Genomic DNA, 46,797 nt, shown 5'->3' with positions numbered 1-46,797 from the left:
GGCCCGCGTCATCGATACAGCAATGGCCATCAATATTTCGACCGATCAGCGTCTGCTGCTGGTCGAGCCGCAGGAGTTTGTAATCGACGGCCAGGATGTGCGCGAACCCATTGGCATGAGCGGCATTCGTCTTGAAGCGAAGGTGCATATCGTGACTGGCGCGCAAAGCGCCGCTGAAAACATCATCAAATGCGTCCGGCGCTGCGGGCTCGAAGTGGACCAGCTGATGCTCAACCCTTTGGCTTCCAGCCTGTCGGTGCTGACGCAGGATGAGCAGGAACTCGGCGTGGCGCTGGTGGATATCGGTGCGGGCACTACGGACGTAGCGATCTTCACGGGCGGTGCCATCCGGCACACCGCCGTGATTCCGATTGCAGGCGACCTGATCACGAGCGACATCGCCATGGCTTTGCGCACGCCCACCAAGGACGCCGAAGACATCAAGGTGGAAAGTGGCTATGCCAAGCAGCTGCTGGCTGATCCCGACACGCAGGTGGAGGTGCCTGGACTGGGTGATCGCGGGCCTCGCATGCTGAGCAAACAGGCGCTGGCGGGGGTGATCGAGCCTCGCGTTGAAGAGATTTTCCTGCTGGTTCAGCAGGTGATTCGCGAGTCAGGTTATGAAGAGGTGCTGTCGTCGGGCATCGTGATCACCGGTGGCAGCGCGGTGATGCCCGGCATGGTTGAACTTGGCGAGGACATCTTTCTCAAGCCGGTACGGCGCGGCGTACCGCGTTATTCCGGCGTGCTCTCCGATATGGTGGCCCAGGCAAGGGCTGCCACGGTGATGGGGCTGCTCGAGGAGGCCCGGCTGGCGCGCATGCGGGGCTACAAGGTGGCGCAGAAGGCGGGCAGTGTGCACAACGCCTTTGGCCGTGTCAAAGACTGGTTCGTGGGGAATTTTTGATGATCAAATATTTCAACCTCATGGGTTCGAGTTGTAGTGGCGGCCCTGCGCGCCGCACCCATTGTGGAGGGGCAGATCCACCCGCATGACCGATCACCTTAAGCAAAAAAACTTAGAAATTTTGACCAACCCGGTTTATTGACAGGAGGCTTCCAATGAGCATCGAAATGATTGAAATCCAGGAATTCAACCAAGGCACACAGATCAAGGTGATCGGTGTCGGTGGTGGTGGTGGAAACGCGGTGGGCCACATGATTCAATGCGGCGTTCAGGGCGTTGAATTCATCTGCGCCAACACGGACGCGCAAGCCCTCAACCGAGGTAGCGCGCACAAAACCATCCAGTTGGGCATCAGTGGCCTGGGCGCAGGCAGCAAGCCCGAAAAGGGACGCGATGCGGCCGAGCTGGCCGTCGAAGACATTCGCAGTGCCATCGACGGTGCGCACATGTTGTTCATCACCGCGGGCATGGGTGGCGGAACGGGTACCGGCGCTGCGCCCGTCATCGCGCGCGTAGCCAAGGAAATGGGCATTTTGACGGTCGGTGTGGTTACCAAACCGTTCGATTTTGAAGGCGGGCGCCGCATGACCAATGCCGATCTGGGTCTGGCCGAGCTGGAAGCCAACGTGGACTCGCTGATTGTCATCCTCAACGAAAAGCTGCTGGAGGTGTTGGGTGATGACGTGACGCAGGACGAAGCTTTCGCGCATGCCAACGACGTGCTGAAAAATGCCGTGGGCGGTATTGCGGAGATCATCAATGTTCCGGGTAAAGTGAACGTCGACTTTGAAGATGTGCGAACGGTGATGGGTGAACCCGGCAAGGCCATGATGGGCACCGCGAAGGCCAACGGTCCCGACCGCGCGCGCATTGCCGCCGAACAGGCGGTTGCCTGTCCCCTGCTTGAGGGCATTGATTTGTCGGGTGCCAAAGGCGTTTTGGTATTGATCACTGCCGCCAAGGGTTCGCTAAAACTGAATGAATCCAAGCTGGCGATGAACACCATCCGCGCTTACGCATCGCCAGATGCGCATGTGATCTATGGCACGGCTTACGACGACGAGTTGGGCGATGACATCCGCGTTACAGTGATCGCCACCGGCTTGAGCCGCCAAGGCGTGCGTCGCCATGCGCCGCCGCTGCAGGTATTGCGTACCGGCACAGACAACGTTCCTTTCAACGTGCCTACGCTGGGAGGTGTGTCCGGCGCCGGTGTCACACTCCACACGGGCATGGGCTCGGCGCAACCCGATTACGGCAACATGACTGTTCCCAGTGTGTGGCGCACTAACCGTACCCAGGCAGCAGCCAAAGTCGATGCGCTGGCATCGGGTGGCATGGATGATTTCGAGATTCCTGCGTTCCTGCGCCGCCAGGCTGACTAATTGTTCATTTGATCGCTGGCCGACAGGCACAGCTCCCTCGGGAGCTGTGCCTGTTTTGGGGATACGCATGCGGCCCGCGCCCGCATCATGGGACAGGTGGCGCCAGTGAGCGCTACCCGAGTTGGCTCCGGGCGCCAAGTCCCTATGGCGCGCCGCTTCAGAGGCTCCAATTAAAATAACACCATGTTGGCTCAAAGAACTCTCAAATCCCTGACCAAAGCTGTGGGCGTAGGCCTGCATAGCGGGCAGCGCGTGGAGCTGACGCTGCGGCCGGCTGCGCCCGACACTGGCATTGTGTTCCGGCGCGTCGATTTGCCGCAGCCGGTGGACATTGTCGTTTCCGCTGAGGCCGTGACTGACACCCGGCTGGCCTCCACCATTTCCAACGGCAATGTCAGGGTTCTCACCGTTGAGCACCTGATGTCGGCCTGTGCCGGGCTCGGGCTTGACAACCTGACGATCGACATCACGGCCGAAGAGGTGCCCATCCTCGACGGTTCGGCTTCTTCCTTTGTTTTTCTGCTGCAGTCCGCCGGCATTGAACTGCAGGCGGCACCCAAGCGTTTTATGCGTGTGATCAAGCCGGTTGAGGTCCGAGAGGGTGAGGGTGCCAACGTCAAATGGGCGCGTCTAAGCCCTTATGAGGGCTACAAGCTGAGTTTTGAAATCGACTTTGACCACCCGGCGGTGGACTCTACCGGCCAGCGCGTGGAATTCGACATGGGTTCGGGGGGCTACAGCCGGGACATCGCCCGGGCCCGCACCTTCGGTTTTACCAAGGATGTGGAAATGATGCGCGCGAACGGGCTGGCATTAGGCGGTGGACTGGATAACGCCATCGTCATGGACGACTACAAAGTCCTCAACAGCGAAGGCCTGCGCTACAACGACGAATTTGTGAAGCATAAAATTCTTGATGCCATGGGTGACCTGTATCTTCTTGGCAAACCCCTGCTGGCGGCGTATAGCGCCTTTCGTTCCGGCCATGCGATGAACAACAAACTGCTGCGCGAACTGCTCGCACACAAAGACGCCTACGAGGTCGTCACATTTGAGGATGAAAAAAAAGCACCTCATGGCTTTGCCACGCTGGCTCGCGCCTGGTAGGGATGCGCAACAGCCGTCGTCGTTTTTGTTGTCAGCCACCAAGGATTCAATACCATGCTGCTTTTTCGCTGGCTTATCCTGCTGTTTTTGCTGGCTGCTGTCGTGTCCTTCATGTTTTATGCGGGCACGGGGCAAGTCAGATTCAAGCGATTTGGTCTCATTGTGCTCAAGTGGACGCTGATTGCCGCTTTCGGCTTTTTTGCTGTTCTCATTCTGGAACGCGTCGCCTGAGCCCGGATGCCCTGGCGGCACCGAGCCTGCCGGTGTGAGTTGAAATCAGCGCCAAGGCCCAGGCCGCCCCTTAATTCAAATCATCCGGCAACAAGCGGGTCAGTACAGGCACTTGGCGCGCGGTCGCGTTACCGGCTTCGCCCGTCCTTGTATTTCCCGTCAATCTGCGCTTTCAGTCCACTGGCCGCAGCCAGCCTGGCCATGGCAGCGCCCGCATGGGCATGGGTAATAGCCAGCCCCAGGGCGTCGGCGGCATCCTTGCCAGGCAGAGAAGGCAGTTTCAAAAGGCGCATGACCATTTGCTGCACCTCCGCCTTGCCGGCTTTGCCATAACCCGCCACCGCTTTTTTCATTTGCAGGGCGGTGTATTCAGCCACTGCCAGCTCACTGGACACCAATGCCGTGACGCAGGCGCCACGCGCCTGGCCCAGCAGCAAAGTTGCCTGCGGGTTGACGTTGACAAACACGATTTCCACTGAGGAAACGTCGGGCTGGTAGCGTTGCACGACTTCGCGAACGCCGTCAAACAGCACCTTAAGACGGCCCGGCAAATCGCTGCGCACCAGGTGCGTGGTCTTGATGGTGCCGCTGGCCACATAACTCAGGTGGGGGCCGTCGATATCGACCACGCCGAAACCGGCAATCTGCAAGCCAGGGTCAATTCCTAAAATGCGCATTTGCTATACTTTTTGTAGCTAAAAATAGCCGTAAATACTGGACTAGAGGCCGAAATACCATCTAACCGAATGGAAAAACACGGGCGCGGCAAAACACAGGGCATCGACACGGTCGAGCAAGCCGCTGGCGCCCGTCACTGATCTTCCCTGCGCGCCCCAGTTGGTAATGCCCCGATCGCGCTTAAGTGCCTTCATGACCAGGTGACCCAATGAGCCCGAGACGCAGGCGATCAGTGCCATCGCCACCGCCTGGCCGGGCATGAAGGGGGTCAGGCCTGCCAGCAAGCCGCCAATCAGGCTTGCCACAATAACGGCTATCAGCCAGCTGGTCCAGTTGAAACTCTGGCTGACATTGGGCGCACTGGGCAAGCGCCGCAGTTTGCGACCGACCAGATGCTGAACAATCATGCAGCTCTGAACGACAAACACCAGAAAGAAAACCAGAAAAGCATCTTTACCCCGATACGCCGGAAATTTCAGCAGCAGCAGGGCAGGGACGTGGCTCATGCCATAGACGCAGACCATGATGCCCCATTGCAGCTTGGCGGTCCGCTCCAGAAAGCGTTGCGGGTCGTTTGCCAGGGCGCTGACCACGGGAATGGCCAGAAATACATAGACCGGAATGAACACCGTCACCAGGTCGAAATGCCGCGTGATGACCAATGCAAACTGCACCGGCAGCACTACGAAGAATGCCAGCACCAGGCTTCGATGATCGCCCTGGCGGGTGGGTGAGAGGGTGATGAATTCACGCAGTGCAAAAAATGCGACCAGTCCGAAAAGGACGGTGGCGATGGTTTCACCCAATGCCCAGCCAATCCAGAAGACGGTCACCATGCCCCATGAAGTTTTAAGCAGGCCCTTCAATTCCCTCGCTCGCTCGGTGCGTGAGTCGTCTTCGTTTCTGTCCCGCAAGGACATCACGAATGCGCTCAGGCTGACCAGGGCGAGCAAGCCGAAAACAAGGATAAACAGCAGGCCTACTTGCTCGGGCGGCGAAAGGCTGCGCAAAAAGATGTTCATCAGGATTCCCGCAGGTCCAAAACAGCCTGCCGGGCGCGCGCCAGAAAACGGCCTCTCTCCTCGTCGTGACCCAGCGAAAGGGGTACGCCAAACGTGACCGAGCAGAGAATGGGCACGGGGACAACTTCGCCCTTGGGCATGACGCGCTGCACGTTGTTGATCCATGCCGGCACCAGCACAACATCGGGAAATTTGAGCGCGAGGTTGTAGAGCCCTGACTTGAAGCTTTGCGGCTCTTCCTGGTTGCCTCGCGTGCCTTCGGGAAAAAGGATGACCGAGTCGCCCTGCGTCAGCGCGCGGATCAGCGGCTCCAGCGGATCTTGGTCGCTGGTCTTGATACGGTCCACATAAATGGCGTTGAACACTGCCGTGGTGATCCATTTTTTGAATGCTGTCTTAGTCCAGTAATCCCGGGCGGCGATGGGGCGGGTAATGCTGCGCAGCTCAGCTGGAAGGGCTGCCCACATGAGCATCAGGTCGGCGTGGCTTTGATGGTTGGCGAAATAAATCCGCTGTTCGGCCTTGGGCGGGCATCCCTGCCAGCGTGCTTGCGCGCCGGTCAGCAGCCGAATCAGGCCGAGCAGGAACAGGCTCATCAGCTTGGCAAGCCATGGAGAGAAGGTGTTGATCATGCTTGTCAGGGCAGTTCTACCGCGCTCATGCGCGCCGCGATGGTGCCGGCCCGGGAGGCCAGGTAACCCGAATTGAGCCGGGTTTCAAAATACTTGGGCCTGGGCAGCATCACGGCCAGCCGGGCTGATTCGGCGGCGCTCAGTCGGGCGGCAGGTTTACGGTAGTAATGCTGGGCGGCAGCTTCCGCGCCAAATACCCCTTCGCCCCATTCCACGCTGTTAAGGTAGAGCGACAGAATGCGCTGCTTGTCGAGCAGGGCTTCGAGCAGCAGCGTGAGCACCAACTCCTGGCCCTTGCGCAAAAGGGTACGTTCGCCCGAAAGGAAAAGGTTTTTGGCGAGTTGCTGCGTAATGGTCGAGCCACCTATGACCTTGGGCACTCTGGCCGAGAGTGCTTTCGGCTGCGTGGCGGCGAGCCGATTGCCCGCCTGGGCAGCGCGCTGCTCGGCTTTGGCATTTTTCTCCCAGGCCTTCTCCAGTGCTTCGATATCCACCCCGTCATGCAGACTAAAACTGGCATCTTCCGAGGCGATGACGGCCCGCTTGAGATTGTCTGACACCTCAGCGTAGGAAACCCACTGCTGGCGCCATTTCAGCGCACCGGTGTTTTTGGCGATCAGGTAGGCCTCAGAGCGCTGAAAGGCGCTCGACTCCGGATTGAGCACCGCCATCAAGGCAATGCGGCTGACAAAATAAATTTGCAGCGCCAGTCCGGCAAGCAGCAGCAGAACCAGCAGTCGTGACAAAGCCTTCATCGCTGACCGATCTTCATGCCAGCAGCGCCCGCATTTCCTGCAACACCTGCGCGGAAGGCGGCCGCACTTTGCGCCATAGCTCAAACGCTTCTGCGGCTTGTTCCACCAGCATACCCAAGCCATCCCTGGGCGTCGCGCCGTGCGCCTGCGCCCATGCCATAAACCCGGCGGTAGCCGGACCGTACATCATGTCACAGGCCAGAGCGCCGGGTTTGAGTACCGCGCTGTCAACCGGCACTTCGCCGCCCGTGAGGCTGCTCGCGCTGGCGTTGATAACGACGTCAAAACTACCCGCAAGTCCATGTAAATCCGCTGTCAGCAGCTCTGTTTTTTGTAGCACTTGTCGCAGTGAAGCGTGCGCCTTGTGACGCGCGACAAGATCGTCCGCCCTGGCGCGTGTCCGGTTGACCAGTACCAGCCGGCGCGGCTTCGCTGCCAGCAAGGGGCCCAGCGCACCGGCAGCCGCACCACCAGCGCCTATCAGCAGCACATCGCAGCCGGCCAGCAGGACACCGGCATTGTTCTGGATGTCCTTGACCAGACCGACGCCATCGGTGTTGTCGGCGTGAACCATGCCATTGGAAAATGTGAGTGTGTTGGCGGCCTGGGCCAGCTGGGCGCGGTCGGTTTGTGTACTGGCGGCGCGATAGGCCTCGAACTTGAAGGGGACGGTGACGTTACAGCCGCACGCCCCGTCATGCACCAGTTGCGCCAGCGTGCAGGCGAAACCGTCGAGCGGCGTGAGCAGGCGCTGGTACTGCAGGACTTGGCCTGTCAGATCGGCAAAGCGGGCATGAATCAGCGGAGACTTGCTATGCGCTACCGGGTTGCCGAGTACAAAATATCGATCCATTGCTGAGTACCCGCTCGTGATTGAAATTGTTATTAGTGGCAAGGCTTTTGCACACCACCGCCTCGGGTTCAGCGGTTTGTAAGCGTCGTTTGGAGGCCATCTTCCCGGGTAAATTTGAAGCGGGACACCACTACAATCTGGTCGGCCCGGCGGCGCATGGTCTCGTTGAAGCGGCTGAAGGGGCCGCTGCCGCGAACAATGTTCTGTGCACGCCGGTCCAGTGTGAGGTTGCCCGAGGTCTGAACCACTTCGGTGTCGAGAACGCGGCCATCAAAATTAACCGTCACGATCATGGTGAGTTCGCCGTACAGCAGTCGGCCGGCCTGTTCGGGAAAATTCACCGTTCCCTTGTCTTCAATTTTGTGACGCAGTTCATCGTAATAAACCGCGTAGACTTCTTCGCGCGTGGCCGGGCTGATGTAGCGTTTTTTGGGACGCGCATTTTGTTCATTGATGCGCTTTTCAATTTCGGCCAGCAGATTGATGAGCTGCTTGCGTTTTTCTTCACGTTCGGTCTGGGCGGGGTTGTTGGCAGGCACGCGCATGTCCGGCGGCGGCAGCGAAGCCAGCGCTTTCCTGATTTGCGCCAGCAACTGAGTTTGCTGCTCCTGCAGTGACTCGACCTTGCGCTGCGCATCCTCGGAGGCGTCGCCCAGCTCCATCAGGGCGGAGGGTGGCAGTGGCGAGGTGGCGCGGCCTTTTTCGAGCTGGCCGCCGCCTGCCAGCGAAGCCTGCGCAATCGCTTTCGCTTTGTCTGGTTTTTCACTGGACTTCGCATTGACCAGAATCACTTCCAGCGGCGTGTCCTGAAACACGCGGTTAAAACGTTCAGGATCGACAAAACGCACGGTCAAGAGAACCGCATGAAATGCGATGGAGACGCCCAGGGCAATTTGAAGGGTGCTGGGTGATTTCACAGCAATGGTTTATCGGTGGTCAGGCGCAACACGGCTCAAGCCGCCGCCAAGCCTGCAGCGAGCGGCGCGTCCAGGGCGGGCTCGTTGATATCGACGGCAATCGAGATCGGGCCTGCGGCAATGTCGGACTCGCCATCCTCATCGGCGCTTTCATCTGTCAGCGCTGCGGAGTCATTAGCCACAGTGTCCAGCCGCTCGATGACAGTACCCGAAATGTCCAGCGTAATTTCGTCAAGCGCGCCCAGCCTGATGCGCACCCTGGCGCCGCGCGGCAGGCCTTGCGCGCCTAGCGCTGGCAGCACCAGGGGCAGATCGTCGGCACGGACGAGGTTGTCCTTGAAGGTGGTGGCTGTCAGTTCGGTGATGTTGTTTTGCTCCAGGTACTTGAGGGTCCAGTAGCGCTCGATACCGGACTGGAAGCCGTTGTAAGCGCTGTAAGCGCCATCAAAGCACGAAATCACCGAAAAAAGATCCGCGTCCTTGGGCTTGAAGGGTGCGGCCAGCGCGGCCGTGCGGCCATGCCGGGTACAGGCAATGATTTGCCACTGGTTGACCAGGTCGGTATAGCGGCGCAGCGGCGAGGTGGCCCAAGCGTAGCTTTTTACGCCAATGCCGGCATGCGGCAGCGCTTTGGTGCCCATGCGCACTTTCACGCCGGGCGCGAGACTCGCCTGGCTGCGGTAAATGCCGGGCACGCCATGCTCGGCCAGCCACTCGCCCCAGGTGCTGTTGGCCAGAATCATGGCTTCAGCGACGATCAGATCGAGCGGCGCGCCGCGTTGGCGCGTGCTGATGCTGACCCGCTCGTTTCCCTGCGGTTCCTGGCCTGAAGGGTTGTCGAGCTTGAAGTTGTAGTCGGGCCGGTTAAAGTTTTCAGGTTTACCGCGAACGATTTCGCGCTGGGCCTTCAGGTGTCTGGCCAGCCGGTGCAAAAACGTCAGTTCAATGCCCCACTGCACATCAACTGCCGGATAGAGCTGCGCGGCTTCAAAAAACGCTTCGGTGAAAGTGCTGTCGAGCGCGTCATGACGCAGGTTGCTCACGATAGGCACCTGTTCCAGCCGGGTCACGCTGCCGGTGATTTCCAGCGTGGCTTCATCAAGCGTCAGGTAAAGCGACAGAGCCGGGCAATTGCGGCCTTCCTGCAAGGTATAGGCCTCAACCACATCATTGGGCAGCATGGTAAGTTTGTAGCCGGGCATGTAAACCGTGGACATGCGTGCGCGGCCAACCGCGTCCACTTCGCTTCCCGGCAGCACGGCGAGGCCGGGCGCCGCAATGTGAATGCCCAGCTTGACCGTGCCGCTGCCCAGGCCGTGCACTGACAGCGCATCGTCGATTTCAGTGGTGCTGGAGTCGTCGATAGAGAACGCCTTGACAGCCGCCAATGGCAGCTCGTCCTTGATCGGTGGCGCCTGCAGCGACGGGAAAGACGTGCCCTTGGGAAAGTTCTCGAACAGGAAGCGTTTCCAGTGGAACTGGTAGGGCGAGGCAATGGCGCCGGCTTTTTGCAGAAGTTCCAGCGGCGCGGTGTGGGTGGCGCGCGAGGCATCGACCACGGCCTTGTACTCGGCGCTGTTTTTGTCAGGCTTGAACAGGATTTTGTAGAGCTGATCGCGAATCGGTGCCGGGCACTGGCCCTGTCCCAGCTCCTCGGCCCAAGTGGCGATTTGGGCAACGAGCTGCTTCTTTTTCTCGATGGCAGCCAAGGCCTGCTGCAGGATTTCGACCGGCGCTTTCTTAAAGCGGCCCTTGCCGGCGCGACGGAAGTAGTGCGGTGCGTCATACAGGCGAAACAGCGCGGCTGCCTGCTGTTCAAGCGATGCCGGCCTGGAAGCGTCGGCGCTGAAATACTCGCGCGCCAGGTCGGAGAAACTGAATTCTTCCCCGCTGACAAACTCCCAGGCCAGGTCCAGCTCAATGTCTTCGCCCAGCTTCAATGCGTTGGCCACGAGTTCGGCCGGCGCCGGTTTCTCAAACTTCAGCAGCGCATTGGCGGCCTTGACCTTGACGCGTTTGCCCGAGTCGAGCTCGACCTGCAGCGAGGCGTCAGTCTCCGACAAAATCCGGCCGGCCAGAAACTTGCCGGCTTCTTCAAACAATACAAACAAAACGGAATCCTTTAGCCATGGGTGTGCCTTTTGGGGTCTGCAGCTAGTGTAATCAGGCTGTCCCGGCGGCCACCCGCCCGCAGCTGGGAATTTCAGGCCAGCTTCAAAAAATCGAGGATAAGTGGCAGATGCGCCTCGAAATCGCTCAAGGCGTGGTCACCGCCCTCAATCAGGCAAACATTGGCGCGACCATAATGCGCCGTCATTTCATGCCAGTTCAGCACTTCGTCCCCCTTGGCAATAATGGCAAGATAGTTTTCGGGGGCTTTGAGGGGACCGCTCTGCAGGACACGCAGTTCATCGACAAAACCGGGCTCGAAGAAAAAGCGTTCATGGGCGTTGTGCCAGGCTGTCTGCTCGCCAATGTGACGGCTCAGGTCGCGTGCCGGCTTGACGGCGGGATTGAGAACCACCGCCTTGCAGGCCAATCTCTCAGCTACGGCAGTGGCGTAAAAGCCCCCCAGCGAGGAGCCGATGACAGCCAGTCTTTCAAAGCCGGCTTCCTGTTGCCATCGGGCCAGACCGGTGAAAATCTCTTGCATGGCTTGCCGGGGTGATGGGGGCAGTTGCGGGCACCACCAACGTACCGCTGGGTGACGCCGCTGCACCTGGAAGGCGACTGTCTTGGCCTTGACCGATTGCGGCGAGGAGCGAAATCCGTGCAGGTAAAGCAAGTGGGTGGTGCGCATGCCGCCATGGTAAGCGCCACATCTAGTCACAGCCCAACACCGCCGCCAACCGCCTCGCCAGCACAGGAATCAAGCCTGGCCGGTGAATTTTTCCCCTTCCTGCGGGCCGCACTATGAACTTGCGGAAAAGACGGTATCGGGGCGGGCTGGTACTATATGAAGTGCTTATGAAAACTACTACGTCTCCCCAGCCAGCCACCGACGAGGGCACGCCTGTTTCCGTCAGGATTCGCGAACGTTTGGTCCAGGCACGAAAGCGTTTCCACGCCAACGACAACATCGCCCAATTCATTGAGCCCGGTGAACTGGCAAAGCTGCTTGATGAGGTCGAGGGCAAGATGCAGGGCGTGCTCGACAGTCTGGTCATCGACACCGCAGGCGACCACAACACAGGCAATACTGCCCGTCGCGTGGCAAAAATGTACCTGAACGAGGTGTTCAACGGGCGCTATGTGCAGGCACCCACCATCACCGAATTCCCTAACGCCGAGCATCTGAATGAATTGATGATCGTCGGGCCGATTACCGTGCGCAGTGCCTGCTCGCATCATTTTTGCCCGGTTATCGGCAAGATATGGATTGGCGTCATGCCCAATGAACACACCAATGTGATCGGCCTGTCCAAATACGCGCGGCTGGCCGAGTGGGTGATGGGGCGTCCGCAAATCCAGGAAGAAGCGGTGGTTCAGCTGGCTGACCTGATCATGGAGAAAACGCAGCCCGACGGGCTGGCCATCGTGATGGAAGCCAGCCACTACTGCATGGCCTGGCGCGGTGTAAAGGATATGGACAGCAAGATGATCAACTCTGTCATGCGCGGCGTGTTTCTCAAGGATTCGACCCTGCGCCGCGAATTCCTCGCTCTCATTCCACGCAAAGGATAAGCTCATGTTGGTACGTTTGTTATATGCCAGTCGCGCCGTGGACACCAGTGCCGGGGCGATCGAGGCGATTCTGGTGCAGTCGCGCCAGTACAACCCGTCTTGCGGCATCACCGGCATTCTTTGCTATGGAGGCGGTATCTTTTTGCAGGCAATTGAAGGCGGCCGCATGGCAGTCAGCGAGCTGTACGGGCATATCCAGAAAGATCTCCGCCACAAAGATGTTGTATTGCTGGATTTCGAGGAAATCTCGGAGCGTCGTTTTGGCGGCTGGACCATGGGGCAGGTCAACCTGCTCAAGCTGAACCATTCGATTTTGCTGAAATACTCGGAAAAGCCCGAGCTGGATCCCTATGCCGCCTCCGGCAAGGTATCTTTGGCGCTGCTGGAGGAGCTGATGGCCACCGCGTCCATCGTAGGCCGCGCCTGAATTGCCCCGACCGGCTCCACCTGCCGCATTCCACCCTCCGCTTGCCTCGGCACTTTTTGCCGGATGTCGTGATCCTGGTTAGTTGCGCGACGGCAGGGGCGCTGCGTTAAGCGAGCGAACAAGGGTTTCATGAGCCAAGACTTGCTGATCGGGTGCGATTTTTCGAGCAGTCCCAGCCGCCGAAAACCGATAGTGATGGCGTCAGGTTCGTCCTCCAAAGGGCGTGTCCTGCTTGCGGGGCTTGAGCGGATCGAAACGCTGGACGGCTTCGGGCAATGGCTTGAGGTGGAAAGGGCTTGGACCGGCGCCTTTGATTTTCCTTTCGGCCTGCCACGCGAGCTGGTAGCCAATCTGGGCTGGCCTGACCGCTGGCCAGAGCTGATTCGCAAGTATGCGGGCTTAAACCGGCTTGAGATCCGTAACACCTTTGCCGCCTTCTGTGACGCTCGGCCGACAGGACAGAAATTCGCCCACCGCGCCACGGACAAGCCGGCCGGCTCCAGTCCGTCCATGAAATGGGTGAACCCGCCCGTGGCCTATATGCTGCATGCCGGCATGCCACGCCTGCTCGCCGCTGGCGTGCATTTGCCGGGCCTGCACGACGGCGACACCCGACGCGTCGCGCTGGAAGGCTATCCGGGCCTGCTTGCCCGCGAGGTGCTGGGTCTGCGTTCGTACAAAAGCGACGACAGGGCCAAGCAGACACCAGAGCGCCTGATAGCGCGCAAGGATCTGGTGACCGCGCTGGAGCACGGGCAAACCCGACTAGGCTTGCGGCTGAAGGTCAGTCATGCCCAACGCGATGCTCTGGTTGACGACGCCAGTGGCGACAGCCTGGATGCGGTGTTGTGTCTGTTGCAGGCAGCGTGGGCGGCAGGCAAGGGTGCACCCCGTTACGGTTTACCGCTGGAGATCGATGTGCTGGAAGGCTGGATCGTCACCTCCTAGTGTTTCGGGCGGGAATGATCAGACCAGAACGAGTCGAAAAAACCGACTAAACTGTTTATTTGTCCAGTATGTTAAGCGGTGAAAAATGGAGCATTTCCCTGTCGCTGGTTTGCTGCAACACCCCGCACAGCCTGTTTTCAGCATCAAATAGAGCTCATGTCCAATGAAATTCGGCATGATTCGCTATTAAATATATAGCAACTAGAAACATGACTTTCGCCCTTTGGGTCAGGCTGCCATTAGCGGTGACTTTTGCACTGGCCATGGTGTTTTCGCCGGTTTCCGCCGCCGGGGCGTCCGGAGCTGTCTGGTCGGGTGTCGTGACTTACGTCGTTGACGGCGACACGGTCCGGGTGCGAGCGCCGGGTGGCGGCAAGCCGGTCAGTATTCGAATGGATGGCATTGACGCGCCGGAGGTTTGCCAGGCCGGCGGCACAACATCCCGTGATGCGCTCAAACTCAGAGTGCTCGGTAAACGTGTGGCGGTTTACGGCACGATGTATGACGATTATGGTCGCCTGGTGGCGCGTATTGTGCTTGATGGCGAGGATCAGGGGGCGTGGATGGTAGCGCATGGGCAAGCCTGGTCCTACCACTATCGCGCTAGCGCAGGCCCGTATGCGCTGGAGCAGCAAAAGGCGAAAAATGCGGGGATTGGCCTATTTTCCAAATCTCACGCCAAGGCGCCTGTTTACCCGCGGTATTTCCGCAAACAGCATGGTTCCTGCCGAGCAGAGGCTTATTCGCAAATCGCAGGGCCTGATTTTTCGGAGAGGATGACGCGAAAATAATTTCCTCTAATTCTTCCGTAGCTTTCTGGTCCCAGTCCTACGGAAAATTCGACAAAGGCTGATTGGCAGAAACAGGCATGACCGATATGATCCAGTCGGTTTAGTTTTTACAATTGCGGCTTCGTTGAGCTTATTCAGGTTTTTTTCTGGGCCGTCTCTTTCAAAACAGGAATCATCATGAAACCAAAAGCTTTTCCTTTTTTTCACCGTTCATCCATAGGCCTTCGTCCCCATGAGGTGCGGGTGGCTGTCGCTTCGCTGGCCCTTATTCTTGCGTTGGGCGCTTGTAGCAAGGAGGAGGAAAACAAAACTGCCGGCCAGCAAGTTGACTCGGCGATTGCAAAAACGCAGCAGGCGGCCGTGCAAGCCAGAGCCCAGACAGAGCAGTCTGCGGCGGCGGTTAAGGCTAAAACGGAAGATGCGATGGCTAACGCGGGGACCGCCATCAAGGATGCGGCAAAAAATGCCGAATCTTCTACCAGGGAAGCTGTGGGTAAGGCAGAGGAGAAATTCGGTGATGTCGCCATCACGACAGCCGTATCATCCGAGATCGCCAGAACCAGCGACTTGAGCGTGCTCAAGATCAATGTGGATACCAAAGAAGGTGCAGTGACGCTGAGTGGCTCCGCACCGACCGAAGCAGCCCGTGAAAAGGCGGGCGGCATCGCCAAAGCGGTCAAGGGCGTGCGCTCGGTGGACAACAAGCTGGTCGTGAAGGCAGGCTGATTTTTTTAGCCGTCTGCTCCCTCGACGCGGCTGCTTGCTGAAAGATTTCGGCGGGCAGCCGCGTTTTTTCTTGCCTGCGGCGCATACCGCGTCACCTGTGCCAGCCCACCAAGCGGCTCTGCATCTTGGTTTTCGGCAAGCCTTGAAAGACCTTGCCATTAAAAAAGGCAAGTGATGAAAAATTCATCACTTGCCTGATGCGCGCCATCTTTAATGGCGCAAACCCTGAGGAAAGATTTAAGGCCGAACGACGATGTCGTTGCGTACAGACCTGACGTTCTTCACGCCGCGGGCGATGTTTTCAGCCTGCGTTCTTTCTGCGGTCGACTTTGCAAACCCAGACAACTGAACCGTGCCATTGAGCGTTTCAACGCTGATGGAAGTTGCTGAAACCGTTTTATCTTCAACGAATTTGGCTTTGACAGAAGTAGTGATGGCAGCATCATCAACATAGGATCCAGCCGTTTCCTGACCACGCCCCACGGCGCAGCCGCTGCCAATGATGGTGATGCCTGCCAAGGCGGCGAATGCGATTGCGCGAGCGTATTTCATAGGGTTATCCTCTTGAGTTGGTTTAATTTAATCGGTGCAAAGTTGGGAAAGCCTGTCAACTGGCGGCACCACGCCTATTGACCTGCGGATAACAATTTATTTCTCAAGCCAGTCTTTAAGCTCGTCGGCATGCTCTTCTTCATCGGCAAGAATGCTTTCAAGCATTCGGCGGGTGGTAGGGTCCTTGTCGGCGAGGAGCGTAATCATCTGGCGGTAGGTTTCGATCGCGATCCGCTCGGCGACGAGGTTCACCCTCACCATAGTCTGCAAATCATTTGACTCATCATAGTCTGCATGGCTGCGCTGCAGCAAAGTAGACGGAGAAAAATCAGGTTCGCCGCCGAGTTGGACAATTCGCCGTGCTATGCGGTCTGCGTGGGCAGACTCTTCGTTGGCATGGACGAGAAATTCCTCAGCAATCTTGGGAGATGCCAGACCGCTTGCCATGAAGTGGTGACGCTTGTAGCGCAGCACGCACACCAGCTCGGTCGCAAGTGAGTCGTTGAGGAGTTTTACGATAGCTTCGCGGTGGGGTCCATAAGCCGGCGTGATGGCGCCCTGTTCAAGACTGGAGCGGGCCGCAATCAGACCCGATTCATCAATCTTCATGGTGTTGGACGCAGTGGGATTTGTTTTCATGGGGTTCCTGAATTGTTTTGAGGGTGATGAGAGCGGTTCGTTAACAGCGACAGCAGCGCACTTGAAAGTCCCGATGACTTGAGGGTAGCAAGCAGCAAGCCACCCACAGACACCATGCGCCAAGGCCGTACCAGCACGGCTGCCGCGCCAATGCCTGCAGATACGCCCAGTAACTTAAATGGATGCAACTTGGCATATTCGCCAAGAAACGGCCGTGCAAGCTGGACCATACTGCTGGCCGGATGGCCATGCCACCAAACACGCAGAGCGTGTTTCACCAAGCCCAAGGCGCCTTGTGAAACGGAATTGGGCTGCCTGGAATCATCTAACTCGTTATCCGGTTCAAGGTCATTTTCCCAATGGTGTCGGCTCATGTGCTTGATGATCGCCTTGCGGCTGAGCGCTAAGCGTTCCTGAGGGGTAGGTGTGGGCGTTGCAGGCATTTCAAACTTTGACGCAACAGAGCCTCAGGAGACCGAGCGCAACGCCAGCGCATCGCTGTCGAGCTGCGCTCTGAGTTCAGGAAAACGTTCACTCCGAAGCGGTTTTTTAGCGACCAACACGGCGATTACCAGCAGCAGAAGCGCAAAACCGGGAACTGCGACAAGCACCCAATGGAAATGATTTTGCATGAATCCCAGCATCAACGCCGTGCCGGAAAGACCCAGGAACACCGCTGTGGCCAATATCGCCAGCACCCATGCCGCAACCCGCTGCAGAATCTCTGCGCCAGCACTGGACGCTTCTTCGTGAAAAAGCGCGCCATAAGCCGAAATATGGTCAAGAACCAGATCGGGTCTTTGAACGATCGTGGAAAACAGCGGGTGCAGCATAAGTCAGGTCGGTTTGATCGTCAGCGGGTTTTCTTGGTCTGGCAGTGTGTCATTTTCAGTAGCGGTTCTGGTTACGGTGGCGGGTCGCGGAAACCAGCAAAGCAACGGTTGCGCCAACCGCGGCTGCGATAAGTATCGAGCGAACGGGTTGCTCTGATACATAACGGGTTGTAACTCCGGCCGCACGTTTGAAAGACTGCTCAGCGCGGTCCTTGGCTTCAGAAGCCAGATCCAGACTGTGGCGGGCGAGCTTTTGAGCTTTTGTCGCCAGCATGTCAACCATGGGATCAACGCTGCCGCGCAATTCGCGTACTTTGCTCTCGGCTTTGTCCAGCGCGTCATTGGCATGATCGCGGGTTGATTCCAATGCCTTACCGGCTGATTGAAGAAGGTCATCGGACGCTTGGCGCATCGTGGGCATGGTGTCGCGTGCCAGGTTTGGTGGGGTATTGATATTCATTTGAGATCCTTAATTGGTTGGGGAGGTTGGAGCGGCAAAACAAAACAGGCCATCGAGTGGTCGCCCAGTCAATTCTTCCTGACCAGGCTGATCACGAAGCTCACAATCGCCATGATGGCGAAAATGATGAAAAGAATCTTGGCAATTTCAACGGCCCCGGCCGCTATGCCGCCAAATCCGAATACGGCAGCGATCAGAGCGATCACCAAAAATACGACAGAATAATGCAACATTTTCGAACTCCTTCATTGGGCTGCTTGAGCGGTGCTCCTTGCTTGCAACGCCTCTTGTTACTTTATCGGGCATAGAGGCTTTTACTTATCGGCTTCGAGCCTGCAGAGCTGTAAGTGACAGGGGTGCCAGGGTGTAGGATGGGGCTGACATTTTGTTACGTGCCTTATCGGGGCCAGGGCCTTCTGCAATGATGCATTGCGTTACATGTTTTTGGGCAGCATGGCCGAAATCTTTGTTCCGCTTCCTGCGGCGCTTGTGACAGTGAGGCGACCGCCCGCTGCTTCCACCCGGTGGCGCATGCCTGAGAGGCCGTGGCTTCCCGGCCCGACGTTTTCCACATTGAAGCCTTCACCATTGTCCCGGACCTCCACCGCGATGTAGCCATCAAAGTTTTCCAGCCTGATTTCAGCCTGCGTGGCATTCGCATATTTCGCCATGTTTGTCAGCGACTCTTGCACCAGGCGGTAAACGGTAAGCTGGGCTGAACCTTCAAGTTCCACCGTTTCCAGATCGGTGGTGATGGAAAGGCCAGAACGTTCTTCAAATTCCCGCGCGAGAATTTCCAGCGACGCCACCAGCCCCAAGTGGGAAAGCGATGAGGGATGCAAATCTTCGACAATTCGACGCTTCAGGGCAATCCCGCTGTTGAGCGTGCTGGTCAGGTGTTCAAGGCGCTCGGATGCTTCGGGCAGATTGCCAGCCAGTCGTGATTTGAGCCTGGCTACATCTAGCTTGGCCGCCGTGAGGAGTGCGCCGAGCTCGTCGTGTAGTTCGCGTGCCAGATGGCCGCGTTCGTCCTCACGAACATTCTGCAGGTGAGTTGCCAGTTCTGCCAGGCTGGCAGTCCGCTCGCGCACCTGTTTTTCGAGCAGGTCACGCTCTCGCTGCAACGAATCCTTCTCTCGCAAGCCCGAGGCAACCAGCGCCTTGGTTTGCAGCAAATACATGTAGAAAGCCAACAGCCCAATCAGCGCCGTCGTTGCAATGCCAATGCGCGACAGCTGTAGTGCTTTCTGGATCTGTGCTTGCCCCTGCTCCATCTTTCGGATGCTGCTGGCCAGCAGCTTGGCGGATTGTTCACGGATCGCTTCCATCTGTTCCTTGCCCACATCGGTGGTCAATACAAATTTCCAGCCATCTTCATTGCCCTGCTTGCGCATGCGCACGCTCAGGTCCATTTCAGCGAGTTTGCGCGAGACATGCCTGGACACGAGGTCAAAATCTCCGAGTTGCTCCCTTGAAGGAGCGAAAAGCTGACGCATGACGTCGAGGTTTTGGTTAATATCTGCAGTAGCCGTGTTGTAGGGCTCCAGGTAGCGGGGATCGCCTGTCAGCAGAAAGCCGCGCTGTCCCGTTTCCGCATCCAGCACCTGCTGCACCAGTTTGCTGATGGCACCGCGGGTTTGCTGGGCGGATTCGATGTTAGCCAGCGCCGCAGTCGATTCCTGAAAACTGGACTCGTTGATCAAAATGAGGGACGCAGCCGCCAGCACCGCCAGGGGAAGGGTGATGACCATTTTGGGCAGGGCAAATTTTTTCAAGGCAAACTCCGTTCAGTACTTCGCTGGATATCTCGTGAATAATGTGCACTTGGAATCAATGTGATGTTCGGGCTCGGCGGGCTCTTTATGGTGACGCCTGCTCACCCAGGATTTATAGAAAGACAGCGACATGATAAAAATCGGAATTGTGGATGACCATGCCATCGTGCGTTCGGGACTGAAGCAATTTTTTTCGGACCAGGTGGATTTACGCGTGGTGGGCGAGGCCGCCAGCGGCCGTGAAGCCATTGACTTGGTGCGCAATGTCGAGCTGGACATTCTGGTGATGGACCTTTCAATGCCTGGGCAGAGTGGCATTGATGCTCTGGCCATGATTCGCGCCAAAGCGCCTGATGTGGGCATTCTCATTTTAAGCGGCTACCCGGAGGAGCATTACGCGGTCAACCTGATTCGTCAAGGAGCCAGTGGTTACCTTAACAAGGAATGTGATCCATCGGAAATTGTCGACGCCATTCGCGTGATTTCGTTGGGCAAACGCTACATCACGCCAGCTGTTGCGGAACTGCTGGCGCAACAATTGAATCGGCCGAAGGACGTTGCTGCCCATGAGCAGTTGTCCGAGCGGGAATTCCAGGTTTTTCTCAAACTGGCAAAAGGTGAAACGGCTGGCGATATCGCCAAAGCTCTTTCTCTGAGCGTGAAAACGGTGAGTACCTACAGAACCCGCGTCATGGAGAAAATGAGCCTCGCGTCCAACAGTGACTTGACTTATTACGCGCTTAAAAACAAGCTGATTGACTGAAGGAAATCGGCCGCACCGTGTCAGGAATTTGCAATAGCCGGCCATCGTCCTGGCTTTTTGCGAAGCGGGCGAACTGTCACTTTCACGGGGTTTTTTTCTCGCCCTGCCGACTATGGCAACCTGGTTTTGAACCGATCGTGCCGGGCCTGGATCAGGTGTCGGACTTTTCACTTTGCTGGTCGTTTCGCGCTGCGCAAGCCTGAGCGCTAAATTACGCAATCCCTTTCCCGACTTCCAGTGGAGTTCCCCTTTGCTGGAGACAGTATTCCACCAGGGCGTCAATTTCATTCGATTTGTCGAAGACCGCGTCGACATCCAACTGGGCGCAACGCTGGCGAATGTCCGTAGTGGCGTAGTTACTCAGCACAACCACTTTGCGGTGTGATGGGCGATCGCGGCAGGCCGCCAGCACACCCAGGCCGCTTCCCTGCTTCAGGAATAGATCGACGATCGCCAAATCCCATTCTTCGGGATGATTTGTCAGCCACGCCTTGCCTTCATTTTCGGTTTCTGCAGTTCCCACGGCAGTAACAAACGCAAGTTCTTCGAGTGTTCCAATGAGGTTTTCCCTGATGGTGGGATTGTCTTCGACGATATAGGTTCTGAGTCTCACGAAGCGTATCCAGTTAGCGAAGGCCGGACTTTCCAAATTCTTCCGTTTGCCCAACCAGTGCAACTGGCAAATTCCAGTTTGCATGTCTCTTAATGTATCTTTCTCACTGTGCCGATTGTGCCAGTGAGCTATGCCGGTCTATGTAGGATGACGCCTACGGCGCGCAAGTGTAGGCACATGCTCACAGAATTAGCGCGTGTTTGCCGACTGCCCTATCTGTTAAAACCAGGCGATAGTCATGCACGATCAAAGCCGTAAGGCTTTTGACAAGGGTCGGCTGTCCACATGGTGGTCCGAATGGTCTTTTTTTTTACGATTTTCAATCTTGTAATAAGGCATGAATACACGACGGCTTCATTCCCCAGTTCTTCTCCGTTGGCTGGCGGGTATCGTTCTCCTGCTTGTTGTCGTCACTGTGGCAGTTTATTTTTTCCCATGGGATACGTTGCGCGAGCCGGTCAACAGATATGTATCGGGTCAGCTTGGGCGACGTTTCGAGATCACTCGGCATCTTGCTGTGGATGTGGGATTCACCACCACGGTGCGGACCGATGGCGTGGAAATTGCGAATCCCGCGTGGGCGCATGAACCCTATCTTCTGATCGCAAAAACTGCCGAGTTCGACATCAAGCTGTTTTCATTGCTGTTCGGGAAAGTAGAGATACCCCGAATCATGTTGACAGAGCCAAAAATTGGTTTACAGATTGAACCGGATGGGCGCCGAACTTGGGCGCTGTCGCGTGATACGACGGATGTTTCGGCGGTACCGAAGATTGGAGTACTGCTGGTGGACCAGGGCACGGTCACCTACCGGGCGCGCGCGCAAGGGGTAGACCTTGATGTTCAGTTTTCCCTGGCGCAGGAAGCTTCGACGCCGCTCCCCTTGAGCTACAAGGCGACCGGCAAATGGAAGAACGAGGCCTTTACTGCCAGCGGTCGCGCTGGCGGCGTGTTGCAGCTGAGCGAGAACAGCGGTGAGCTGTTTCCCCTTGAGGTCAACGCGGTTGCCGGAAGAACAAGTCTGAAGGCGAAAGGCTCAATTACCAATATTGCAGAGCTTGAGGCTATTGACGTCAGCTTTGATTTGGAGGGTCGCAATCTGGATGACCTGTACAAATTGCTCGGCGTCGCACTCCCGGCCACGCGCCCCTATAAATTTCGCGGGCAACTGAACAAACGTGGCAAGATTTGGGCGACCACCCGGATTGAGGGCATGCTCGGCAAGTCGGATATCAGCGGCGCTCTCAGTTTCGATCAATCCTCCAAAGTGCCGCTTCTAACCGGCAAGGTGCAATCAAAAATACTGGATTTTGCAGACCTTGGACCGGTGGTTGGCATGGTGCCTTCGGGCAACGCAGCCACCAAAGCTTCGACTGGTTCCGAATCTGGGAGTCCCGCGGCTGCCGCGTCGAAAAAGCGGCTGACGCCAAATGAAAGCGCGTCGCGCAAGGTGTTGCCCGTGGCCGTTCTTGACGTTGAAAAACTCCAGTCCATGGATGCAGACGTTACTTATTCCGCCCAAGATATCAGGCATGTCCAGGCCTTGCCGCTGGACAAAGGCAATGTTCACGTCAAGTTGAAAGCGGGTGTCATGCAGCTTGAGCCAGTTTCTCTGGGGGTTGCTGGTGGAACTGTCGCAGGAAGTATTCATATCGATTCGAACGTCAAGCCAGCGGCATTCAGCACCCGGCTGGATGTGCGGGCGCTGCAGTTGAATCAACTGTTCCCTACCGTTCAAAGCACGAAAACAGGCCTCGGAAAAATCAGCGGCCAGTTCGACCTGAAAGGGCGCGGAAATTCGGCGGCGCAGATGCTGGGCTCGTCCTCGGGCAACATGGCAGTATTGATGGGCAAAGGCGAAATCAGCAATATTCTTCTTGAATACATGGGGCTCGATGGCGGGGAAATCATCAAGTTCTTGGTCCTTGGCGACCGCAATGTGCAACTCCGTTGCGCGGCTGCGGCTTTTGATGTGAACCGGGGCTTGATGACCAGCCGGGCCATCGTGCTCGACACCAGCGACACCATCATCACGGGTCAGGGCAAGATAAGTCTGGCCGATGAAACGCTTGATGTACTCCTGAAACCCGAGCCCAAGGACCACAGCATCTTGAGTCTGCGGTCGCCGCTACGGATTGGCGGAACCTTTGCAAGGCCTTCTGCCGGGCCCGAAAAGACGGCGCTTGCCGGCCGAGTTGGTTTGGCGCTGCTGCTCGGCGCCATCAATCCCTTGCTGGCGCTGGCGGCTACGGTGGAAACAGGGCCTGGTAAAAATGCAGACTGTAGCCGTGTCCTGGCGCAGGCATCGCACCCAAAGGTCGCGCCTGCTGCAGCCGGCAAATAGGCTGCTGCGGAGTTAGGTTTCGCCGCGATTCACGGTTGCTTTTAGTCGGTGCCGCAGACTGCGCAGGTGCTGACTCTTGCCAGTTTCATCTCATTCCACTCCATGCTGCGCCCATCCAGCATCAGCAACCGCCCTGTGAGAGGCTGTCCAATGCCGCACAACAGTTTCAGCGCCTCTGCTGCCTGCACGCTGCCGACGATGCCGACCAAAGGCGAAAATACTCCCATGGTGGCACAGCGGGTTTCTTCCAGCTGGTCGGTCTCGGGGAAAACACAGGCATAGCACGGTGATTGAGCGCTGCGCGAATCATAAACAGCCACTTGACCATCAAAGCGAATCGCTGCGCCCGAAACCAAGGGTTTGCGGTGTTTGAAGCAGGCGCGGTTGATGGCATGGCGCACCGCAAAATTGTCGGTGCAATCAAGTACCAGGTCTACCTCACGCACCAGCCCGTCAAGCAATGCGTCATCGGCCTTCTGGGTAATCGGAATGACATTGACATCGGGATTGATGGCATATAAGGCCTGTCTCACCGAGTGCACCTTGAACTCGCCAATGCGCGCAATCGTATGAGCAATTTGCCGTTGCAGGTTGGTGCCGTCCACGCGGTCGTGATCGACCAGCGTGATACGTCCGACGCCAGCACTGCCCAGATACAAAGCCGCTGGCGAACCCAAGCCGCCTGCGCCAATTATCAGCACATGAGCGGCGAGAAGTTTCTCCTGCCCGTCAATGCCTATTTCATCAAGCAGGATGTGGCGGGAATAGCGAAGGAGCTGTTCGTCGTTCATTCAAAGAAGGGTAACGCCCAGACTTTGACACTGGTCGGGATCATGAGATGACTTAAGTGTGGTCAGTGCAAAGCGCCGGGGCGCTGTACATCTTTCACCGGCGCCTCAAACCGGAAACCAGTTAGCGGCAGCTAGTTATCTTTTTTCTCGTTTTTAGGCTCGACTACCGCAGTCTTGCTAACCAGTACTGGACGACCCTTGAGCTGGTTGATGGCCTGAGCCAGCGGGAAGTCCTTGTCGCCGCCCAACTCTGGTGGCCGGCGTTGCTCTGGCGTCTTTTTGGCGTCTTCTTCCAGCCGTTTCAAGGCTTGTTCGCGGGCCTTTTCACGACCAGCATCCTTGATTTCCTCGCCCTGGCCGCTGTTGAGATGCTTCTCAAGATCGGCTTCGCGGGTGCGTAGTACCGCGAATGGACTGCCTTCGGCGGTCTCGTCGACCATCACGTCTGGAACAATGCCGCGCGCCTGAATCGACTTGCCGCTGGGCGTAAAGTAACGCGCGGTGGTCAGCTTGATGCCGGTGTCGGGGCCGAGTGGACGAACGGTCTGAACCGAGCCTTTTCCAAAGGTCTGGTTGCCCATGATGGTAGCGCGCTTGTAGTCCTGAAGGGCACCCGCCACAATCTCGCTTGCCGAGGCCGAGCCCTCATTGACCAACACCACCAGCGGCACCGTCTTGAGCGCTGCAGGCAAGCCTTTGAGCGGATCGGCTCCATTGCGGCGCTGGTAAAACTCGGGCGAAGCCTTGTAAGTGAATTTGCTCTCGGCAAGCTGGCCGTTGGTGGAAACCACGGTCACGTTTTCTGGCAGGAAAGCGGCCGACACGGCAACCGCTGCATCAAGCAAACCACCCGGATCGTTGCGCAGGTCGAGCACCAGACCCTTGAGGTTGGGATCCTGCTTGTAGATTTGCGTTATCTTGGCTACAAAGTCGTCTACGGTTCGTTCCTGGAACTGGCTCAGCCTTATCCAGGCGTAGCCGGGCTCAACAACCTTGCTGCGAACCGACTGGGTGCGGATTTCTTCGCGGGTAATGGTCACCGGAAAAGTCCGGTTTTCATCCTTGCGGAAAATGGTCAGGAGCACCTTGGTCTTGGGTTCGCCGCGCATCTTCTTGACGGCTTCATTCAGGCTCAGTCCCTTGACAGCGGCGTCATCAATGCGGGTGATCAGGTCATTGGGCTTAAGTCCCGCCTGGTCAGCGGGCGAGCCTTCAATGGGTGAGACCACCTTGACCAGTCCATCTTCCTGGGTGATTTCAATGCCGACACCGACAAAGCGGCCCGAGGTGCCTTCGCGAAATTCCTTGTAAGATTTCTTGTCGAAATAAACCGAGTGCGGATCCAGGCTGGAGACCATTCCCGAGATGGCGTCGGTGATCAGTTTCTTCTCGTCGATCGGCTCGACGTAGTCGGTCTTGACCATGCCGAACACGGCGGCGAGTTGCTGCAGTTCTTCCAGTGGCAACGGTGTCAAGCCACCGCGCGCGACGGCTTGCAGTTGCACTGTGGTGAGGGCGCCCGCCATCGCACCAATTGAAATCCAGCCTGCTATCTTGAGCTTTTGACCCATAAAATGTACTTTCGTAAGCCTGTTGAGGAGCTTTGCCCCTTCGTGTCTGGGAGCAATATACACCTTGGAGGTGGGTCGGTCGCGACAGTTCCGTCGGCCGCGTCTTGCGAGGCAAAAAAAGCGACACAACGGGGTCGTTTATGAAAACTTTTACCTGAAATTTACAAATTCCCTATGCCATTACGGCCGGTGCCCGGACTTTCAGCGCGTTGCATCACTTGGTTGCTCTCTACGTGGCGGCCGTCCTGCCTTGCGCACCGACCGCCGCTGCCGCCCGGGCCACAGCTTCGCTTTCGCCGAGATAGTAGCTGCGCAATGGCTTAAGTTCCGCATCCAGCTCATACACCAGAGGAATGCCGTTGGGGATGTTCAGGCCGACGATGTCATCGTCGGAAACATTGTCCAAGTATTTCACCAGCGCACGGATGGAGTTGCCATGAGCGGCCACCACGAGACGTTTGCCGGCCCTGATAGCCGGAGCCATTGACTCGTTCCAGAACGGCAGCACGCGTGCCACGGTGTCCTTGAGGCATTCGGTCAGCGGTACTTCCTCCGGCCTGAGCCGGGCGTAGCGCCGGTCGTCGCGTTCGCTGCGCTCGTCACCGGCAGCCAGCGGCGGCGGCGCCGTGTCATAACTGCGGCGCCAGACCAGCACCTGCTCGTCGCCGAATTTCTTTGCCGTTTCGCCCTTGTTCAGTCCTTGCAGAGCGCCGTAATGGCGCTCATTGAGCCGCCAGCTGTGCATGACGGGCAGCCAGGTTCGGTCCATTTCGTCCAGCACATGCCAGAGGGTGCGGGTCGCCCGCTTGAGCACGCTGGTGTAGGCGACGTCGAAGTCATAGCCTTCTCTCCTGAGCAGCTGTCCGGCAGTTTTGGCCTGTTCAATGCCGGTTTGGGTGAGATCGACGTCGGTCCAGCCGGTAAAGCGGTTTTCAAGGTTCCAGGTCGATTCGCCGTGGCGGATGAGCACGAGTTTGTACATGGTGTAAAAAATTCAGGAAGGGACAGACATGGGAAACTGGGAGGCCAGGCGGCATTTCGCAGGGGGGTTTTTCGCTCCATTCTAAAATCACTGCTTGGGTGAAAAATATACAAAGGGTATGACGTGAAATTTTTGATCGATAACTGGATGCTGATCGGCATTGCACTGGCCTCGGGTGGCATGCTGATCTGGCCCCTGATTGCAGGCGGCATGAGTGCGGCTACGCTGAACGCTGCAGGCGCCGTGCAGCTCATCAACCGCGAAAAGGCGGTGGTGGTGGATGTCTGCGAGCCGGCTGAATTTGCCGCCGGCCATGTTACGGGCGCCAAAAATGTGCCTCTGGGGGAGCTTGAGACCAAACTTTCCGGCGCTGTGAAAAACAAGACACTGCCACTGATCCTGGTCTGCGCCAGCGGCGCCCGTTCGGGCCGCGCTGTCGCAATCGCCAAAAAACTCGGTTACGAGCAAGCCCAATCGCTGGGTGGCGGACTCAAGGCGTGGAAAGAGGCTAATCTTCCGGTCGAGAGGGCCTGAAAAGACTTGCCGGCCAAATGCCGGCCCGGCGTTGGCCCGGCTTCGCTTTCCCCACCCATTTTCTACGCGGCAACACCGTGCACGACCTGAAAAAACATGCAATCCGTAAAAATTTACACTACTGGCACCTGTCCTTACTGCATTCATGCCAAGCAGTTGCTGCAACAGCGCGGCGTCACAGAGCTCAATGAGATACGCGTCGACATGCTTCCCGGGGAACGCCAGAACATGATGGACCTCTCGGGCCGGCGCACGGTGCCGCAGATTTTTATCGGCGAGACGCATATTGGCGGCTGCGATGACCTGGTGGCGCTGGATGGCAAGGGCGGCCTGTTGCCGCTGCTGAACAGCGAAAATTAGTGCCTGACTTGGCAACCGACAGATTCAACGACCCTGAGATAATGCGGCCACGCCCGAAGGCCAACTGCATTTGAATGTTGGCGGCTTTGGCCTGACTTCACCCATTTTTTAGCACCCTGACGAAAGAACACCATGGCTGAAGCCAATCTTGACCCCGTATTCCAGATTCAGCGCGTTTACCTCAAGGACGTCTCACTCGAGCAACCCAATTCGCCCGAAATTCTGCTCAACCAGGAGCAACCTGCCGTGGATATTCAGCTCGGTGTTGAAGCCACCCCTGTGGCTGACGGCCTGTTTGAAGTCTGCGTGACCGCCACGGTGCACACCAAGATTGGCGAAAAGACCGTGTTCATGGTTGAAGCCAAGCAAGCCGGAATTTTTGAAATCCGTAACATGCAGGCCGACCAGCTGGGCTCGATTCTGGGCATCGCCTGCCCGCAAATTGTTTACCCTTACCTGCGCAGCAACGTAGCTGACGTGATTCAGCGCGGCGGTTTCCCGCCCGTTCACATGGCGGAAATCAATTTCCAGGCGATGTACGAGCAGCAGCAACAGCAGCAAGCCGAAGCCAGTCCGCCCCAAATCATCGTTTGATGCTTCGCTAGCTCGCCTCGTGGGCCGGGTCCTTTTGTCATGAAAATTGTCGTTCTTGGAGCCGGTGCCTGGGGTACGGCGCTGGCCGTCAACGCCTCCCGCACGGTGGGCCGCGCAGGCCCGCGTCATCAAGTCACTTTGTGGGCCCGTGATGCGGTGCTCATCAATGCACTGCAGACTGAACGCGTCAACACCCGTTACCTGCCCGGCATTAGCTTGCCCGACAGCCTGCTGCTGCAGGGCGGAGGCGAGGCGTCGCTGCTACAGGCGATCGGCGGGCAGGATCTCATCATCCTGGCCACGCCGGTTTCCGCAGCGCGCAGCCTGTTGCAAACCCTGCAGTACGTCAGCGTGCCGGTTGCCTGGCTGAGCAAGGGTCTTGAGGCACCGCTTGCCACAGCGCCGGGGTCAATCTCTATTCCCTTGCCTTTTGGCCTCATGGTCCACGAAGTACGGTCACAGGTAGCTATCAATTTAAGAGCGGGTGTGCTCAGCGGCCCGAGCTTTGCGCTGGAAGTCGCGCGTGGCCAGCCAACCGCGCTGGTCGCCGCCAGCGAGCATGCCGAGGTGCGCGAGGCGCTGGTCGAGGCCTTTCACAGCGCCGCGCTGCGCGTCTACGTCAATGACGACATCATCGGCGTTGAAGTCGGGGGCGCCGTCAAGAACGTGCTGGCCATTGCCACCGGGCTGTGCGACGGCCTGCAGCTCGGCCTCAACGCCCGGGCCGCGCTCATTACCCGGGGGCTGGCCGAAATGACCCGTCTCGGCGTGGCGCTGGGTGCACGCCCCGAGACCTTTACCGGCCTGTCAGGACTGGGCGATCTGGTGCTTACGGCCACCGGCGACCTTAGCCGCAACCGCAAGGTCGGTTTGTTGCTGGCGCAGGGCCTATCGTTGCCAGAGGCAATCAAGTCGCTGGGTCATGTGGCCGAAGGCGTTTACTGCGCCCGTACCGTGGTGCAGCGCGCCGCCAGCCTGGGGGTAGACATGCCGATCGCGCAGTGCGTGGTGGCGCTGCTCGACGGGCAAATACTGCCCGGACAGGCGCTTGCCCTGCTGATGGACCGCGACCCTACCGACGAGCTGAACTAGCGCTGTCCGTGCAGGTGTGGGGGATTCGACCAGAGCCGGAAGCCGGGATTTTGCGGAACGCTGTGGCGTCAAAGACAAGCTGGCTGTTGCTGACTGCCTTGACACAGCGCCAGTCCCTCTCAGCAAGGTCCAAGGGGTGCATCCATAAACAACGTGCATCTATCCGGCAAACTGCCCCTGCTCATGATGGCGGCGACCGTGCCTGTTTTCAGTGCGTGCGCGCAAAGCCGCCCTGACCGACCGGCGAGTGCTACCAGTGGCATGTCGTTTTTTGTCACCAGCGCCAATCCCGGCAAAGGCGCGGACCTGGGTGGCCTGGCCCGCGCCGACCAGTACTGCCAGAAGCTCGCCACCATGGCGGGGGGGGGCGGTACCTGGCGCGCCTATCTGAGCAACAGCGCTGTCAGCGCCCCGCCTGCGCTCTGCCTGCGCTAACCGTGCCAGGTTGAAAGCGGCATTTGTCAGGTCCGCTAGAACTGGCGCTACTTGCGCAGAACAATCGTCAACAGCAGCGACGAGTCCCGCAACGCCGTCAAGGCATGCTCGACGCTGCCTTCCAGCCAGACCAGCTGGCCGGCTTTCATGCGCTGGCTCTGTCCGTTCAATTTGAGATCAACTTCGCCTTCCAGGCAGTGAATCGTGATTTCACCCTTGACCCGGTGCGGGGGCATGGTTTTACTCGCCGGCATGACCAGGCGCATGACCTCCAGTTCATCGGTCTTGAACAGGGCAACCGTGCTTGCCTCGGAAAGCTGGCTGGCCAGGGGCTGAACATCAACGATTTGCCCCGATGCAGCATGCGCAATAGCCATGATGAAAGTCCTTCAATAGAATGCCAAGGTTTCGACCGGTTATACCCCAAGGGCTGAAATCGGGGTCCCCTCTCCATGAAGGCCTGCGCGACTTTGGGACCGGTCGCGCCTGACTTCAATGACTGCTGGTTCGCGTGCCCTGGCCACGCTCACATAACAGACATGAGCGTCTTACACGCCCCCGCCGACTGCAGCTTTTTTGGGGCTTCGGCGGATCTGGCTCCTGTCGTTGTCGGTGCCCGACCGTCGTTTTAGGATGAAAAAAAGCACCATGTCCATTATTTTCCGCCACATACAGCTATTAAAAAAGTAGCAACCAGCCGCTCTTCATCAAATTTCCAGATTGTCAATCAGCCGCGTATTGCCCAGGTTGGCTGCGCCCAGCACCACCAGTGGCTCGTCCGCCAGCGCGCCCTGTGGCGGCTGGAGGTCGGCGCGGCGGCGTACGGTCAGGTAGTCGGGCTTCCAGCCGCGGCGTGCCAGCGCCTGCATAGCCTGGGCTTCCAGGGTGGGCAGGTCGGCCATGTTGCTGGCTTTGGCGGCGTCGCCCAGGGCTCGCAGCTCTCTGGACAGTTCCACCGCCTCCCGGCGCTCGGCGGGGCTGAGATAGCCGTTGCGCGATGACAGCGCCAGCCCGTCTTGGGCACGCTGGGTTTCGCCGGCCAGAATGTCAATCGGCAGGGCGAACTGCCGCACCATGCGGCGCACCACCATCACCTGCTGGTAGTCCTTCTTGCCGAAAGCGGCAACGCCTGCGGGCATGCCGGCATAAACGCATGAGAAAAGCTTGAGCACCACGGTGCTGACGCCAATGAAAAAACCAGGGCGGAAGTGCCCTTCGAGAATGTCGGCCAGGTCGTTTGCCGGGTGGACCTTGTAGGTTTGCGGCTCCGGGTAAAGCTCCCGCTCGCGCGGCGCAAACAGCACGTCGCAGCCGGCCTCTTCCAGGCGCTGGGCATCGGCGTCCAGGGTGCGCGGGTAGCTGTCAAAGTCTTCGTGCGGTGCAAATTGCAGGCGGTTGACAAAAATGCTGGACACCGTGACGTCGCCCAGCGGCCTGGCCTGTTTGACGAGCGCAATATGGCCGTCATGCAGGTTGCCCATGGTGGGCACAAAGGCCGGGCGTTCGAAGCCGCTGAGTTTGTCGCGCAATTCGGCGATGGTGTGGACGATGTGCATCTGGTTTCCCCCGGCTGCTTGTTATGAACTGAATCTGAATTACCACGCGTGGACGCTATTAACCGGAAAACTGCCGTCTTTCACGGCGCATACATAGGCCTCCATGGCGCCCCGTATACCGGGCGCGCCTTCCATGAAATTGCGCACAAACCTGGCCATCTTGCCCAGGTTCATGCCCAGCATGTCGTGCAGCACCAGCACCTGGCCAGCGGTGCCGCTGCCGGCGCCAATGCCGATGGTCGGGCAGTGCGCCAGCAGCTGGGTGACCTCCAGCGCCAGCGCCGCCGGCACCATTTCCAGCACCAGCATGGAGGCGCCGGCATCCTGCAGCGCCTGAGCCTCGCGTCTGAGCACGGCGGCGGCTTCGTCGGTTTTGCCCTGCACCCGGTAGCCGCCCAGCGCGTGAACGGTTTGTGGCGTGAGCCCCAAATGGGCGCATACGGGAATGCCGCGCTCGACCAGAAAACGCACCGTGTCAGCGGTCCAGCCACCGCCTTCCAGCTTGACCATATGCGCGCCCGCCTGCATCAGCACCACGGCGCTACGCAGCGCCTGTTCCCTGGACTCATGGTAGGCGCCGAAGGGCAGGTCGCCAATCAGCCAGGCCACGCCCTGCGCGCGGCGCAAGCCGCTGGCGACGCACTCGGTGTGGTGGCGCATGGCCTCCAGTGTCACGCCGACGGTGCTGCTGAAGCCCTGGCAGACCATGCCCAGCGAGTCGCCGACCAGGATGCAATCGACCCCGGCGGCGTCTGCCACGGCGGCAAAGGTGGCGTCGTAGGCGGTCAGCATGGCGATTTTTTCACCCCGGGCGTGCATTTCGCGCAGCCGGGGCAGGCTGACGGGCTTGCGCGTTGAAGGGGTTGACGACTGCGGCAGCGTGCCGTAGGGCGAGGCGGCAGAGGTTGGTGAGGTCGCTGAGCTTGGTGCGGTGTTGGCTGAGGTCATGGGCACTCCTGAATGAGCGGGAGTTTAATCTGCCGGGGCAGTCCAGGGCCGGCCGCCGGAGCAGCGGGTCCTGGCGAGTCAGGCCGCTTGCGGGGCCGAGCGGGTCATGCCGAGCCGCGCCAGCAGGCGCACGTCGGCTTCGGTGTCCGGGTTGCCGGTGGTCAGCAGTTTGTCGCCGTAAAAAATCGAGTTGGCGCCGGCCAGAAAGCACAGCGCCTGCACCGCGTCGCCCATCTGCTGGCGGCCGGCCGACAGGCGCACACGGGCCGTCGGCATGGTGATGCGAGCCACCGCAATGGTGCGGACGAACTCAAAGGGGTCCAGTTCGGCCAAATCCTTTTGATCGGCCAGCGGCGTGCCCTCAACTTTCACCAGGTTGTTGATCGGCACCGATTCAGGGTAGGGCGTAAGGTTGGCCAGCTCTGCCACCAGGCCGGCACGCTGGCGGCGGCTTTCGCCCATGCCGACAATGCCGCCGCAGCAGACCTTGACGCCGGCGCTGCGCACTCTGGCCAGCGTATCGAGCCGGTCCTGGTAGTCGCGCGTGCTGATGATGTTGCCATAAAAGTCGGGCGCGCTGTCCAGGTTGTGGTTGTAATAGTCCAGGCCGGCGCTTTGCAGCGTTTGTGCCTGACCGTCTTCGAGCATGCCCAGCGTGGCGCAGGTTTCCAGCCCCAGCGCCTTGACGGTGCGAATCAGCTCGGCGACTTTTTCAATGTCGCGCTCTTTGGGCGAGCGCCAGGCCGCGCCCATGCAAAAGCGCGTGGCACCCGCAGCCTGCGCGCGCCGGGCCGCCAGCAGCACTTCGGCCGGCTCCATCAGCTTGCCGGCCTCCACGCCGGTGTCATAGCGGGCGGCTTGCGGGCAGTAGCCGCAGTCTTCGGCGCAACCGCCGGTCTTGACCGACAGCAGGGTGGCAAATTCAAGGCCTGTGGGGTCGAAGTTTTCGCGGTGAACTGTCTGCGCCTGGAACATCAGTTCGGGAAAAGGCAGGTTGAACAGGGCCTCAATCGCGTTTATGTTCCAGCGCGGTGCGCCAGTTTTGGGCGTCAGCGAAGCTGGCGTGCGGGGGCGGTGCAAGGTGACGGTTTGCTCGGTGAATGTAGACATGCTGGACCTGAAAAAAAATGCTGCCCGCCTCAGGCAAGTTGTACCGGAATGGTCGAGCGCTCTTCCTTGATGCAGTTATCAGGGTTGACGAACACCAGCTTGGGGACGAAACCTGCGACTTCCTTTTCCTCAACCTGCGCAAAGGCGGCAATGATGAGCAGGTCACCGACTGCGGCACGCCGCGCCGCTGAGCCATTCACCGAAATGATGCGGCTGCCGCGCTCGGCGCGGATGGCGTAGGTGATGAAGCGCTCGCCGTTGTTGATGTTCCAGATGTGGACCTGCTCGCTTTCGGTCAGGTTGGCGGCATCGAGCAGGTCTTCGTCGATGGCGCAGGAGCCTTCGTAATTAAGCTCGCAGTGAGTTACGGCAGCGCGGTGAATTTTGGATTTGAGCAGGGTTCTGAACATGGTGGAAAAGAGTAAAGTCAGCGGCCAGAGCCGGCGCCAGGCGGGTTGGCGAGCTATTTGCGCACGGCTGGTTTTTGCTGGGCGCTAACATTTGGGGTGGCGTTGAGGAATTTTTAATTATTAATTATTTTAATGCGCGTCAATGTGCGATCTTTTATCCGGGTAGTTTATGAAGAAGTCATTTGATTTTTCCGCGCAGGCGGTGGCGCAGCTGGCAGGGGCCGACGCGGCACGCGCGCTGGCCGAGGACATGGGCGGCGGCGATCTGACCGCCGCGCTGATCGAACCAACGCGCCAGTCACGCGCGCGCGTGCTGGCCCGCGAGGACGCCGTGATTTGCGGCGCAGCCTGGGTTGACGCCGCTTTCAAGCAGCTCGATCCTGCGGCCGAATTGCTCTGGCATGTGAAGGACGGCGAGCATTGCGAAGCCAATCAGGTGGTGTTCGAGGTGCGCGCCAAGGCCAAGGCCCTGCTGTCGGCAGAACGCACGGCGCTGAACTTCCTGCAGCTTCTGAGTGCAGTCGCAAGCAAAACGGCGGCTTACGTCGCCATCGTGTCAGGAACTGACGCCAAAATCGTCGATACCCGTAAAACTCTGCCAGGGCTTCGCCTCGCGCAAAAATATGCGGTGCGTACGGGCGGCGGGGTTAATCACCGCCTTGGCCTGTATGACGCGGTTCTTATCAAGGAAAACCACATCGCGGCAGCCGGCGGTATTGCGCAGGTGCTGCAGCGCGCCGCGCAGATGGCGGCCGGCGCTGATTTTGTCGAAATTGAAGTGGAAACGCTGACGCAGCTGGCCGAGGCGCTTGATGCGGGCGCCCGCATGGTGCTGCTCGACAACATGGACCTTGCCACACTGCAGCAGGCCGTGCGCATCAACCATGGCCGGGCGATACTGGAAATTTCTGGCAACGTGACGCTGGACGGCCTGCGCGCTCTGGCTGAAACCGGTGTGCACCGAATCTCCATCGGCGCGCTGACCAAGGATGTGCGGGCGACCGATTTTTCCATGCGGCTGGACGCTTAACCGGGATCTGTGATGGTCAAAATCAGCGTTGAATACGAGCAGCCCCGCGCCGATGGGCCGGGCGAGCCTGCTTCCTGCAGCACCCGCCGCGCTTGGGCGCGCGTGCCGGCCGAGCCAACGCAGCCGGAGCGGGCCGCGCTGAAAGAGCGCATCCGCGGCCTTCTTGAAAGCCGCAATGCCGTGATGGTGTCGCATTACTACGTGCACGCCGATTTACAGGATTTAGCCGAAGAAACCGGCGGAATCGTCTCTGATTCACTGGAAATGGCGCGTTTCGGTCGCGACCATGCAGCGCAGACGCTGGTGGTGTCTGGCGTGCGCTTCATGGGCGAGACGGCCAAGATCCTGTCACCCGAAAAGCGCGTGCTGATGCCTGATCTGGACGCCACCTGCTCGCTGGACCTGGGCTGCCCGATTGACCCCTTCACGGCATTTTGCGACGCCCACCCCGATCGCACCGTCGTGGTCTATGCCAACACCAGCGCGGCCGTGAAGGCGCGCGCTGACTGGCTGGTGACCTCCGGTTGCGCGCTGGATATTGTGCGGGCGCTGAAAGACAAGGGCCAGAAAATCCTCTGGGCGCCCGACCGCCACCTGGGCGGCTACATTCAGCGCGAAACCGGCGCCGACATGGTGATGTGGAACGGCGCCTGCATCGTGCATGACGAATTCAAGGCTTTTGAGTTGGCGGCGTTGAAAAAGGAGCATCCTGGCGCCAGGGTGCTGGTGCATCCCGAATCGCCCGCCGACGTGATTGCGCTGGCTGACGCCGTGGGCTCGACCTCGGCCATCCTGAAGGCGGCGCGCGAGATGGATGCGGGCGAGTTCATCGTGGCCACTGACGGCGGCATGATGCACAAGCTGCGCACGCTCAACCCCGGAAAAATATTTATCGAAGCGCCCACTGCAGGCGATAGCGCCACCTGCAAGAGCTGCGCGCACTGCCCGTGGATGGCCATGAACAGCCTGGCCGGGCTGGCCCGGGTGCTGGAAACCGGCGCCAATGAAGTTGACGTCGATCCGGTTTTGGGACTGCGGGCGCGCCTGCCGATTGACCGCATGCTGGCCTTCACGGCTGCGCTGCGCAATGGCCAGCCCACCGCCGGCCTGGTGCCCCACATCGGCGCGGCCTGAGCCAGAGCCTTGCCGGAGCGGCAGGTGCATGCCGCTTGCGCTTGCTTCTTTTTTGATAGCTAACAGTAACCGAAAATAAAGGACTTGAGGCTTTTTTGACCATTTTTTCACTGATTGACTTTGCCAACCCGCACGACAGCGCCGCACCGCGCCTGCGCCACGCGTTTGGCGCGCCGCGTGAGCTGCTGGTGGCGCACCGGCCCGCCGAAGTTCGGGCCGTGCTTGACGCCGTTCAAGCCGCTGCCAGGCAGGGCGCCTGGTGTGTGGGCGCGCTGCGCTACGAGGCGGCAGCGGCGTTTGACGCCGCGCTGCAAACCAACGCCGCCGATGGACCACTGGCCTGGTTTGCCGTCCATGACGAGGCGTTGCCGTGGCCGGAGCTGGTGTCGCAGCAGCACGACGCACCGACGCTGCACTGGCATACCCCGCCCGGGCGCGCGCACTTCGACGCCGTCTTCGCCGACATTCAGCGGTCCATTGCCGGCGGTGAGTTCTACCAGGTCAACTTCACAGCGCAACTGCAGGCCACGCTGCAGGGCGGTGGCGCGCGCCCGGCGCTTGCCTTGTTCAGTGCGCTGCAGCGCGCGCAGCCGGGTGGCTACGCGGCGTATCTCGAGATGGGTGACGAGCAACTGCTGTCGGTTTCGCCGGAACTGTTTTTTGACTGGCGTGGCGGCCGTCTGCTCACCCGTCCCATGAAGGGCACGGCACCACGCGGGGCCACTCCCTTGCAGGACGAGGCGCAGGCCGAGTGCTTGCGCACATCGCCCAAGGAGCGGGCCGAAAACGTGATGATCGTGGACTTGTTGCGCAATGACCTTTCGCGTATTGCCCAGCCCTTCAGTGTGCGTGTGCCTCGTTTGTTTCATACCGAGGCGCTGCCCGCCGTGTGGCAGATGACTTCCGATGTGCAGGCCCGCACGCGGGCTGGCTGCAGCCTGGCCGACGTGTTTGCCGCGCTGTTTCCCTGCGGCTCGGTGACCGGCGCGCCCAAGGTTCGCGCCATGCAGGCCATCCGCGCACTGGAATCCGGGCCACGCGGCATCTACTGCGGCGCCGTGGGCGTAGTGCAACCCGGCGGCGCGGCGATCTTCAATGTGCCGATCCGCACCGTCACCCTGCGCGGCAATGCAGTGCGTTGCGGCATTGGCAGCGGCATCACTTCCGGCGCGCAGGCCCAAACCGAATGGCAGGAATGGCATTACAAGCGCGCGTTTCTGGAGCGGGCGAGCATGCCTTTTGACATCCTGGAAACGCTGGCGCTGGAGGCCGGTCAGCTACGCCATGCTGCCGCCCATCTGCAGCGTATGGCCACTGCCGCCGCGCATTTTGGCCATCCCTGGGACGCAGGGCGAGCGCGCGAATGTTTGCAAAAGCTGGTGCTGGCTCACCCGCAAGGTTTGTGGCGCGTGCGTCTGCTCCTCAATGCCGGCGGGCATCTGAGCGCCCAGGCCTGCGCTATGGAGCCGTCGCCGCTGCAGGTGCAGCTGCAGCTGGCCGAGCGACCGATTGACGAAGCGCACGGGGAATTCGTGCGCTTCAAGACCACGCGCCGTGCGCACTACGACGACTTCACACCGACACAGCCGGGCGTGTTCGATACCGTGCTGTGGAACACGGGGGGCGAGATCACCGAATGCACCCGCGGCAACGTGGCGATGCTCATTGACGGCCGCTGGCTCACGCCGCCGCTGGCCTGCGGCCTGCTGCCCGGGGTAGGGCGGGCGCTGGCGCTGCGGGATGGAAGGCTGCTTGAAGCCGTGGTTCTGGCGGCAGACTTGCCACGGGTACAGGAATGGGCGTTTGTGAATAGTTTGCGCGGATGGATTGGGGCGCAGATGGTTTGATCTGGCGGGAGATGGTGTAAGGCGGATCTGAGCAGTTTTTGCCCCTGGTGGTTCTGAAGTGCACTTGGATAGCTCTCATTTTGTTAGCGAATCCCCTTGTCCGCCCGAACTGCCAGTTTCGACCCATATCTGACCTTGTATCCATATTTGGACGGGGCGCCAGGCCGTGGGCCACTGGGACCGGTGTGCCGAACGAGGTGATCACCCTCAAACTGCTTGATTCAGTTCTTCGGTTTGATAAAAAATTCGTGCTTGAGTCAAAACTTGCCAATCATCGAGGGCCAAGCGTTAAACGAAGGATTGCCACACAGCGCACCAGGCGCGACAGATGATCACGTCCAGACCGATGGAAGGCAAACGCAAACTCCGCAACTCGCCCTACTTCCCCCGATACACCAGCTGTTGTGCCACAAAGCCGTCAAACGCTGTCAACAAGGGCTGAAAATTCTCAACGCTGTTTTCCAGCTGCGCCAGCGCCGCGCAGGTCGCTTCCAGCGTAGACAGCTGATCCGGCCGGTGGGCCTTGCGGATCAGATAGCGCGACGCCAGCAGGCCTTGCAGCGACAGGCGAGGCAACTGCTGCAGCAAGGGGTTGGCGTGCAGCATCTTGCGGCTCTTGCGCCAGGTGCCGTCGAGCACGACCAGACGCAGCCGGCAAGGATCCTTCAGCCAGGCAGGCTCCAGAGCGGGCGGGGCAGGCAGGCCGAGCACCCTGTCATGCTGCCAATCGGGGTAGAGCAATACGGCCTTTCGGGACCTGTCCGCATTGGCCTGGGTAGTGCAAGTTTCCCCTTGTTCAAAGGCGGCGGTCAGCAGGGCCAGCAGGTCGTGCTCGGCAAACACTTCACCCGTTACCAGCTGGCTGCGTGCCAAGCTCAGGTGCAGCAGGCGCGCGCTGCCTTTGGCGTGGGCCACTTCCAGCGGGTGCTGCAGGATCAGTACCTCCACCTGATGCGTCGTCTGCCTAATCCACTGGCAAATGCAGGCGCTTTGCGGGCGCAGGCAGCTTGTGCAAGCCGGGCGCCGGCAGCCTGTTTTTAATATTTGTTCCATGGGCTCGATGGGTGACAGCGTGGATAAGAAATATCTTTGGCAGATTGTGCGTCGCAGCGAGGTCGAGCGTTGGCTAACCTTCGTGGGCAACCTTTTTTTGCTGCTTTGGGCCGGGTAGCCGGTGTTGCCTGTTCTGCCGGGTCGGTGCTACGATCATTTTTCGGGAACGGAGTTGAACCTTCAGGACACCAAAATGGCATCCGGAAAAATTCTTGTCGCGCAGGGGGGCGGTCCTACTGCCGTGGTCAACCAGTCACTGGTTGGTGTGACGCTGGAAGCGCGGCGTTTTCGTGGCATAGAGCATGTGTACGGTGCCCGCCACGGGGTGCGCGGCATCATCAATGAAGACTTTGTTCATTTGACGCAGGAAACCAGCCACAACCTGGAAATGGTCGCCAACACGCCATCCTCGGCCCTGGGCTCCACGCGTGACAAGCCCGACACGAAGTATTGCCAGGAAATATTCAGGGTATTGCAGGCGCACGAAATCGGTCACTTCTTCTACATTGGCGGAAACGATTCTTCCGATACGGTACGCATCGTGAGCGCCGAAGCGCGCAAGGCCGGCTATTCTCTGCGCTGCGTTCATATCCCCAAGACCATCGACAACGACCTGGTGGGCAATGACCATACGCCTGGTTTTCCTTCTGCCGCACGCTTTGTCGCGCAGGCCTTTGCCGGCGCCAACCTGGATAACGCTGCCCTGCCGGGGGTTTATGTCGCCGTCGTGATGGGGCGGCATGCCGGATTTTTGACCGCTGCTTCCGCTCTGGGCAGGAAGTTTCCGGACGATGGCCCCCACCTGATATATCTCCCCGAGCGCAGCTTTGTAATGGCTGATTTTCTGGCCGATGTCAAAACTACCCATGAGCGGCTGGGGCGTTGTGTGGTTGCCGTGTCTGAAGGCATACACGACGCGTCGGGCAACCTGATCGCCGCGACGCTTCCCGGGAACCTGGAGCACGATGCGCATGGCAATGCGCAGCTTTCCGGCAGTGGCGCGCTGGCTGATCTGCTGTGCGAAGAGATTAAAAGCAGGCTGGGCATCAAGCGGGTGCGCGGCGACACGCTGGGCTACCTGCAGCGCTCTTTCATCGGCTGTGTCTCCGACGTCGACCAGCGCGAAGCCCGCGAGGTGGGCGAGAAGGCCGTGCAGTTCGCCATGTGGGGCCAGCAAGGTGGCTCGGTCGCCATCCGGCGGACCGGCTTTTATTCGGTCGACTACGAGTTGCTGCCCCTCGAAGCCGTGGCGGGTAAAACGCGCGTGATGGACGATGAATTCATCAGCGCCAGTGGCACCGATGTGACCGATGCGTTTCGGCGCTATCTGCACCCGCTGCTGGGCTCAGGCATGCCTGATGCATTCCGGCTGCGCAGCAACCCGGTCGCCAGGGTGCTGCGCCCCGACTAATTCCATTTCCAGATCATCCCTGCACTTAGACGGTTCCAGTGGGCGATCGCTGGAACTGTCTGCACTTCATCTTCGCGCTCACGAATGATTTAGAAATGCAATGACTAGGCCTGCGATTCCACCGTTCACGCATACCTACCCGCCTGCGCCAGACCATTTAACCGGTAGCGCTGGGCAAACGACTTTTGCGCCGCCGCCCCATTGCCTTCTTGCTTTTTTCAAGCCCCCGGTACTGGCGCCTGCAGTGCTTGTTCGTGCGAAAAACTGAACTGCCAGTGATGCGGTCCCAGCGAATTCATCGCGTTGAGGTAATCGGTGGCGTCTTCCGCTTTTTGGCCGCCTGACAGGAATACGATGCCGGGAACGGCTACCGCTACATGGCGCAACAGGTAGCGTCGAGTGACTTCGGCCACCTGCTGCGCGCACTTCATGCCGGCGATCACCCTAGTGGGCTTGAGCACGCTGTCGATTTATGTTCGTCACTGTTCATGGCCTTGTGTCCAAGTGAGTGAAAAATACGATCTGGCAATCCCTAACGTTGCCCGGGCTCCGGTTCTGTTGGCTATGCGCTGAAACTGTAGCCTTTTGCTGGATGCGCCTGCCATTGCCCTTCGCCGCCGAGTTCGAGTACCTGATGGTGAAACTTCAGAAGCGTTGAGCGGTGACCGACGCTCACCGGCGTCGTGTGGCTTGCCAGCAGTTGCCGGTAAAGGCTTTCCTCATTGCCGATATCCAGCGCGCTGGTGGCTTCATCCAGTATGGCGAAGCGCGGGCAGCTCAGCAGCACGCGGGCAAAAGCCAGGCGCTGCTGCTCACCGATGGACAGCAGCTTTTCCCAGTCCAGCTCGATATCGAGTCCGCCAAATCTTTCGGCCAGGAGCGGCAGGTTGACTTTCACCAGCAATTCCAGCAGTTCGGTGTCTGAGGCCTGCCGGTCCTTGTGGGGATAAAGCAGCTGGCTGCGCAATGTGCCGGGAAGCATGTAGGGTTGCTGAGGCAGGAAAAGGATTTCTTCAGGGCCGGGACGAATGATGGTCCCGCTGCCTGAATACCATAGGCCGGCGATGGCGCGCAGCAGCGAGCTTTTCCCGCTGCCGCTGGTCCCGACGATCAGCAGCCCTTTCCCGGGTTCGATGGCAACCGACAGATCCCTGACCAGGATGCGCTCGCGATGAGGCGTCAGCAAGGTCACGCCTTGCAGCGCCAGACCCGGACCCTGCACCGACTCGATGACACCACCGGCGCGCTCGCGGCTTGCCGGATCAGCGTGCAGCACTTTTGTAAAACTGTCCAGGCGGTCGATGCCGGCGGCGAATCGGCTCAGGCTTTCAAAATTGTCGACTATCACTGAAATGGCGCTGAGCACCGCCGCAAAAGCGCCCGCTGCCCGTACCGCGCTGCCGACCTCCAGTTCGCCCGACAGCACCCGCGATGCAATGATGGCGCTGGGGAGAACGATGGTCAGCATGGTGTAGGCGTACTGGAACAGATTCAGGGAAAACTGTTTTCTGATGAGCAGGTTGAAATTGTCGAAGGCTGCGGTAAAACGGCGTTTGACTTGCTGCAACTCCTGCGCCTCACCGCTGTAGAAGGCGATGGATTCGGCGTTCTCCCGGACCCGGACCAGGCCGAAGCGGAAATCCGCCTCACGCCGGAGTTGCCGAAAGTTCAGGCCGACCAGCGGCTTGCCGTAGACAAACACCGTGATCAGCGTGCCGGCGATCGCGTAAAAAACCAGAAAATACACCAGTTCCCGGGAGATGAACCACAGCACACTGCTGAATGCAAGCAGTTGCAGGATCGAGCCGATGAGGATCAACAGGAAAAAGAGCGAGCGTTGCGTGAAGGTGTTGATGTCCTCGGCGATGCGCTGGTCGGGGTTGTCGATGGCGGCATTGGCATTGAGCTCGTAGAAATGCCGGTCCCTGAAATAGCTGTCGAGAAAGCGGCCCGTCAGCCAGCGCCGCCAGTGGTTGCCCAGCTTGTCCCGCACATAGTAGTAAAAGGCGTAGAGCGGCACCGCGCCGATAAGCAGGCCCAGGCACAGCTTGATGGAATGCCAGAAACGATCGGCGTTGTGCGCCGCCAGGGCCGAGGTGAACTCGCCCGTCTGTTCGTTAAAGAGGACCGCGAATCCGGTCTGCCCCAGCAACAGCAGCACCAGCAAAACCAGCAGACCCCAGGCTTTCGATTTTTCCTCCATGCGCCAGTAGGGCACCGCAATGTCCCGGAAACGCTGCCACAGGTGAGGGCTGACTGTTTTCATGTTGCTGCCGTCATTCATTGTTTCGCGCTTGGCGCCGGATCGGTTTTGCCATTTTCTTGCGTTGTAGCAACCCCCGCAACGGCCTCAGGCTTTAGGCGGAAGCAAAATGGTCGGAACAGCTTTTTCAGCCATATTCGGGTAGTCCCGGCTGAAATGCAGACCCCGGCTTTCATGCCGGCCTTGCGCCGAGCGCACGATCAGCTCGGCCACCTGCAACAGGTTGCGTAGCTCCAGCAGGTCGCGGGTGACGCGGAAATTTGCATAAAACTCCCGAATTTCCGAATTCAGCAGCGCGATACGATGGGCCGCGCGCTCAAGCCGCTTTGTGGTGCGAACAATGCCGACGTAGTTCCACATGAAGCGGCGCAACTCGTCCCAGTTGTGGGAGATCACCACGGCTTCGTCGGCATCGGCCACCTGGCTTTCGTCCCAGGCGGGCAGCACCGTGACGTGCATGGGCGGGCCGCTTTTTATCGCATCGATGGCTTGGGCCGTGGCGCGTGCCAGCACCACACATTCGACCAGCGAATTGCTGGCCAGCCGGTTGGCGCCATGCAGGCCGGTGCAGGCGGTCTCGCCTATGGCATATAGACCGGTCATGTCGGTGCGCCCGGCCAGGTCGGTCAGTACACCGCCGCAGGTGTAGTGCGCGGCCGGCACCACCGGAATCGGTTGTCTGGTGATGTCGATGCCCAACTCCGCGCAGCGCTGCAGGATGTTGGGGAAGTGCGCCTGCAAAAATGCCGGGCTCTGGTGCGAAATATCAAGGTAGACGCAGTCAAGCCCGTGCTTTTTCATTTCAAAATCAATCGCCCTGGCCACCACGTCACGCGGCGCCAGCTCGGCGCGCGAATCGTGCGCGGGCATGAAGCGCGTTCCGCCCGCAGAAGGCGGCAGCAGCAGCTGGCCACCTTCGCCACGTACGGCCTCCGAGATCAAAAATGATTTGGCGTGCGGGTGGTATAGACAGGTCGGATGAAACTGGATGAATTCCATATTGCAGACCCGGCAGCCAGCGCGCCAGGCCGCAGCTATGCCGTCGCCGGTGGCGGTGTCGGGGTTGGTCGAGTACAGGTAGACCTTGCCCGCGCCACCGGTGGCCAGAATGGTTTGGCCCGCGCCGAAGGTGCGGACCCGGCCCGTGATCACGTCCAGAACGTAGGCGCCATGGCATTGACTGCCGGCCCGCCGGAGCTGGCGGTCGGTGATCAGGTCGACCAGCATGTGGTGCTCGAACACCGTGATGCTGGGCGTGCGCCGCAGTTGTTGAATCAGGCTGCGCTGCACGGCGGCGCCGGTGGCATCAGTGGCGTGCACGATACGGCGCTGGCTGTGACCTCCTTCGCGCGTCAGGTGCAGTTCGCCGGGGTGTTCGCTGTCTTCCGAGAAAGGCACGCCGAGCGCGCGCAGCCAGGCAATCGCGTCAGGCGCGCCTTTGACCACGGCGCGAACAGCGGCCTGGTCGCACAGACCGGCTCCGGCAATAAGGGTGTCACTGACATGCTGTTCAAGGGTGTCGTCTTCGGCCAGCACGGCAGCCATGCCGCCCTGGGCCCAGCCGCTGGAGCCGTCGCCCAGCTCGCGTTTTGTCAGCAGCGCAACACGGTGCATGGGTGCCAGCAGCAGCGCGGCGGTCAACCCCGCCAGACCGCTGCCGATGATGAGGATGTCAAAATTGAGCTCTGCGGGATCGGGCAAGCGGTTCATCTGGAGTCGCCGGGTTAACCGGGATTAGGCCGGGGTTTGGCCGGGGTTTGGCCGGAGTTTAGCCGGGCTTCAGGTTGGTGTGTAGGCCAGCCGCACGTAAATCGGCGCAAAGGACTCGGCCTGGGTGATTTCAAGCAGGCATTCCTTGGCCAGTTCGAGCAGCGCAATAAAGGTGACGACCAGCAGCGCCATGCCGCGCGAGGCGTCAAAAAGCTCTTCAAATTCCAGAAACTTGCGGCCCTGCAGCTTGCGCAGCACGATGCTCATGTGCTCGCGCACCGAGAGTTCTTCCCTGGATATGACATGGTGCTGAATCAGTTTGGCGCGCTTGACAATATCGCGCCAGGCGTCCTGCAGCTCGACCACCGTGACATCGGGAAAACGCGGCTGCCGGGACTGCTCTACATGGACCTGGGCGCGCAGGAAATCGCGGCCAAATTGCGGAATTTCGTTGAGCTTGTGGGCGGCCAGCTTGATCTGCTCGTATTCAAGCAGGCGGCGCACCAGCTCGGCGCGCGGGTCTTCCGCTTCCTGGCCTTCGGCCGACTTTTTGGGTGGCAGCAGCATGCGCGACTTGATTTCAATCAGCATGGCGGCCATCAGCAGGTATTCGGCCGCCAGCTCCAGGTTGGTGGCCCGGATCTCGTCTACATAGGTCAGGTACTGCCGCGTGACCGCCGCCATTGGAATATCCAGAATATTGAAGTTCTGCCGGCGGATAAGGTACAGCAGCAAGTCCAGCGGGCCCTCAAACGCCTCCAGAAACACCTTGAGCGCGTCCGGCGGAATATACAAATCCTTGGGCATGGCAAACAAGGGCTCGCCATAAAGCCGCGCCAGCGCAACCTGGTCAATCACCACCGGCATGTCCGGGTTCTCCCCCGCGGCGAGCGCTTGCCGCTCGGGCAGCGGCAGTTCCCGGGTCATCGGGGGCAAGGTCGTGTGGGGCATGAAAGCAGCGGTCCGCTCAGACTGAATCAGGGATTGCCATGCAAGCGGAGCGTCGAATGCCTGTTTTGCACGAAGCAGGGGCTGCTTAGTGCTTAATTCCCGTTGGGATGACTGGCGGTGCCGTAAACATAGGGCTGCTGGGCAACGCTGGCATCGCGGTACTCTGCTTGATCGCCCCGGTTCAGGTTTTTGTCCCACAGCAGGGCGCGGCCGGCGCGTTGTTCGGCTTCCAGCGTGGGTTTCTTTGCCTTGAGATCATTGATAAACGAAGTGATTTCAGAGGTGTAATCGGGGCGGCGAAAAATGGACATGGTGCGTGGCTGCCTAAAACGTATAGTGGACGCATTTTACCGGGGTCTGCCTTGCACTCATCGACATGTCTGCTCACGCCTGAGAAAACAGGCGATTCACCGGCTGTTCTGCCACTTGCTGCGAAAAGGACGGTAGTTTGCATGGGCCTGTTATCACTTTTTCTCGGGCTGGCGGGCTGCGACCAGCAGCGCATTATTGAGCTGGAGGAGGGCGTTTCGAGCGAAGCCGATGTACGCGCACGTTTTGGCGAACCCGAAAAAATCTGGGATGCCTCCGACATGGCCTCAATCCCGCTGCCCGGTGTGGCGGCTGCGACGGGCGCACGCACGCTTGAATACAACCGCCAGCCGGCCGGTCAGGTCAATTACATGATCACGATCGGGCCGGATGGCAAGATGAGTGCGCTGCGCCAGGTCCTGACGCCGCAGAACTTTGTCAAAGTGCTGCCCGGCATGCCCATGGAGCAGGTGCGAAAGATGCTGGGCAAGCCGATGAAAGTGACGCCCTATGCACTCACGCGGGAACCGCATTCCGACTGGCGCTACCTGAGCCCGCCGCAGACGCAGAAGATTTTTACCGTGGTGTTTGATGCCGATCTCCGGGTGGCAAGCAGCTATTCGAGCGACGAGGAAAGCTTCAGTCCTTCCGGCGGCAACCGCTGAAGGCAAAAAAGCAAAAATCTGGCAGAAGTACGCTGTCGTCCAGTATTTGCCGCTATGGTTTGCTATTTATTTAATAGCATTTTGACTTTTTCCCGAAAGTCCGACCGTTCCATCACCGCCCTGGGCTGGGCCTTTAGCCCGGCCAGCACCAGCCGTCCGCCGCGCATCATGATGGCTTTGTGCAGCGGCTCCACCACATCAAGGTCCGAAGTATCGAGCGACTGCACCGGCACCGGCGTCAATCAATGCACGAGACACGACAGCGGGAGGTCGCGCCTGTGCGTAGGTCGGTGAGGGCGCGCAATCGTCCCGGTGGCTCGCATGCCGCCAAAAAATGGCTCGACAAAATTGGCTATGCCATGCGTCTACAGTTCCTGGTTCGCGTCGTGACGCGGCAGGCCAGACATCTGGCGAGCGTTCAAGGATGCCGTAAGCGATGACGATGAAAGCGCCGGTCGCTACGCTGATCTGCACCGCAGAGCCACCCGGTGCGGAGATCAATGTACCGGCAATGATGGCGGTCCGCATGCCGGATTGCGGCTTGAGCCTGGAGGCAATCGCAAAGGCCGTGGCCAGTGGCAGGGCGACGATGCCGCCGTCAGTCCGGCACCCGCGTCGCTGGCGAAGCGTTCCCGGTTGCAGCCTGCGATTGCTGCCCGCAAACAGGGGCGAAACGACGCGAGATAGTCGGGTCAACGCATGAACGGTGGTGGTGCGCTTCGGTCCACGCGAAATTGCGTGCAAGCGGCACCAGCGCGCGAGTTTCTTCCTCCTGATACAGGCGCAGCTGGCGCTGAACTAGGGCCTGCTGGGGCCGGGAAGCAGCGCATCCGCCGTCGCCCCGATGGTCGAACCTGCGATGCGCGCCGTGCCGATAACGGCGCTGGCCGCCAGTCCGGCCGTGCCAATCGCGACCGAGGCGACGGTATCGACCGCCGTCACCACCGCACAGCCCTGAAGCAGGAGTGATGAAACGCCGATGGCCGCGAGAGCGCCCCG

General features: G+C 59.5%; 53 protein-coding genes and 1 pseudogene. 21 read left to right on the top strand and 33 right to left on the bottom strand.

Translation table 11 applies throughout. The features are described 5' to 3' along the window. From ftsA to HHJ19_RS03725, 4 genes are all read left to right on the top strand, one after another. The coding region (ftsA, locus tag HHJ19_RS03740) for a cell division protein FtsA (RefSeq protein WP_296904172.1) at nt 1-907 on the top strand (907 nt) is incomplete at its 5' end. A 155-nt stretch (nt 908-1,062) separates the two neighbouring features. Beyond that, nucleotides 1,063-2,292, top strand: a complete 1,230-nt coding sequence (ftsZ, locus tag HHJ19_RS03735) for a cell division protein FtsZ (protein WP_296904169.1) — start codon at nt 1,063-1,065, stop codon at nt 2,290-2,292. A 183-nt stretch (nt 2,293-2,475) separates the two neighbouring features. Then, a complete protein-coding gene (lpxC, locus tag HHJ19_RS03730) occupies nt 2,476-3,399 on the top strand; it encodes a UDP-3-O-acyl-N-acetylglucosamine deacetylase (RefSeq protein ID WP_296904167.1) in 924 nt (307 codons plus the stop codon). Between the two features lie 54 nt (nt 3,400-3,453). After that, nucleotides 3,454-3,630: a hypothetical protein gene (locus HHJ19_RS03725; protein ID WP_296904165.1), complete on the top strand. Its 177-nt coding sequence runs from the start codon at nt 3,454-3,456 to the stop codon at nt 3,628-3,630. 128 nt (nt 3,631-3,758) lie between these two features. On the opposite strand, the gene ruvC is transcribed toward HHJ19_RS03725, so the two are convergent. From ruvC to HHJ19_RS03685, 8 genes are all read right to left on the bottom strand, one after another. After that, nucleotides 3,759-4,307 (bottom strand): crossover junction endodeoxyribonuclease RuvC, encoded by a 549-nt coding sequence (ruvC, locus tag HHJ19_RS03720; RefSeq protein WP_296904163.1) that lies wholly within the window; start codon nt 4,305-4,307, stop codon nt 3,759-3,761. A 42-nt stretch (nt 4,308-4,349) separates the two neighbouring features. Continuing rightward, nucleotides 4,350-5,330: a phosphatidate cytidylyltransferase gene (locus tag HHJ19_RS03715; protein WP_296904161.1), complete on the bottom strand. Its 981-nt coding sequence runs from the start codon at nt 5,328-5,330 to the stop codon at nt 4,350-4,352. Continuing rightward, on the bottom strand, nt 5,330-5,962 hold the full coding sequence (locus HHJ19_RS03710) for a lysophospholipid acyltransferase family protein (protein ID WP_296904159.1): 633 nt from the start codon (nt 5,960-5,962) through the stop codon (nt 5,330-5,332). The genes HHJ19_RS03715 and HHJ19_RS03710 overlap by 1 nt, the downstream gene beginning before the upstream one ends. Before the next feature lie 5 nt (nt 5,963-5,967). Beyond that, the gene (locus tag HHJ19_RS03705) at nt 5,968-6,717 is read right to left on the bottom strand and encodes a transglycosylase domain-containing protein (RefSeq protein WP_296904157.1); all 750 of its coding nucleotides are present in this window, start codon (nt 6,715-6,717) and stop codon (nt 5,968-5,970) included. 13 nt (nt 6,718-6,730) lie between these two features. Next, nucleotides 6,731-7,570: a shikimate dehydrogenase gene (aroE, locus tag HHJ19_RS03700; RefSeq protein WP_296904155.1), complete on the bottom strand. Its 840-nt coding sequence runs from the start codon at nt 7,568-7,570 to the stop codon at nt 6,731-6,733. Nucleotides 7,571-7,638: 68 nt separating this feature from the next. Further along, the gene (locus tag HHJ19_RS03695; RefSeq protein ID WP_296904154.1) at nt 7,639-8,487 is read right to left on the bottom strand and encodes a TonB C-terminal domain-containing protein; all 849 of its coding nucleotides are present in this window, start codon (nt 8,485-8,487) and stop codon (nt 7,639-7,641) included. 35 nt (nt 8,488-8,522) lie between these two features. Beyond that, the gene (locus tag HHJ19_RS03690) at nt 8,523-10,598 is read right to left on the bottom strand and encodes an RNB domain-containing ribonuclease (RefSeq protein WP_296904152.1); all 2,076 of its coding nucleotides are present in this window, start codon (nt 10,596-10,598) and stop codon (nt 8,523-8,525) included. Nucleotides 10,599-10,690: 92 nt separating this feature from the next. Beyond that, nucleotides 10,691-11,287: a YqiA/YcfP family alpha/beta fold hydrolase gene (locus HHJ19_RS03685; protein WP_296904150.1), complete on the bottom strand. Its 597-nt coding sequence runs from the start codon at nt 11,285-11,287 to the stop codon at nt 10,691-10,693. A gap of 167 nt (nt 11,288-11,454) precedes the next feature. Here HHJ19_RS03685 and folE point away from each other — a divergent pair, with 167 nt between their 5' ends. From folE to HHJ19_RS03660, 5 genes are all read left to right on the top strand, one after another. Next, nucleotides 11,455-12,171, top strand: a complete 717-nt coding sequence (gene folE, locus HHJ19_RS03680) for a GTP cyclohydrolase I (RefSeq protein WP_296904148.1) — start codon at nt 11,455-11,457, stop codon at nt 12,169-12,171. 4 nt (nt 12,172-12,175) lie between these two features. Then, complete coding sequence (locus tag HHJ19_RS03675; protein WP_296904147.1) at nt 12,176-12,598, top strand: BLUF domain-containing protein; 423 nt, start codon at nt 12,176-12,178, stop codon at nt 12,596-12,598. Between the two features lie 129 nt (nt 12,599-12,727). Further along, a complete protein-coding gene (locus HHJ19_RS03670) occupies nt 12,728-13,546 on the top strand; it encodes a DUF429 domain-containing protein (RefSeq protein WP_296904145.1) in 819 nt (272 codons plus the stop codon). A 209-nt stretch (nt 13,547-13,755) separates the two neighbouring features. Continuing rightward, the gene (locus HHJ19_RS03665; RefSeq protein ID WP_296904144.1) at nt 13,756-14,337 is read left to right on the top strand and encodes a thermonuclease family protein; all 582 of its coding nucleotides are present in this window, start codon (nt 13,756-13,758) and stop codon (nt 14,335-14,337) included. Nucleotides 14,338-14,514: 177 nt separating this feature from the next. Beyond that, nucleotides 14,515-15,063, top strand: a complete 549-nt coding sequence (locus tag HHJ19_RS03660; RefSeq protein WP_296904143.1) for a BON domain-containing protein — start codon at nt 14,515-14,517, stop codon at nt 15,061-15,063. A 237-nt stretch (nt 15,064-15,300) separates the two neighbouring features. Here the strand turns inward: HHJ19_RS03660 and HHJ19_RS03655 are convergent, their stop codons facing one another. The 7 genes from HHJ19_RS03655 to HHJ19_RS03625 all read right to left on the bottom strand — a co-directional run bounded on the left by HHJ19_RS03655 (nt 15,301) and on the right by HHJ19_RS03625 (nt 19,322). Next, the gene (locus HHJ19_RS03655; RefSeq protein ID WP_296904141.1) at nt 15,301-15,615 is read right to left on the bottom strand and encodes a BON domain-containing protein; all 315 of its coding nucleotides are present in this window, start codon (nt 15,613-15,615) and stop codon (nt 15,301-15,303) included. A gap of 96 nt (nt 15,616-15,711) precedes the next feature. Next, nucleotides 15,712-16,254, bottom strand: coding sequence for a ferritin-like domain-containing protein (locus HHJ19_RS03650; protein ID WP_296904140.1), 543 nt, complete (start codon nt 16,252-16,254; stop codon nt 15,712-15,714). Further along, complete coding sequence (locus tag HHJ19_RS03645) at nt 16,251-16,697, bottom strand: hypothetical protein (RefSeq protein WP_296904138.1); 447 nt, start codon at nt 16,695-16,697, stop codon at nt 16,251-16,253. Before HHJ19_RS03645 ends, HHJ19_RS03650 begins: the two co-directional genes overlap by 4 nt. A gap of 24 nt (nt 16,698-16,721) precedes the next feature. Next, the gene (locus tag HHJ19_RS03640; protein ID WP_296904137.1) at nt 16,722-17,087 is read right to left on the bottom strand and encodes a hypothetical protein; all 366 of its coding nucleotides are present in this window, start codon (nt 17,085-17,087) and stop codon (nt 16,722-16,724) included. Between the two features lie 55 nt (nt 17,088-17,142). After that, entirely contained in the window at nt 17,143-17,547 is a 405-nt protein-coding gene (locus HHJ19_RS03635) for a hypothetical protein (protein ID WP_296904135.1), read from the bottom strand. Between the two features lie 68 nt (nt 17,548-17,615). After that, entirely contained in the window at nt 17,616-17,780 is a 165-nt protein-coding gene (locus tag HHJ19_RS03630) for a DUF1328 domain-containing protein (protein ID WP_296904134.1), read from the bottom strand. Nucleotides 17,781-17,981: 201 nt separating this feature from the next. Beyond that, nucleotides 17,982-19,322: a CHASE3 domain-containing protein gene (locus tag HHJ19_RS03625; RefSeq protein ID WP_296904132.1), complete on the bottom strand. Its 1,341-nt coding sequence runs from the start codon at nt 19,320-19,322 to the stop codon at nt 17,982-17,984. A 130-nt stretch (nt 19,323-19,452) separates the two neighbouring features. Here HHJ19_RS03625 and HHJ19_RS03620 point away from each other — a divergent pair, with 130 nt between their 5' ends. Then, nucleotides 19,453-20,085, top strand: coding sequence for a response regulator transcription factor (locus HHJ19_RS03620; protein ID WP_296904131.1), 633 nt, complete (start codon nt 19,453-19,455; stop codon nt 20,083-20,085). 211 nt (nt 20,086-20,296) lie between these two features. Here the strand turns inward: HHJ19_RS03620 and HHJ19_RS03615 are convergent, their stop codons facing one another. Next, the gene (locus HHJ19_RS03615) at nt 20,297-20,698 is read right to left on the bottom strand and encodes a response regulator (RefSeq protein ID WP_296904175.1); all 402 of its coding nucleotides are present in this window, start codon (nt 20,696-20,698) and stop codon (nt 20,297-20,299) included. Nucleotides 20,699-21,035: 337 nt separating this feature from the next. On the opposite strand from HHJ19_RS03615, the gene HHJ19_RS03610 reads away from it, so the two are divergent. Continuing rightward, nucleotides 21,036-23,042 (top strand): AsmA family protein, encoded by a 2,007-nt coding sequence (locus HHJ19_RS03610; RefSeq protein WP_296904129.1) that lies wholly within the window; start codon nt 21,036-21,038, stop codon nt 23,040-23,042. A gap of 41 nt (nt 23,043-23,083) precedes the next feature. Here HHJ19_RS03610 and moeB read toward each other — a convergent pair whose 3' ends face one another. From moeB to gpmA, 3 genes are all read right to left on the bottom strand, one after another. Further along, complete coding sequence (moeB, locus tag HHJ19_RS03605; RefSeq protein WP_296904128.1) at nt 23,084-23,833, bottom strand: molybdopterin-synthase adenylyltransferase MoeB; 750 nt, start codon at nt 23,831-23,833, stop codon at nt 23,084-23,086. Nucleotides 23,834-23,964: 131 nt separating this feature from the next. Continuing rightward, nucleotides 23,965-25,404 (bottom strand): S41 family peptidase, encoded by a 1,440-nt coding sequence (locus tag HHJ19_RS03600; RefSeq protein WP_296904126.1) that lies wholly within the window; start codon nt 25,402-25,404, stop codon nt 23,965-23,967. Between the two features lie 229 nt (nt 25,405-25,633). Further along, nucleotides 25,634-26,386 (bottom strand): 2,3-diphosphoglycerate-dependent phosphoglycerate mutase, encoded by a 753-nt coding sequence (gpmA, locus tag HHJ19_RS03595; protein WP_296904125.1) that lies wholly within the window; start codon nt 26,384-26,386, stop codon nt 25,634-25,636. 123 nt (nt 26,387-26,509) lie between these two features. Here gpmA and HHJ19_RS03590 point away from each other — a divergent pair, with 123 nt between their 5' ends. The 5 genes from HHJ19_RS03590 (at nt 26,510) to HHJ19_RS03570 (ending at nt 29,401) form a co-directional block, all read left to right on the top strand. Next, complete coding sequence (locus HHJ19_RS03590; RefSeq protein ID WP_296904123.1) at nt 26,510-26,920, top strand: rhodanese-like domain-containing protein; 411 nt, start codon at nt 26,510-26,512, stop codon at nt 26,918-26,920. 96 nt (nt 26,921-27,016) lie between these two features. Further along, nucleotides 27,017-27,280, top strand: coding sequence for a glutaredoxin 3 (gene grxC, locus HHJ19_RS03585; RefSeq protein WP_296904122.1), 264 nt, complete (start codon nt 27,017-27,019; stop codon nt 27,278-27,280). 132 nt (nt 27,281-27,412) lie between these two features. Continuing rightward, nucleotides 27,413-27,874, top strand: a complete 462-nt coding sequence (gene secB / locus HHJ19_RS03580) for a protein-export chaperone SecB (protein WP_296904121.1) — start codon at nt 27,413-27,415, stop codon at nt 27,872-27,874. 39 nt (nt 27,875-27,913) lie between these two features. Beyond that, nucleotides 27,914-28,966, top strand: a complete 1,053-nt coding sequence (locus HHJ19_RS03575; protein ID WP_296904119.1) for an NAD(P)H-dependent glycerol-3-phosphate dehydrogenase — start codon at nt 27,914-27,916, stop codon at nt 28,964-28,966. A gap of 153 nt (nt 28,967-29,119) precedes the next feature. Continuing rightward, on the top strand, nt 29,120-29,401 hold the full coding sequence (locus HHJ19_RS03570) for a hypothetical protein (protein WP_296904179.1): 282 nt from the start codon (nt 29,120-29,122) through the stop codon (nt 29,399-29,401). Nucleotides 29,402-29,448: 47 nt separating this feature from the next. Here HHJ19_RS03570 and HHJ19_RS03565 read toward each other — a convergent pair whose 3' ends face one another. The 5 genes from HHJ19_RS03565 to panD all read right to left on the bottom strand — a co-directional run bounded on the left by HHJ19_RS03565 (nt 29,449) and on the right by panD (nt 33,425). Continuing rightward, a complete protein-coding gene (locus HHJ19_RS03565; RefSeq protein ID WP_296904117.1) occupies nt 29,449-29,778 on the bottom strand; it encodes a cupin domain-containing protein in 330 nt (109 codons plus the stop codon). A gap of 330 nt (nt 29,779-30,108) precedes the next feature. Next, nucleotides 30,109-30,957: a pantoate--beta-alanine ligase gene (panC, locus tag HHJ19_RS03560; protein ID WP_296904116.1), complete on the bottom strand. Its 849-nt coding sequence runs from the start codon at nt 30,955-30,957 to the stop codon at nt 30,109-30,111. 39 nt (nt 30,958-30,996) lie between these two features. Further along, nucleotides 30,997-31,905, bottom strand: coding sequence for a 3-methyl-2-oxobutanoate hydroxymethyltransferase (panB, locus tag HHJ19_RS03555; RefSeq protein ID WP_296904115.1), 909 nt, complete (start codon nt 31,903-31,905; stop codon nt 30,997-30,999). 78 nt (nt 31,906-31,983) lie between these two features. Further along, on the bottom strand, nt 31,984-33,015 hold the full coding sequence (gene bioB / locus HHJ19_RS03550; protein ID WP_296904113.1) for a biotin synthase BioB: 1,032 nt from the start codon (nt 33,013-33,015) through the stop codon (nt 31,984-31,986). A gap of 29 nt (nt 33,016-33,044) precedes the next feature. Further along, on the bottom strand, nt 33,045-33,425 hold the full coding sequence (gene panD / locus HHJ19_RS03545) for an aspartate 1-decarboxylase (RefSeq protein WP_296904112.1): 381 nt from the start codon (nt 33,423-33,425) through the stop codon (nt 33,045-33,047). A 169-nt stretch (nt 33,426-33,594) separates the two neighbouring features. Here panD and nadC point away from each other — a divergent pair, with 169 nt between their 5' ends. The 3 genes from nadC (at nt 33,595) to pabB (ending at nt 37,436) form a co-directional block, all read left to right on the top strand. Continuing rightward, entirely contained in the window at nt 33,595-34,455 is an 861-nt protein-coding gene (nadC, locus tag HHJ19_RS03540) for a carboxylating nicotinate-nucleotide diphosphorylase (protein WP_296904111.1), read from the top strand. A 12-nt stretch (nt 34,456-34,467) separates the two neighbouring features. Further along, a complete protein-coding gene (nadA, locus tag HHJ19_RS03535; RefSeq protein WP_296904109.1) occupies nt 34,468-35,589 on the top strand; it encodes a quinolinate synthase NadA in 1,122 nt (373 codons plus the stop codon). Nucleotides 35,590-35,684: 95 nt separating this feature from the next. Further along, nucleotides 35,685-37,436: an aminodeoxychorismate synthase component I gene (pabB, locus tag HHJ19_RS03530; protein WP_296904107.1), complete on the top strand. Its 1,752-nt coding sequence runs from the start codon at nt 35,685-35,687 to the stop codon at nt 37,434-37,436. Nucleotides 37,437-37,814: 378 nt separating this feature from the next. On the opposite strand, the gene HHJ19_RS03525 is transcribed toward pabB, so the two are convergent. Then, nucleotides 37,815-38,489, bottom strand: a complete 675-nt coding sequence (locus HHJ19_RS03525) for a tRNA-uridine aminocarboxypropyltransferase (RefSeq protein WP_296904105.1) — start codon at nt 38,487-38,489, stop codon at nt 37,815-37,817. 193 nt (nt 38,490-38,682) lie between these two features. Between HHJ19_RS03525 and HHJ19_RS03520 the strand changes: the two genes are divergently transcribed. After that, nucleotides 38,683-39,900, top strand: a complete 1,218-nt coding sequence (locus HHJ19_RS03520; protein ID WP_296904103.1) for a 6-phosphofructokinase — start codon at nt 38,683-38,685, stop codon at nt 39,898-39,900. Between the two features lie 218 nt (nt 39,901-40,118). Here the strand turns inward: HHJ19_RS03520 and HHJ19_RS03515 are convergent, their stop codons facing one another. The 5 genes from HHJ19_RS03515 to HHJ19_RS03495 all read right to left on the bottom strand — a co-directional run bounded on the left by HHJ19_RS03515 (nt 40,119) and on the right by HHJ19_RS03495 (nt 45,135). Further along, the gene (locus tag HHJ19_RS03515; RefSeq protein ID WP_296904102.1) at nt 40,119-40,361 is read right to left on the bottom strand and encodes a class I fructose-bisphosphate aldolase; all 243 of its coding nucleotides are present in this window, start codon (nt 40,359-40,361) and stop codon (nt 40,119-40,121) included. Between the two features lie 101 nt (nt 40,362-40,462). Then, nucleotides 40,463-42,166: an ABC transporter ATP-binding protein/permease gene (locus tag HHJ19_RS03510; RefSeq protein ID WP_296904101.1), complete on the bottom strand. Its 1,704-nt coding sequence runs from the start codon at nt 42,164-42,166 to the stop codon at nt 40,463-40,465. 84 nt (nt 42,167-42,250) lie between these two features. Further along, nucleotides 42,251-43,873, bottom strand: coding sequence for an L-aspartate oxidase (gene nadB, locus HHJ19_RS03505; protein ID WP_296904099.1), 1,623 nt, complete (start codon nt 43,871-43,873; stop codon nt 42,251-42,253). 69 nt (nt 43,874-43,942) lie between these two features. Further along, nucleotides 43,943-44,800: a ScpA family protein gene (locus HHJ19_RS03500; RefSeq protein ID WP_296904173.1), complete on the bottom strand. Its 858-nt coding sequence runs from the start codon at nt 44,798-44,800 to the stop codon at nt 43,943-43,945. A 116-nt stretch (nt 44,801-44,916) separates the two neighbouring features. Then, a complete protein-coding gene (locus HHJ19_RS03495; RefSeq protein WP_296904097.1) occupies nt 44,917-45,135 on the bottom strand; it encodes a DUF3460 family protein in 219 nt (72 codons plus the stop codon). A gap of 141 nt (nt 45,136-45,276) precedes the next feature. On the opposite strand from HHJ19_RS03495, the gene bamE reads away from it, so the two are divergent. Beyond that, on the top strand, nt 45,277-45,798 hold the full coding sequence (gene bamE, locus HHJ19_RS03490) for an outer membrane protein assembly factor BamE (protein WP_296904095.1): 522 nt from the start codon (nt 45,277-45,279) through the stop codon (nt 45,796-45,798). Between the two features lie 62 nt (nt 45,799-45,860). On the opposite strand, the gene HHJ19_RS03485 is transcribed toward bamE, so the two are convergent. From HHJ19_RS03485 to HHJ19_RS03475, 3 genes and pseudogenes are all read right to left on the bottom strand, one after another. Then, nucleotides 45,861-46,031 (bottom strand): STAS domain-containing protein, encoded by a 171-nt coding sequence (locus HHJ19_RS03485; protein ID WP_366929380.1) that lies wholly within the window; start codon nt 46,029-46,031, stop codon nt 45,861-45,863. 181 nt (nt 46,032-46,212) lie between these two features. Continuing rightward, nucleotides 46,213-46,460, bottom strand: a pseudogene (locus HHJ19_RS03480) (SulP family inorganic anion transporter); the annotation flags it as partial. Nucleotides 46,461-46,596: 136 nt separating this feature from the next. Next, nucleotides 46,597-46,797: hypothetical protein (locus HHJ19_RS03475; RefSeq protein WP_296904093.1), on the bottom strand; the 201-nt coding region annotated here is incomplete at its 5' end.

This window comes from Polaromonas sp. (assembly GCF_012927415.1).
Taxonomy (GTDB): Bacteria; Pseudomonadota; Gammaproteobacteria; order Burkholderiales; family Burkholderiaceae_C; genus Polaromonas.
This window is presented reverse-complemented; position numbering and strand designations above follow the sequence as displayed.

Bases quoted from the DNA above. Each gene is read 5' to 3' on its own strand.
- ftsZ (WP_296904169.1), top strand. From the start codon at position 1,063: ATGAGCATCGAAATGATTGAAATCCAGGAATTCAACCAAGGCACACAG.
- lpxC (WP_296904167.1), top strand. From the start codon at position 2,476: ATGTTGGCTCAAAGAACTCTCAAATCCCTGACCAAAGCTGTGGGCGTA.
- HHJ19_RS03725 (WP_296904165.1), top strand. From the start codon at position 3,454: ATGCTGCTTTTTCGCTGGCTTATCCTGCTGTTTTTGCTGGCTGCTGTC.
- ruvC (WP_296904163.1), bottom strand. From the start codon at position 4,307: ATGCGCATTTTAGGAATTGACCCTGGCTTGCAGATTGCCGGTTTCGGC.
- HHJ19_RS03715 (WP_296904161.1), bottom strand. From the start codon at position 5,330: ATGAACATCTTTTTGCGCAGCCTTTCGCCGCCCGAGCAAGTAGGCCTG.
- HHJ19_RS03710 (WP_296904159.1), bottom strand. From the start codon at position 5,962: ATGATCAACACCTTCTCTCCATGGCTTGCCAAGCTGATGAGCCTGTTC.
- HHJ19_RS03705 (WP_296904157.1), bottom strand. From the start codon at position 6,717: ATGAAGGCTTTGTCACGACTGCTGGTTCTGCTGCTGCTTGCCGGACTG.
- aroE (WP_296904155.1), bottom strand. From the start codon at position 7,570: ATGGATCGATATTTTGTACTCGGCAACCCGGTAGCGCATAGCAAGTCT.
- HHJ19_RS03685 (WP_296904150.1), bottom strand. From the start codon at position 11,287: ATGCGCACCACCCACTTGCTTTACCTGCACGGATTTCGCTCCTCGCCG.
- folE (WP_296904148.1), top strand. From the start codon at position 11,455: ATGAAAACTACTACGTCTCCCCAGCCAGCCACCGACGAGGGCACGCCT.
- HHJ19_RS03675 (WP_296904147.1), top strand. From the start codon at position 12,176: ATGTTGGTACGTTTGTTATATGCCAGTCGCGCCGTGGACACCAGTGCC.
- HHJ19_RS03670 (WP_296904145.1), top strand. From the start codon at position 12,728: ATGAGCCAAGACTTGCTGATCGGGTGCGATTTTTCGAGCAGTCCCAGC.
- HHJ19_RS03665 (WP_296904144.1), top strand. From the start codon at position 13,756: ATGACTTTCGCCCTTTGGGTCAGGCTGCCATTAGCGGTGACTTTTGCA.
- HHJ19_RS03660 (WP_296904143.1), top strand. From the start codon at position 14,515: ATGAAACCAAAAGCTTTTCCTTTTTTTCACCGTTCATCCATAGGCCTT.
- HHJ19_RS03655 (WP_296904141.1), bottom strand. From the start codon at position 15,615: ATGAAATACGCTCGCGCAATCGCATTCGCCGCCTTGGCAGGCATCACC.
- HHJ19_RS03650 (WP_296904140.1), bottom strand. From the start codon at position 16,254: ATGAAAACAAATCCCACTGCGTCCAACACCATGAAGATTGATGAATCG.
- HHJ19_RS03645 (WP_296904138.1), bottom strand. From the start codon at position 16,697: ATGCCTGCAACGCCCACACCTACCCCTCAGGAACGCTTAGCGCTCAGC.
- HHJ19_RS03640 (WP_296904137.1), bottom strand. From the start codon at position 17,087: ATGCTGCACCCGCTGTTTTCCACGATCGTTCAAAGACCCGATCTGGTT.
- HHJ19_RS03635 (WP_296904135.1), bottom strand. From the start codon at position 17,547: ATGAATATCAATACCCCACCAAACCTGGCACGCGACACCATGCCCACG.
- HHJ19_RS03630 (WP_296904134.1), bottom strand. From the start codon at position 17,780: ATGTTGCATTATTCTGTCGTATTTTTGGTGATCGCTCTGATCGCTGCC.
- HHJ19_RS03620 (WP_296904131.1), top strand. From the start codon at position 19,453: ATGATAAAAATCGGAATTGTGGATGACCATGCCATCGTGCGTTCGGGA.
- HHJ19_RS03610 (WP_296904129.1), top strand. From the start codon at position 21,036: ATGAATACACGACGGCTTCATTCCCCAGTTCTTCTCCGTTGGCTGGCG.
- moeB (WP_296904128.1), bottom strand. From the start codon at position 23,833: ATGAACGACGAACAGCTCCTTCGCTATTCCCGCCACATCCTGCTTGAT.
- HHJ19_RS03600 (WP_296904126.1), bottom strand. From the start codon at position 25,404: ATGGGTCAAAAGCTCAAGATAGCAGGCTGGATTTCAATTGGTGCGATG.
- gpmA (WP_296904125.1), bottom strand. From the start codon at position 26,386: ATGTACAAACTCGTGCTCATCCGCCACGGCGAATCGACCTGGAACCTT.
- grxC (WP_296904122.1), top strand. From the start codon at position 27,017: ATGCAATCCGTAAAAATTTACACTACTGGCACCTGTCCTTACTGCATT.
- secB (WP_296904121.1), top strand. From the start codon at position 27,413: ATGGCTGAAGCCAATCTTGACCCCGTATTCCAGATTCAGCGCGTTTAC.
- HHJ19_RS03575 (WP_296904119.1), top strand. From the start codon at position 27,914: ATGAAAATTGTCGTTCTTGGAGCCGGTGCCTGGGGTACGGCGCTGGCC.
- HHJ19_RS03565 (WP_296904117.1), bottom strand. From the start codon at position 29,778: ATGGCTATTGCGCATGCTGCATCGGGGCAAATCGTTGATGTTCAGCCC.
- panC (WP_296904116.1), bottom strand. From the start codon at position 30,957: ATGCACATCGTCCACACCATCGCCGAATTGCGCGACAAACTCAGCGGC.
- panB (WP_296904115.1), bottom strand. From the start codon at position 31,905: ATGACCTCAGCCAACACCGCACCAAGCTCAGCGACCTCACCAACCTCT.
- bioB (WP_296904113.1), bottom strand. From the start codon at position 33,015: ATGTCTACATTCACCGAGCAAACCGTCACCTTGCACCGCCCCCGCACG.
- panD (WP_296904112.1), bottom strand. From the start codon at position 33,425: ATGTTCAGAACCCTGCTCAAATCCAAAATTCACCGCGCTGCCGTAACT.
- nadC (WP_296904111.1), top strand. From the start codon at position 33,595: ATGAAGAAGTCATTTGATTTTTCCGCGCAGGCGGTGGCGCAGCTGGCA.
- nadA (WP_296904109.1), top strand. From the start codon at position 34,468: ATGGTCAAAATCAGCGTTGAATACGAGCAGCCCCGCGCCGATGGGCCG.
- HHJ19_RS03525 (WP_296904105.1), bottom strand. From the start codon at position 38,489: ATGGAACAAATATTAAAAACAGGCTGCCGGCGCCCGGCTTGCACAAGC.
- HHJ19_RS03520 (WP_296904103.1), top strand. From the start codon at position 38,683: ATGGCATCCGGAAAAATTCTTGTCGCGCAGGGGGGCGGTCCTACTGCC.
- HHJ19_RS03510 (WP_296904101.1), bottom strand. From the start codon at position 42,166: ATGAAAACAGTCAGCCCTCACCTGTGGCAGCGTTTCCGGGACATTGCG.
- nadB (WP_296904099.1), bottom strand. From the start codon at position 43,873: ATGAACCGCTTGCCCGATCCCGCAGAGCTCAATTTTGACATCCTCATC.
- HHJ19_RS03500 (WP_296904173.1), bottom strand. From the start codon at position 44,800: ATGACCCGGGAACTGCCGCTGCCCGAGCGGCAAGCGCTCGCCGCGGGG.
- HHJ19_RS03495 (WP_296904097.1), bottom strand. From the start codon at position 45,135: ATGTCCATTTTTCGCCGCCCCGATTACACCTCTGAAATCACTTCGTTT.
- bamE (WP_296904095.1), top strand. From the start codon at position 45,277: ATGGGCCTGTTATCACTTTTTCTCGGGCTGGCGGGCTGCGACCAGCAG.